The sequence below is a fragment of the Pedococcus sp. P2_E2 genome (assembly GCF_056403955.1).
The window spans coordinates 1-56011 of the sequence record NZ_JBFUEM010000010.1; the positions used below are offsets into that span (position 1 = coordinate 1).

The following is a 56011-nucleotide window of genomic DNA, read 5'->3' on the forward strand; positions in this document are numbered from 1 at the left end:
AGAGTGAGAGTGCACGACACGCTGACCGGGCCGGCCATCCGTCAGCGTGTCGTGCACTCTCGACCGGCCGGGCCCGGCCGCCTGTGGATGACCGGCCGGGTGGGCGGCGCAGGTGCACCACAGTGTCGCCGGTGGGACTGCAGTGGTTGCCAGCCGAGCTCGCTCGTGCGCCGTTCTCCGTGGCCGACGCGCGCGAGTCAGGTATGCCGCCTTGGCGCCTTCGCGACGCGGCGCTCCACCGGCCGACCCGGGCAGTCCGGGTGGGCGATCGGCCGAGCAGCTGCGAAGAGCTCGCGCGCGCGTTCCTGGTGGGGCTGCCGGACGACGTGGCATTCAGCCACATCACTGCGTGCCACCTCTGGGGTCTGCCCCTGCCTGGCGCACTCGAGGCGCAGACCGACCTCGACGTGATGCGCTCGACAGAGCACGCGCAGATCCGCCGCCAAGGCTGCATCGGACATCGCGGGCTCGAGCGACGCGGGACGGGGAGGTTGCGCGGGTTGCCCGTGACCGGACTCGCCGACACCTGGGTCGACCTGGGTGAGGTCGTGGATCGAGGGCTGGAGGTGGACGACCTGATCGTGGTCGGCGACAAGGTCGCCACGAGGCTGGGTGGTCGCTGGCGCCTGGGCGAGCAAGGGCCGGACGGCGCTGAGGAGGGCCATCGCCTGATGTCCGCGGCGCTCGACCGAAGGGTTCGGCCTCGGGGGCGAGCCCTGCTGGACGAGGCCCTGACCTTGGTGCGTGCGCCGGTCCGGTCGCCCATGGAGACCCGAGCTCGGGTGATGTTCGTCCGCGCAGGCTTCCCCGAGCCTGCGGTCAACCGGAACGTCTTCCACCGCGACGGCGGTTGGCTGTTGGAGGGCGACCTCGTCTGGGAATCCCACCGCGTGATCGGCGAGTACCAAGGCAGCGACCACGGCTCCATCCGCCGACGCAGCCACGATGCGAGTCGCAGCGCTCTGGCGCAGGACGAGGACTGGTGCGTTCTCGAGATCTTCGCCGAGGACGTGTATCGACCAGCCCGCCGGATCGACTGCCTGCGCCGGTTCGCAGGCGCCCTCGACCTCGACCCGAGAACCCTGGACATCTGCTGAGCGCCTGACCTCCGCCGCTTACCGGGCCGTCGGTTCCCCCGCCATCCCCAGTCGAGAGTGCACGACGCGCTGACCGCACCGCCCATCCGTCAGCGTGTCGTGCACTCTCGACTCACAGCGGTGGTCAGTCAGGGGCGCTGGTGCCGCCAGCCACGCCAGCGACGCCAGCCACGCCAGCCACGCCAGCGATGCCGGAGGCGGCGTTCGGCTGGTCGCGCCAGGAAGCCCAGAGCGCGGCATACGGGCCATCGGCGGCGACGAGCTCGTCGTGGGTGCCGATCTCGCTGACCACCCCGTCCTCGACCACGGCGACCCGGTCGGCGTCGTGCGCGGTGTGCAGCCGGTGCGCGATCGCGACCACGGTGCGCCCCTCGACCACGGCCGCCAGGGAGCGTTCGAGGTGGCGGGCGGCGCGAGGGTCGAGCAGCGACGTCGCCTCGTCGAGCACGAGGGTGTGCGGGTCGGCGAGCACGAGGCGGGCGAGGGCCACCTGTTGCGACTGGGCCTCCCCGAGCGGGTGCCCACCGCTGCCCACGAGGGTGTCGAGCCCCTCGGGGAGGTCGGCGGCCCACTCGTGGGCGTCGACAGCCCGGAGGGCTTCGTGGAGCTCGTCGCGTGAGGCGCCGGGCCGGGCGAGCAGGAGGTTGTCGGCGAGGGTGCCCACGAACACGTGGTGCTCCTGCGTGACCAGGGCGACCTCGCCGCGCAGCTGGCCGAGCGTGAGGTCGACCAGCGGCACGCCGCCCACCTCGACGCTGCCCTCGCGAGGACCGTCGATGCCTGCCATCAGCCGGCCGAGCGTCGACTTGCCCGCGCCGGAAGGGCCGACGATGGCGAGGCGTTCGCCCGGTCGCAGGTCCAGTGACACCCCGCTCAGCACGTCGTGACCGGGACGGTAGGCGTAGCGAACGTCGTCGACCGAGAGGTCGGAACCTGACGGCTGCTCCCCGGTGGAGACGCGGTCGGGCGGCACGTCGCCGACACCGATCACCCGGGCCAGGGACGTCGCACCCACCTGGATCTCGTCGAGCCAGCCGAGCACCTCGTCGAGCGGGTTGGTCATCTGGTGGATGTAGAGGGTCACGGCCGTGGCCGCACCGGCGGTGATGTGGCCGTTGATGGCCAGCCAGCCGCCCCAGAGCACCGCGCCGGCGGTCGGGACGTAGTAGCCGAAGACCACTGCTGGGAACCAGTGCAGCCGCAGGCCCAGGGTGTATCGCTCGGCGTGGAAGCACTCACGCAGCGCCTCGTGGAACCGCGCCCGACGCGCACCGGTGAGCGACAAGGCGTCGATGGTGCGGGCCCCGTCGACCGTCTCCGCGACGACGCCGTTGAGCTGGGCATAGGTGGCCCGCTCCCACAGGTAGCCATCCGACGCGTGCCGCAGGTAGCGCCTCGTCGAGAACCAGTAGAACGGCAGGCCGAGCAGGATCGGCAGGGTGGCGAGCGGTGAGGTGAAGAGTGCCGCGACAGTCGTCATCAGCACCGTCATCGACGCGACGAACAGCGAAGGGATGCCGAACCGCACGACGTGCGACAGCGCCTCCACGTCGTTGGTGGTGCGCGCAACGAGATCGCCGGTGCCCGCGCGCTCGACGGTGGACAGGGGCAGGTTGACCGCGCGCCCGACGAACTGCTCGCGCAGCTCGGCGAACACCGTCTCGCCGAGGATGAACGACCACCGCCGGGCTGCCCACGTCAGCCCCGTCTGGGCGACGACCGCGATGGCGAGGCCGATCGCGATCTTGTCGACGGTGCCGGCGCCGCCATGGCGCCCGCTGACGACGTCGACGAGCCGTCCGACCAGCCAGGGTGCGGCCAGGGCGGCGAGCGCGGCGAGGGCGTGCAGCCCCAGGACGCGGGCGACGAGGCCTCGGTGCTCCCGCACGAGGCCGCGAGTGTGCTCCCACACCCCGGCCATGTCGGCGATGGGCAGCGTGCGACGGGCGTGGTCGGTGATCACTGGTCGTCCTCCTCTCCGCGGATCACGATGTGTCGGTATGCCGGGTGGGCCAGCAGCTCGCGGTGGGTGCCGGTGGCGATGGCGAGGCCGTCCTCGAGGAGCACCACGTTGTCGGCCTGCCCGAGCAGGAGCGGGCTGACGGTCGTGACGACCGTCGTGCGTCCGCGACGGTGCTCCGCGAGGCGTCCGGCGATCCTGGCCTCGGTGTGGGCGTCGACAGCGCTGGTGGGTTCGACGAGCACGAGCACCGGGGCCTCGGTCAGCAGGGCCCGCGACAGCGCGAGACGCTGGCGCTGCCCTCCCGAGTAGGAGCGGCCGCGCTCCTCGACGGTGCCGTCGAGCCCGTCCGGGACGGCGTCGAGCACGTCGAGGGCGCTGGCCGTGGTGAGGGCGGCCATGACCGCGCGGTCGCCACCGCCGCCCACCTCGGACTGCGCGACCCCGGCGTGCTGGGCCTCGGGTCCGTCGTCGGCGCGCGGGGGTCGGACGGCGTTGCCACGGAGCTGCTCTCGCAGGACGCCGGTGAACAGCCTCGGGTCGGGCTCGCTGACGACGATGTGCCGTCGCACGTCGGCGATCGACAGGTCGTCGAGGCGGATGCCGCCCCAGGTCGTCTGGTGTGGGCCCGGACCGTGCCGACCCAGCCGATCGGCCAGGGCAGCAGAGTCCTCCGGTCGCGCCGAGACGATGGCGGTCAGCAGCCCGCCGCGAACCACGGTGCCCGACAACGGGTCCACGAGGTCGGCGTCGTCGGCGGGCACGGTGGCGGTGCCGGGCCGAGCTGCGTCGTGGTCGGGCTGGACCGCCATGACGCGCAGCATCTTGCCCGCCGCGATCTGCGCCCGGATGCCGCGGTCGACCACCTCGATGGCAGTCTGCAAGGGCATGGTGAGGAACGCCGTGTAACCGTAGAAGGCGACCAGCTGACCGGCCGTGAGCTCGCCGGCGACTGCCTCCCGCGCGCCGAGCCACGTCACGAGGACGACGAAGATGCCGGGGATGAGCACCTCGGCGGAGTCGAGGGCTGCTTGGATGCCCGCCACCTGGAACCCGCGCTCGCGGACCTTGGCGGACTGCTGCTCGTAGCGGCGCAGGAACGTCTGCTCACCGCCGATGCCGCGGAGCACCCGAAGCCCCGCGACCGTGTCGGCGCCCAGCGTGGTCAGTCGCCCGGCCTCCTCGCGCTGCCGGGCCTGGCGGCGTTGGAGGGGTCGCACGATGAGGCTGAGGCTGGCCAACATGACCGGGCCGCCGAGCAGCACCAGCCAGCCGAGCGGCGGGGAGGCCGCGAGCAGGATTGCGCCCACGACGGCATAGCTGACGACGGCGCCCGAGAACCGTCCCATCACGTCGTAGAGCCCGCCCAGTCGCATGACGTCGTTGGCGAACACGGCGACCACCTCGCCCGAGGGCATGGTGCGGGTCAGTGCCGGCCCTGCGCGCTCGGCTCCCTGCGCGGTGAGCTGCGCGCCGCGGTAGGACGCGAACAACCAGTTGTAGACGGCGAAGTAGTGCCGGATCGCTGCCGTGGCGGCGCAGATCGCCCCGAGCCCGATCAGCACCAGGGACCAGCGGACCAGGCCGCCGAGGTCGCCCGGGACGATGCCGTCGTCGACGCCCTTGCCGACCGCGGCGGGCACCAGCGCGATCGCCAGCATCCACGCCATGCCCGCCAGCATCCCGAGCACCTGGGTGCGCCACTGCTGGCGAGCGACCCAGAGCATGAACCGCGTCGTGTTGCGGGTGTCGGGCCGGCCGGGGTCGGGGAACGGAATCGTCTGCATGAGGTCCCCACCGTAGGCGGCAGGACCGACGCGCCGACACTGGTTTTCCGGGCGTCCCGTAGCCTGACCCGGTGCTGCGAACCGCCCTCAAGCCACGGTGGCTCGGCCTGTTCGCCCTCCTGCTCGGCATCATCGCGGCCTGCACCCAGCTCGGGCTCTGGCAGCTGCACGTCGCCCAGGACAAGGGTCTCGCCGATGCCCTCCGCAAGGCGCACGAGGCACGTCCGGCCCTGATCGACTCCGTCGTCCATCCGCACGAGGCCTTCCCGAACCCCCAGTCCAACCGCGCGGTCACCGCGATCGGCACGTATGCCGCGTCCGACCAGTTCCTCGTCGGTCCCCGCCGACTCGGGGGGCGAACCGGCTACTGGGTGGTGACGCCGCTCGACGTCACCGAGACCGGCGCCCGGCTCGCGGTGGTGCGAGGCTTCGTCACCGACGTGTCCCGGCCACTCGAGCCACCGACCGGCCCGGTCACCGTCGACGGATCCCTGGCGCCGGGGGAGGCCCCGGCCGCAGCGCCGGCCGGGGTGCCGCCCTGGCCACGGACTGCGCGGGGGTCGATCGACTTCTCGCTGCTCGTCAACGAATGGCCCGGCGAGCTCTACAACGCGTTCGTCTTCGCCCAGACCGAGAGGGCCGCCACCGGGGTCGCGATTCCGGCCCCCGCTGGGCTCGAAAGGGTGCCGCCACCCGAGGTGACGGGCGGCCTGAAGTGGCGCAACGCGGCATACGCCCTGCAGTGGTGGATCTTCGGCGGCTTTGCCGCGTTCATGTGGTTCAGGATGGTGCGAGAGGATGCCCAGCGTGAGTGACACCCGTGTGAGTGAGATCAAGGACGTCGAGGCGGCCCGCAAGGCCCTCGGCTTCTTCAAGGTGATGGCGTTCGTCGTCGGGACGGGGTTGTTGATCCTCGTCGCCGAGATGGTGCTGCGCTACGGCTTCGACAACCACGTGCTCGACTGGTGGCCGCAGCCGCACGGGTTCATCTACATCGTCTACCTGGTCGCCACGGCGAACCTGGGTTTCAAGGTGGGCTGGTCGCTCGGTCGGATGGTGCTCATCATGCTCGCGGGCGTCGTGCCGTTCCTGTCCTTCTGGGCTGAGCGCGTGGTCGCGCGTGAGACCGAGGCGCGGCTGGCCGCAGCCCGCCGGTAACCTGTGCGCGTGAGCGACCCCGCAGCCGCCGACGTGGTGACCCAGGCCCAGGACGACGACCGCGTCGAAGCCCCCGACGCCGAACGGTCGGAGGAGCCGGCCACGCCCCTGCAGGCGCGTCCGGTGCTCGTCGTCGACTTCGGCGCGCAGTACGCGCAGCTGATCGCGCGGCGCGTGCGCGAGGCGAAGATCTACAGCGAGGTCGTGCCCCACACGATGAGCACGGCCGAGCTGCTGGCCAAGGACCCGGCGGCCATCGTGCTGTCGGGTGGCCCTTCTTCTGTGTATGCCGATGGCGCGCCTGAGCTCGACCGTGCCGTCCTCGAGGCCGGGGTGCCGGTGTTCGGCATGTGTTACGGCTTCCAGGCGATGTCCCAGGCCCTCGGCGGCACGGTGGCCCACACCGGGCTGGGGGAGTATGGCGCGACACCGGCCGAGATCTCCGACACCGAGTCGACGCTCTTCAACGGCCAGCCCCTGGAGCAGTCGGTCTGGATGAGCCACGGTGACTCGGTCACGGAGGCACCCGCCGGCATGGCGGTCACCGCCTCGACCGCCGGTGCTCTCGTGGCGGCCATCGAGGACGACGAGCGCAAGCTCTACGGCGTGCAGTGGCACCCCGAGGTGATGCACTCGACCTTCGGCCAGCGGGTGCTCGAGAACTTCCTCTATCGCGGCGCGGGTCTCTCCGGTGACTGGACTGCTGCGAACGTCGTCGAGGAGCTCGTCGAGGCGATCCGCTCGAAGGTGGGCGACTCACGCGTGCTCTGCGCCCTCTCCGGTGGGGTCGACTCATCGGTGGCCGCGGCCCTGGTCCAGAAGGCCGTGGGCGACCAGCTCACCTGCGTCTTCGTCGACCACGGGCTGCTGCGCTCCGGTGAGGCCGAGCAGGTCGAGAAGGAGTTCGTGGCGGCCACCGGCGTCGACCTGGTCGTCGTCGACGCGCGTGGACGCTTCCTGTCGGCGCTCGACGGGGTGTCCGATCCCGAGGAGAAGCGCAAGATCATCGGGCGCGAGTTCATCCGGGTCTTCGAGCAGGCGGCGCGAGACGTCGTCGGCACGCGCGGGGACTCGGAGCACCCGGTGGAGTTCCTCGTCCAGGGGACGCTGTATCCCGACGTGGTCGAGTCCGGTGGCGGCACCGGCGCGGCCAACATCAAGTCCCACCACAACGTGGGCGGGCTCCCCGACGACCTGCAGTTCAAGCTCGTCGAGCCGCTGCGGTCACTGTTCAAGGACGAGGTCCGCCAGGTCGGGCTCGAGCTCGGGGTGCCGGAGGCGATCGTCTGGCGCCAGCCGTTCCCGGGTCCCGGACTCGCCATCCGGATCGTCGGCTCGGTGACCGCTGAACGGCTGTCCATTCTTCGTGCTGCCGACGCCATCGCCCGTGAGGAGCTGTCTGCCGCAGGGCTGGATCGTGACATCTGGCAGTGCCCCGTGGTGCTGCTCGCGGACGTGAGATCCGTTGGGGTGCAAGGCGATGGACGCACCTACGGTCACCCGGTCGTGCTGCGCCCGGTGTCCTCCGAAGATGCCATGACCGCCGACTGGACCCGAGTGCCCTACGACGTGCTGGCCAAGATCTCGACCCGGATCACGAACGAGGTCCGCGAGGTCAACCGGGTCGTGCTCGACGTCACGAGCAAGCCGCCGGGCACCATCGAGTGGGAGTAGTGCGTGCGGCCAGGTAAGGCTCGCGGCCTCAGCACGGCCAGCGTCAACGACGCCGTGAGCCGGGCCGTGATGCGCTACGTCCTCATCGGGCCGCCGCTCAAGCTGCTGACCGGCCTCCACGTCGAGGGCCGCGAGAACGTGCCGCGCGAGGGCAGCCTCATCGTCGCGTCGAACCACCTGTCGTTCATCGACTCGATCGTCATCCCCCTGGCCTCCGGTCGGCAGGTGCACTTCCTCGGCAAGGCGGAGTACTTCCAGGGCTCCGGGTTGCGGGGCGCGGCGGTGCGGTGGTTCCACTCGACTGCCGGGACGATCCCCGTGGACCGTTCCGACCCGCGGGCTGCCGCTGCGTCGCTGGAGATGTCCGAGGACGTCCTGCGCCAGGGGGAGGCGTTCGGCGTCTATCCCGAGGGCACCCGCTCACCCGACGGCCGCCTGCACCGCGGCCGCACCGGGGTCGCCCGCATGGCGCTCTCGACGGGCGCAACGTTGCTGCCGTGCGCCGTGATCGGCACCGACCACGTCCAGCCTTCTGGGTCCAACGGCTTCCGGCCGGCGAAGGTCACCGTGCGCTTTGGTATGCCGGTCGACGTGGCCGGCTTGTCCGCTCAGTTCCAGAAGGCGGCGCTCCTGAGGGCCATCACGGACGCCACCATGGACGCGATCGGCGAGCTGTCCGGCCAGGAGCGCTCCGGCCTCTACGCCTCCGACGTGAAGGCGTCCCTGGGCAGCTGAGTCATACATTCGTATCTCCCTGTCCTGCTCTCCGCCTCATACGCTGGGCGTCTACTCGACAACAGGATGTTCCTCGTCTCTGGTCACCGAGTCGCTTGGCCAGGCCCGATGAGCCCGCAACTGCGGCAGCTTCGGTTTGGGAGACGGGACGTCCACCATGGCAAGACCCGCCAACCGAGGCGCTTCCCTCGCGTGTGCCGCGATTGCCGTCACCGCATTGGCTACTTCCGCCTGCTCGGGGGGCTCGACGAACACGACGGCAGCCTCGAACGTGGCTCGCACTTCGACCCGATCTGGGCCTGCGCCTTCGAACCCACCCAACTCGGCCTCGGCAGCTCCCAACCTTCAGGGAATGATGCCGAACTCGGCACCCCCTTCGATGGGGATGGAGCCGAACGAGGAAATCGTCGATTGTTGGCCCGTTCTCTGTACGGGCAACGATGGATCGAACGAGCGTTACCAATTCGGACCTGTCTACGCGTTCGACGACGCCGGCCTCCGGGCCTATCGCGTGGCCAACTACCACCTGTGGTTCACCGGTGACGGGAACGGGTTCGTGCAACTAGGCGATGCCGCGATGTTTACCCCTGACGGCACCAGCAGCATCCACGCGGATCAGGTCAGCTGGAAGAACCCCGCATGCCTTCAAGGTGGAGCACAGGGAACCGTCCAAGGTGGTGGGTACAACGTGGTGAACCACGCCATCCTGACCCTGCCCAGGGACATGTGTTTCGCATTCGTGGGACCGAATGCCAAGATCCCGACCACCCTTCAGGCGCCCGGCGTGGTCAACCTGACCCGGGCCACCAGTACGGTGCCCCCGTCACTGGCGAGCGACGACAAGCTCACGCCCGAACAAGGCCGGCACGTTGCCGTGCTGGGTGACTCCTTCGCCTCCGGTGAGGGCACCTTCAACAACGGCCTTCCCGGCAACCCACTATCGGTCGACTACTACGAGGACACCAAGGTCGCTCCCGATGGCCACAGCGGCTGCCACCGTTCCCCTGTCGCCTACGCACCACTCATGGGGGTGCCAGAGGCCAATTTCGTAGCCTGCTCCGGCGCGACCACCGACCAGGTGCTCTTGGGATTCAAGGGTTCACCCCGCCTGTCGGACGTCGTGGTTCCGGGCATCAAGGTTGTCATCCTCAGCGTCACCGGCGACGACCTGGGGTTCGGCTCGATCCTGGACGGCTGCATCAACGTCCTGGTCGGGCACCCGAGATCTGACGCGACCTGCGACGCCGCCATCAGGACACACGCCAGCCCTGACGGGATATCCGGAGCAATGCTGAAGCTGAAGTCGCTGTGGGGCACGATCGAAGACGTCGACGACAACGTCAGGATCATTCAGGTCGGGTACCCAGCCTTCTTCCCGGTGGGCGGACATGCGAGCTGCAACGAGATTGGCATCAACAACCAGGTGAGCCTCAACTTCACGGTCAACGCGGTCGACTACGCGCTCGCCAACACCGCTGCGGACGACCCGCACGTCACCTTTGTCGATGTACGGCAGTTGTTCACCGGACATGAGATTTGCGGTGACGTCGCCGGGCCGTACATCAACGACCTGCAGCAGAACGTTGCTGCCATCCGCAACTGTCCGTCCGAATACGTGGTCAACCATGTCTGCTCGCAGAGCTTCCACCCCAACACGACGGGGTATGCGGCTGAAAAGGACCTGCTGATGCCGACCGTGAAGCAGCTGCTCGGCGTCAGCTGACGCTTCGTGCGTACAGAGATGAAGGCTGCAGGCGTGCGGCGCGTTGGTACGCCGCCAGGTCAACTGCCCGCAGATTCCACCAGCTGGAGGTACTGATGCACCTGCTGGATGGCGACGGACCCTTCTCCGGCGGCAGATGCCACGCGCTTCACTGAACCCGAACGCACATCGCCGACCGCGAAGACCCCCGGCATCGACGACTCGAACACGAAGGGCGCCCGGGCCAGCGGCCAGCCGTTGCTCGCGGCCCCAGTCACGACGAAGCCGTAGCGGTCGCGGGCGACCTGTTCGGGCAGCCAGTCCGTGTGCGGCTTCGCGCCGATCAGGATGAACACCGCGTCGGCAGGCAGGGTCTCGGTGGCGCCTCGCCCGGAGTCGTGAAGGGTGAGGCTCTCGAGCTCTCCGTCGCCCGCGCCGTCGACGATCTCGGTTCGGTAGCGAACGTCGATGTTGAGCTGTCCCTCGATCTCCTCTATGAGGTAGCGCGACATCGTTTCGGCGAGCGTGATGCGCCGCACCAGGATCGTCACCTTGTGTGCGTGCGCGGCCAAGTGGACGGCGGCCTGGCCGGCCGAGTTGCCGGCCCCCACGACGAAGACCGTACGTCCGGTGAACCGTTCCGCCTCTGAGGCCGAGGCACCGTAGAAGACGCCTTGTCCGACCAGGTCGTCGAGGGACGGGATGCCCAGCCTGCGATAGCTGACTCCCGTGGCGAGGACGACCGCGCCAGTCGCGATTTCCGCACAGTTCGACGTGGTCAGGTACAGCCGGTCGGCGTCGCTGCGGATCGCCTGGGTCTGGCACATCTGCAGGAACGTGGTCCCGAACACCCACGCTTGCTGGTGCGCCCGAGTGGCGAGGTCGGCACCGGTGACTCCACGCTGGAAGCCCAGGTAGTTGCGGATGAGCGAGCTCGACCCCGCCTGCCCGCCGATCGTCTCGCGTTCGATCACGAGGGTGCGTAGCCCTTCCGAGGAGGCGTACACGGCCGCGGCGAGTCCGGAAGGCCCGGCGCCCACGACGGTGACGTCGTAGTCGCGGGAGCCCTGCAGTCGGGTGCGTGCGCCGTACGCTTCGGCGATCTCGACGTTGGTCGGGTCGACCAGAACCCGCCCATTGCGTTGGACGACGACGGGAACGCCAGCGTCGGCCGCGCGGACTTCTTCCAGGATCTGCGTTCCTGCTGCCGAACCCGTTGGGTGGAAGACAAAGGGCACCCGGTTTCGGCTCAACAGGCTGCGCAGCTCTGAGGCGCGAGCGTTGCCCGCCTCGGCGACGATCGTCAGCTCCCTCGACAGCGAAGCGTCTGAGCCGGCCCACTCGTGGAGGTTCTCGGTCACTGTCCGGTGGAACAGTTCGTCGGCTGCGCGCCAAGGCTTGATCGCGTAGTAGTCGATCTGCCCGAGGCCGATCCCTCGGCGCAGCGGGTGGGCCGTGGCATCCATCGCCCACTCGCCCCATGAGATCAGCAGGAGCCGGCGTGAGTGTGGGAAGAGCTCCCTGGCCTGGGCCAGAAGCTCGCACCCCGTGCCGTCCGGTAGCCACTGGTCGGACAGGACCAGAGCCACCCGCTCGCCCGCCTCCTGCAGCGCGGTCAGCTGGTTCAGAGCCGAGGTGGCCGCCCGGGCAGTCCGTATCTGGTACGCCCGGCCGTATCGGTCATTCAGCTCCCCGCCCAGGAGCTCGATGGCGTCCGGGTCATCGTCGACGGCCAGGATGACGGGACGTCGCTCGGGTGGGTCGACGTCGCGCGGAGCCGGGAAGAGGGCCACGCCCCATTGTGGCGTCATAGATTCGTCAGCGACGAGCCCCGGCTTTCTTGAGACAATGACGACATGACCGAGCCCTCGACCCTGCCTGGGGCCAGCGAGGCGGTGTCGCGCTACGCGTGGGGCGAGGCGTTTCAGCTCTTCGCGGCGGCGGACGCCGTCGCACCGCTGGGTCCCGATGAGCTCGACCAGATGGCCGAATGCGCCTGGTGGATCGGCAAGATGCGCCACTGCATGGCGCTTCGTGAGCGCGCCTACGAGACGCACCGGAAGCAGGGCAACCCGCGCCGGGCTGCTCACGTGGCGATCGACCTCGCCCAGCACTATGGCGACCTCGGTGAGCGCGGCACGGCCACGGCGTGGCTGCAGAACGCCACCCGGTTGCTCGAGGGACAGCCAGAGAATGCCGAGCACGGGTGGCTCAGTTTCGCGCGCAGTATCGCTGCCCGCGACGAGGGCGACCTCGATACGGCGATCAGGTGTGCCGAGGAGGCCGAGGCCCTGGGCGCACGCCATGGCGACAAGGACCTGTTCGCCCTGGGACACGCTTTCCAAGGAATCGGCCTGGTCTACAGCGACGACCCCGACCGGGGCCTGCCCATGGTGGAGGAGGCGACAGAAGGGGCGGTGGCCGGGGACCTGGGTGCCCGGGCGACCGGAATGATCTACTGCATGATGATCGCGGTCAACGCACAGGTCGCCGACTGGCAGGCGGCGGGTCGCTGGACCGAGGCGGCCACGCGATGGTGCGACCGGCAGGCCATCAACGGCTTCCCCGGTGTCTGCAGGGTCCACCGGGCCGAGATCCTGCGCTTGCGAGGTTTCCTTTCCGAGGCCGAGGAAGAGGCTTTGACAGCCACCACGGAGCTGGGCTCCTTCAACTTGATGTTCTCCGCGCTCGCCTTCCGGGAGCTGGGCGAGGTCAGGCTCAAGATGGGTGAGATCAACGCGGCCGAGGAGGCCTTCCGGCAGGCGGAGGAGATGGGCGTGACGCCGCAGCCGGGTCTTGCCCGGGCCCTCGTCCAGCGGGGTCGCCCGGGGGCCGCGGCGACGGGCCTCCGGAGGATCCTCGGCGGCAAGGGCATGGGCGCGTTGGAGCGAGCGAAGCTCCTGCCCACTCAGCTCGAGGTTGCCCTGATGCTTGACGATCTCTCGACGGCGCGCACGGCCGCGATCGAGCTGGCCGAGATCGCGCTGAACCACCGGACCCCCGCCTTGCGGGCGATCGCCGACGCCGGTGAGGCCGCGGTCCTCCTCGCCGAGGGTGACCTCGCCAACGCCGAGAGAGCGGCGCGCAACGCGCACCAGCTCTTCACCGAGATCGACCTGACCTACGAGGCGGCCCGGGTCTCCTCGCTTCTCGGTCGCATCTACGCGTCAGGGGGCGACCTGGATCGTGCCCGGGCTCAGCACGAAGCCGCACTGGCGACCTACGACAGGATCGGTGCCGTGGTGGACGCCGCAGGTGAACGGGCATTCCTGACCACACCCGACATCGCATAGCTGCGGCCAACGGCTACGCGCCGAAAAGGTGCCAGCGTCGTCCTCCGGTCCACAACCCTGGTCCGCCCGGATGACGCACTCGGACCGTGCGGCCGATGACATGCGTTGAGGGGGGCGAGATGGTTTGTAGGTAGAAACCATTGTGCGACATGGAAAACCGCGTAGGAGGTGCCATGAAGCTGTTCGCGAGTCCGATCCGACGGGTGATGCCGCAGCCTTGGAACAGGTACCTGCTCACGGCGCTGATCGTGTGGCTCCTGTCGCTGGTCGCCACCCGGGCGCCGGTGTTCCTCAACGCCCCAGAGCCCTCCGTCTCGGACTATCAACTGGCGGTCGGTCTCAGGGCCACAGTGTTGGTGGCCACGGTGCTGTTCGGGTTCGCCATCGGTTGGACGCGACGCTCCTCGAGCATCGTGCGGTGCGCCCTCTATGGAGCGTTCGTGCTGACTACCACCCAGTTCCTGCTCGCTCACTGGGTGCCTGAAGGGGGCGAGCCCGTCTTTCCCATGCCGATCAACTTCCTCATTGCCCTGGTGTTCAACGGGATCTACATCGGAGTCTTGCTGGGCCTTGGTGCCCTCGCCGCGGCGGGAGCTCGCCGATGGTTGCGCCCTCGCACCGCGCACCGTGAGCCGTAGTTGACACGCCTGTTTCCTGGACGGTGAAGTGCTGGACCCGACCAGTGCATCAACGAGGAGGGGGGCCGGTCGCAGGACCGGCCCCCCTTGAGCTGTGTGTTGTGAGCGGTCAGCTGGCCGCGATGGAGACCGAGGCGGTCGAGAGGCTGCCACCGAGGATCCCCACGTAGGCGGACGAACACGAGGGCCGGTTCGCCGTCACGTTCGGGATCGCCGCCGGCGAGTTGCAGCTCGGCTGGTTGACAGTCAGGGTGGCCGCGCCGAAGCCCGTCCTCCCGGTGATCTGCCACGCGTCACCGAGGGTGCCGATCAGCAGGATGCTGCCTGACGGACGCTGGAGGGTGACGTTGCAGGTGGCTGTGCCCAGCATGACCGTTCCACCGGGCCAGTGCTGTGCGAAGTCATTGTCCTTGATGCCGGTGATCGTGTTCGTCAGTGTCGTGGAGGAGCAGGTGGGCGGCGGTGTCGTCCCGCTGCACACCAACGCGCCAGTCGCCGAGAAGCCCGTCACGGACTGCCCGGTCGGACACGTCAGCCCGGCAAGCCCGGTGATTCCCGGCGCGCCTTGGGGCCCGGCAGGCCCGGCAGGCCCGGCAGGTCCGGCAGGTCCGGCAGGTCCCGCAGGTCCGGCAGGTCCTGTGGCACCCATGGGGCCAACGGGTCCCGCGGGTCCAGTTGCGCCAACGGGCCCAGCGGGCCCGGCGGGTCCTTGGATGCCCTGCATGTTCCAGGAGATCGGGACCTCCGAGTGTCGGCATGTCTTGCTCCCGACGAGCAGTCGCAGCATCCCCTGGTTCTTCTGGTAGCAGGCCTTGATGATGCCCGAGGCGGACACGCTTTGAGACGGTGGAGCCTTGGCGGCGACGGCCTGCGTGCCCGTCACGAGCAGGACAGCGGAACCGATTACCACCAAGGAAACTCGCCAGTTGGGTCGAGACATCGTGGATCCTTCCCGTCAGAAGGGTGCGTAGGATCCGGCCCATTGCCGGATGCGTTGCGTCGCCCGTGTTGGATGCTACTCAGCGCCGTAGCGTTCACAATGGGTCAGCAACCTCAGTTTGGTGAACATCGGTGCCATTCATGGGTTTTCGACGCGGTATGTCCATGGTCGGCCCGTTTGTCGGATGCTCGGCCACGTTTCGAGTCGCGTGCTCCGGCGGGTCTGGCGATCACCCGATCCAAGCTCCTCCGTTTGTCGGGGGAGTCCGGCACATCGCCCGATTGGCCACAGCGTTGGGTAGGGGTTCGATGGAGGCAGAGACACGACCTCCGGAAGGGCGGCCCCGATGTTCGACTCGACACAAGAGAAGTCCGATGGCCCGGTGGCCGCCTGCACTGTCGACGCGGTCCATCGACGCGACCACCAACACGGAGGTGAGGAGCCCTGCCATCCTCACCTGATCGAGGTCGTCCACCTTGGCCCAAGAGCCGTCGCGGTCTGCCACGACTGTTGCCGAGACTCTGGCTTCCTTCCCGAACGCGACGCCGACCGGCTGGCTTCCGCCCACCGGCAAGAGACCGTCTCGGACGGGTGTTCCACCTTCACGTCACGGGTGGCGTGAGCGTACGTCCCAGGGCGACACATGAGCCAGCTCGGGTCTCGTAACCCGCCTCCTCGGCCTCCACCGGCCGCATGGCGACGCAGGGTGACCGGCCAGGAACGGACGGCCGCTCCAACCCCCTGGTGTGGAGCGGCCGTCCTGGATCTGGACGTCGATCACTCAACAGACAGGGTCTGGGTCTGCGGGCCAACCATCGACCTGGCACAGAACGGTACCCCCCCAAGATGGACGAAGGATGGGAAATCGGCGATCTGGGCTCGCGCCGTGGTGACCAGCTCGGTGAAGGTGCCGGCGGCGGCATACCCATCGATCCGCTTGGCTCGCGCAGCTGCCAACTCGATTGCGATCGACCGACTTCCGCGGGACCATCGGGGTGGAGGCGCCGTTGGATGGCGAGGCATCCATCAGCGCCGCGGGAGGGGATCATGGGCGATGGGGACCCCAGCACTCACGAGCGCGGGCGGCGAGACGCGACTGCATGGCTGGTCGATGCTGCGGACGGGACCTCGTGGCCGCTTCGCGAAGGTCCGACGGAGGCGTCACTGGGTCGGGAGCCAACTGCCGATCTTTGGGTCGACGACCCCAACGTCTCGCGTCGACACGCGACGCTGCGCCGCCACGGCGCGGCATACGTCCTGGCTGACCATGGGTCTCGCAACGGGACGTTCGTCAACGACCGTCGGATCCAGGCCGACACGCCCTTGACGGACGGTGACCGAGTGAGGGTCGGAGAGACCACGTTCGTCTTCCGCCAACCAGCGCCCACCGCGCGTCGTCAACCGCCGCCCTCCACATCGCCTCGACCGGTGCCGAAACGCCGCAACCTGCGGAAGGTGCTGACCATCTCGGCTGTGGTCAGTGTGCTCGGTATCGTCGCCAACTCACTGACGACCCTGTTCGCGCACAGCGGCAACCAGTGGTCCCGTTGGCTTCTGGCCCCGGCGGCGACGGTGGTCTTCGGCATGGCAACCGCTCTGGTGGGCGAGTGGGGCAACGCGGACGAGACGCAGACCCTCAACGACGAACCCTCCGTCGGCTGGCGTCCACCTCCGGCGCGGCGGGGTCGCGGTGGTCGGGCGATGGCAGGCGTCCTCACGGTGTTGCTGGTCCTCGGCGTCGGTGGCGTGGCCGTTACCGCAGGTGTCCGCGCAGTCGTCGGACACTTCAGCAGCGTGAACAGGCTCTCGGGAGCCCCCGTGGTGGGAGGCAACAGCAAGGTCCGGCTCACCGTCAGCCAGGTCCTCCAGGACACGCGCAGCACCTCCGTCGAGCTCACGGGGCTCAGCTCGAGCGACAGCGTTGTCCAGCTGCCCGCGGGCTTCGCACAGCTCACGGGCTCGGACGGGACCACCCTTGACGTCGATGTCCTGGGAAGTCACTGGTCGCCAACCCTGACTCGCGATGTCCTGCAACGTGGAACCCTTCGGTTCGAAGGACACTTCGACGACAGTGTCGCGTCCGTCACGCTGAGCTTCACCTTCGGCAACGCGGTGTCAGTCAAGAAGATCCCGCTTGTTCCTCCGCCGTCCTGACTCCTTCGCCCATCCCGCGAGACCCGGGCTTCAGCGTGCGGTGCGCCAGATGCTGGGGGCCAGCTCGTGGTCGCGTTTGAAGGCGCGGCTGAAGGCCTCTTCCGACTCGTAGCCGACCTTCGGAGCGATCGCAGCGACCGGCAAGGTCGTGGTGCGCAGCAGGTCCTCCGCGACGTGCATCCGCCAGCCGGTCAGGTAGCGGATCGGCGCGAGACCCAGCACCGAGCGGAACCGTTCGTCGAGCACGGTCGAAGAGACGGTTGCCTCGCGGGCGAGTTCGGCGAGGGTCCACTTGTGGCCCGGGTCGCCGTGGATGGCAGCCAGCGCCGGGGCGACGACGGGATCGCGCAGGGCAGCGAGCCAGCCGGTATCGGTGGCCGGCGCGTTGGCCAGGTGCAGCTTGAGCACCTCGCGCAGCAGCAGTTGCGGGATGTCGGTCGGTGCCGCGATGCGGTCGTCGGAGACCTGGCTCGTCTGCTGGAGGACCAGGTCGCTGCTGGCCTTGACCCACTTGCGGACCGGTCCTTCCGGTGGGGTGACGACGAAGACGGGCGGGAAGACTCCGAGGCTCGGGTCGAACAGCCGGTCGTCACAGGCAAGGAAGCCACACACGAGCTCGCTCCGTGCACCTCCGAGGCCATGGACTATGTGCGGCAACGCATTCCACGGCGGCGGGTCGATGAGCTGCATCACCGGGACGATCTCAGCCGTCTCGTGCCCGCCCATCCGGTGCTGGTCGTTGTAGGGCAGGACGATGACGTCGCCCTCGTGGGCCCAGACCATGTGGGAACCGGCCTCGATCCAGCAGCTGCCGGAGACGACGACGTGGAAGATCACGATCTGTGCGGCATCGGGGGCCAACACCGCGGCCAGGTCCCGCGACGCCATCGACTCGTAGGCCCACGCCTCGGTGTACTCGCTGTGCAGGAAGATCGCGCCGGAGAGCTGGACCTGAGCCAACGCATTCGAAAGTGCGGCGGATCGATCAGCTCCTGCGGCATCCCGGTCATGGTCGGAGCGCCCGATCGTCATGAGACTGAGTGTGTCAGGACGAAGCACAAAGGAACCAAAGGAGACGGCGATGCAGCTCGACCAACTGGAGGTGGCGGTGTCCCGGGCCGACAGGTTCAACGCGACCCCGTTCTCGCAGTGGATCAACGGGCCGAGCGGCCGCGCGTTCCGGTTCGTCGCCGGCGTGGCCTGGCTCGCCTTCGCGGTGGCGTTCCGCGAGCACTGGTGGGGGCTCGCGGCAGGGGTCTTCGGACTGCTCCCGCTGACCGCAGGCACCTTCGACATCTGCTGGATCAGTGCCGCGATGGGCGGGCCGCTCCGGGGCGAGACGATCCGCCGGAACGCCGCGCTCCGAGGCCGTTGACGCTCTCGAAATGCGGCGGGACACTGGGGCTCTGGGGCAAGGAGGGTCCAATGTCGTGGAACCTGGCGGGTAGTTATGTCGAGACGTGTTCGTGCGAGCTCATGTGCCCGTGCAACCTGTCCCTGGATCACGGAGCCACCTACGACTTCTGTCGCGTGACCCTCGTCTTCAACATCAAGGAGGGAGGGGTCGACAGCACCGACATCGCCGGCTGCAAGGTCGCCCTGATCGCGGATACGCCCAAGGTCATGACCGAGGGGGGCTGGCGGGTCGGAGTGTTCGTCGATGCCGCGTCGGACGCGCAGTTCGAACAGCTCGTGCAGGTCTTCAGCGGCCAGCTCGGGGGGCCCATGGCGGGACTCGCGCCGCTGATCGGTGAGATGTTGGGCGTCGAGCGCGCCACGATCGACGTCGAGGACGACGGGCTGCGGCACAGCGTGAGAATCGGGGATGTCATCGACTTCGAGATCGGGGACATCGTGCCGTTCGGGGTGGAGTCCGGTGAGCCGGTGAAGTTCTCCGGCATGTTCCACCCTGCTGGTTCCGACCTGACGATGGCCGAGGCCAAGCGGTCGAGGATCAACGCCTTCGGCATCGAGTACGAAGGAAAGACCGGGCTCTCGAAGTCCGACTTCGCGTGGACCGCCTGAGCGAATGACCGACTTCGGGTCGGCGCCTCCGGCGACTTCGGCGGCCCCCGCGGCGACCTCCACTCGCGGAGACCTCCGTCCCGCGCTCGCGGCCAGCCGCGCCCACTGGGGGCTGGTCGTCGTTCTCTTCGCGCTCGCCGGCGCTGCCTGGTGGTGGACGGTCCAACAGATGCGAGGCATGGACAACGGCCCCTGGACCGCCCTCGGCACCCTCGGCTGGTTCCTCGGCGTCTGGGTGGTCATGATGACCGCGATGATGTTCCCGTCGGTCGCCCCGACGATCGCGCTCTACGCCCGCATGAGCGGGAAGTCGCGCCTCAAGCCACTGGTGTTCACCACCGGCTACCTCCTGACCTGGCTCGGTGCCGGCGTCGTCGCGTTCCTGATCGGCGTGGGGGCAAGCCGCGCGGCTGGGGGCGACCTGGCGTGGGATCGCGCCGGTCGCCCCATCGCGGGAGCCATCCTGGTCCTCGCCGCAGGCTACGAGCTGACCCCGCTCAAGAACGTCTGCCTCGGCAAGTGCCGGAGTCCCCTCGGCACCCTCCTCGGCTCCTGGCGCGGCGGCTGGTCGGGAGCCCTCCGCATGGGCGCGAAGAACGGCGCGTGGTGCGTCGGCTGCTGCTGGGCCCTGATGGCGTCGCTCTTCGCGTTGGGCGTCATGAGCGTGACCTGGATGGCGATCGTCGCCGGGTTCATCGCCGTCGAGAAGATCCTCCCGTGGCGCCGCACAGCCACCTACGGCACGGCGCTGGTCCTCCTCGCCCTGGGCGTCCTCGTCCTCGCCGCACCGGACGTGCTCCCGGGCCTCACCGTCCCGACCCACGACACCGCGCCCATGATGTCGCCGATGGGCTCCTGAAGGCCCAGTCGACGTCGCGCGCGTGACCTGCCGCACGGCATACGTCACTGCCTTGGGTATGCCGCGTGCTCGCCGCTGCACCGCGGGCGGTTAGGGTTTGGGGCGTGCTGAGGACTACGGCGGCGGTGGTCGCGGGCAAGGCGGCGCGGGCGGCTTCGCGCCTGCGCGGCGGAGGCTCGGCGCTCCCGGGCCTGGTCGCCGAGCGGATCGACCCCGGGTTCCTCGCCCATGCGCTGGCCGGCGTGCCCGGCGGGATCGTCGTCGTCACCGGCACCAACGGCAAGACCACGACCACCAAGATGCTGGTCGCGGTGCTGCGCGCCCACGGACGCACCGTCTTCACCAACCCGACCGGCTCGAACTTCACCCGCGGGGTCATCTCCTCGATGCTCGGCGAGCTGCCCGTCCGCGGCTGGCTCAAGGCGGACATGGCTGTGCTCGAGCTCGACGAGGCCCACGCGCTGAAGTTCGCCGCCGCGGTCCGGCCGACGCATGCGTTGCTGCTCAACGTCGCTCGTGACCAGCTCGACCGGTTCGCCGAGATCGACCACACCGCAAAGCTGCTCGCGTCTCTCGCCGAGCAGGCCACGGTGGGGGTGGTGCTCAACCTCGACGACTCCTTCGTCTCGCGGATCCGTGACCGGATCGCCGAAGGGGTGGCGGTGCAGTACTTCGGGGTCGACGCGTCCATCGCCGACCGGCTGCCCGAGCTCCAAGAGCAGGACGTCCGGTTCGACGACGACTTCGTCGCGCCGGTGGCAGGGCCGGACGACGGGTTGCTCAAGCCGTCCGACGAACGGACCTTCGAGGTCGTGTTCGGCGCAGGCGGTGGCGAGGGCGGGCCGGCCAGCGGCACGGTCGGGCCGCTCGAGCTCCAGCAGCGCGGACTCGCCGCCATGATCAACGCCACGGCGGCCACGGCAACGGCCCGGATGCTGCTGGGCGATGCGTTCGACCCAGCGTCTGCGGCCGAGGCGTTGCGAGCGGTCACCCCGCCGTTCGGTCGCGGTGAGGTGGTCATGGTCGACGACCAGCCACTCGAGCTGGTGCTGGTCAAGAACCCGGCCGGCTTCACCGTGGCCCTGGGCACCTATGGCTCGACCCCGGTCGCGACGATGATCGCGATCAACGACAACTACGCGGACGGTCGCGACGTCTCCTGGCTCTATGACGTGAGCTTCGAGAGCCTGCGGACCCGCGGCGTCACGATCACGAGCGGTGTCCGCGGCTACGACATGGCGCTGCGGCTCCAGTACGACGACGTCCCAGTGGCGGCGGTGGAGCCCGACCTCGACGAGGCGCTCGACGCGTTCCTCGCCCAGCACCCCGACGAGCCCAAGCGGATCTTCTGCACCTACACGGCCATGATGGCGTTGCGCCGCACCCTGGCCGCCCGCTACGACCTGCCCGATATCGGCGAGGAGGCGTCATGACCACCTCGGGTGACTCCGCGGCATACCCGCAGGACGTCCACATCCCCGGCGAGCCGGCGGGTTCGGCGCGCGTGCCGGACGCCGACAGCGCGGGCAAGGGCGCGATCCACGTGGTGCACCTCTACCCGCGCGAGATGAGCATCTACGGCGACCTCGGCAACACGCGGACGCTGGCGGCGCGGATCCGGCGCCACGGCTACAGCCCGGTCGTGCACCAGCACCACCCGGGCGGCGAGTTTCCCGAGGTCGCGCACCTCGTGGTCGGTGGCGGTGGCCAGGACTCCGGTCAGGTGCGGGTCGAGGCGGACCTCGAGCAGATCGCCGACCGGCTGCGTGGTCTGGCCGACGCCGGGACGCCGATGCTGATGATCTGCGGGATGTACCAGCTGCTCGGGAACGCGTTCATCACCGTCGACGGCAAGCGGCTGCCGGGGCTGGGCATCCTCGACGTCACCACCCAGGGCAATGCCAAGCGGATGATCGGGCCGGTCGTGCTGACCACCGACTTCGGCGACGTGGTGGGGTACGAGAACCACTCTGGGTCGACGACTCTCGGCGCGGGGCAGGCGGCGTTCGGGAAGGTGCGGTCGGGGTTCGGCAACAACGGCACCGACGGCACCGAAGGTGCGCGGACGGCCAACGTGTTCGGCTCCTACCTGCACGGACCGATCCTGCCGGCGAACCCGGTCTTTGCGGACGCGTTGATCGGGCTCGCCGCCGAGCAGGCAACCGGGCGCCCGTTCGAGCCGGAGGCCCAGGACGACGTCATCGCCGACGAAGCGCGCACCCGTCAGGTCCGCCGACTCGTCAAGCGCTGAGCAGGCTGGTCTTCCCCACCGCGACTTGTTGCCGCAAGGTCGTCACCAGGCGCCCGAAACCGGGGCTGCGTGACCACCAGGTGGCAACAAGTCGGAAGGACGCGGGCGGGAAAGCCCGGTCAGGTCGAGAAGTCGTCGCCGGCCTCGAGCCGCAACCGGATCAGCTCGGACAACGCGATCGACTCGCCGTCGCGAGCGCCTTCGCCCACCTGCAGGGGCGGGTCGCTCGGGTCGATCTCGACGCCGCGGAACCGGGCCAGCGGTCGTGGGGGTACCAGCAGCACGTAGTAGCGGCCGTCGGAGTCGACGGCGACCGAGCGGTCCCGCCGGAGGTACCAGCCACGCACCCCTGTGCTGTAGCGGCGGGGACCGCGCCAGGTGCGCGCCGACAGCTCAGTGGTGGCCAGGCCCCGGTCGCGGGCGGTGCGGACGAACTCGTCGAGCAGCACCTGCGCCTTCGCCGACTCACGGGCCCGCCGCTCCTTCTGCATGCGCACGTGGTAGTCGGCGCGCTCACCAGCGTCGTTGCCCTTGCCCACGTCGGCTCCCTCGCCGGCGGCTGTCGGCCCGTTCACGTCGGTCGCTCCAGGCTCGCGGCGGCGTCGTCGGCCTCGTCGGCGTGCGTGCTCTTGGGGCTGACCGTCCAGGCCGCCCAGCCGAGGGCCCCCAACGGGATCTCCATGAGGTGAGTGAAGCACGAGAACAGCACGACGCCAGCGAGGGCGTCGGCCGGATTCGCGCCCCAGGCCACCAGGGCCGCGACGGTGCCGCTCTCGGTGATCCCGAGCCCCCCGGGGGTCAACCCGACGGCGGTGAGCAGCCGGCCGATGGCATAGGCGGCGAAGAGCTGCCCATAGAAGAGGTCGACCCGCGTCGTGTGCATGCAGACGAGGAACAGCAGGTAGTACACCCCGAAGAAGCCGACGAGCCCCAGCGTCATGCTGAGCCACCCGGTGCGCACCACGTCGTTGATCCGCAGGCGCAGGTCGATGACGAGCGACCGCACGCTCATGCTGCGCCGTCGCCAGAGCCGGCCGATGACCTTGTCGATGCCCTGGCCGATCGCGATCGCGGCCCGCTCGGACACGAGGATCGACACGAAGACCGCGAGGATCACCCCACCGGTCAGCGCACCGGCGACAGCCGCGTCGCCGAGCGCCGGTGGGACGTCGGAGTCGCGTCCGGCGAACAACGCGAAGATCGCGATGAGGGGCAGTGCCACGCGGGACAGGACGTTCCAGACGCCGGTGACGATGGCGGAGGTCGAGATGTCGCGCCGCGAGAAGCCCCACGACCGGCAGATCGTGTAGGTCGCCGCCAGACCGGCCGCCCCTCCGCCCGGCAGCAGGTTGCCGACGGAGGAACCTGCGACGTTGACGATGAGCGCCTGCCAGTGCTTCAGGCCGGGCAGCGAACCCGTGAGGGTGAAGGTGTAGCAGTAGAGCCCCACCACGACCCCCGCAAGCAGCAGCGCGAAGGTCGTCGGCGGCACGTGAGACAGGACCGCCCACACGTCGGACCAGTTGGTCTTGGCCAGGCGGGGCAGGACGTAGACCAGCAGCACGGCCGCCAGTGCCAGGCCGACCCCGGCCTGCACGACCGTGCGAACCCGCGACCGCGACCTGCGCGGCTGTGCCGGCTCACGGTCGGCCACCTCGCGTGCGTCGGCCGCGTCACCCGCGGGCTCAACCCTCTCGCTCGTCACCCCAACCCCTCGAAGACGTCGTGCGACACCGGCAGCCCCGCCGGTCGGGCCGGGTCGATGAACCACTCGCGTCCGAAGACCAGGTCGTACACCGGCCGCGGGATCCGCAGGAACGCAGCGAGCGTGCGATCTGCCCCACCGTCCGCGCTCGACTGGGAGGCGTGCGCGCGCATCGAAGCCCGCTTCGCCGCGGCATACCGGCGCACGTCGATGCGGTGCGTGATCGCGGACCTGGCGCTGAACGCGCGGCTGAACGCCGCCAGGTCGAAGTCCGGGGGGAACGGGTAGACCTTGGCCGCGAGGCGGACGGCGCGCGCGATCGTGTCGCGCGGGACCGTCGCCTCGAGCACCCGCGGCGTGCCGGCGAGGTATGCCGCCCGCTGGCCGACCTCGTGGACGCGGACGTGGTCGCGGTGTCCGTAGCCGCCGTTGCGGTCGTAGGTGGTCAGCACCGAGGCGTCCTCGTCGCGGAGGATCTCGGCCAGCCGGGCGGCGGCCTCCTCGAGCGGTGCCTGGATGAACCGGACTCGCTCGGGCGGGTCGGGCAGCAGCTCGGGTCCCATGCCGCTGTCGGCGTAGCCGAGGTAGACGACGCGGGCGACCCCGAGCGCGGACGCCGACCGGCGCAGCTCCTCAAGGCGTCGCGCGGCCAACCCCCCGTCGGCGACGTAGGCGTCCGCAGCCAGGCCGAGGGCGCCGTCGGTGGCCACCACGACGACCACCCGGTGGCCCTCTGCCGCTGCCCGCGCCAACGTCCCCGAGGTGAGGAGGGCCTCGTCGTCGGGGTGGGCGTGGAAGGCCACCAGGGTGTGCTTCCGGGTGTGGGTCATCACGGGCCATCCTGACGCATGGCAGGCTCAGGTCCGTGAAGGTGGCCCTGCTGACCGACTGTTACCTGCCCAGGCTGGGTGGGATCGAGGTCCAGACGCACGACCTCGCGGCCCAGCTGCGGTCCCGCGGACACGAGGTCGAGGTCTTCACCGCCACGGTCGGGGAGCGCGGCGAGCGGCACGGTTTCATCGAGGACGTCGACGGCGTGCCTGTCCACCGGATGGCGGTCCGCCTCCCGTGGGAGCTGCCCGTCAACCCGTTCGCGCCACCGGAGGTACGGCGACGGCTTCAGGCGGGTGGGTTCGACGTGGCCCACGTCCACATGGGGGTGGTGAGCCCGTTCGCCACGGATCTGGCGGGGGTCGCGCTGGGGCTGGGGATGCCCACCGCGATCACCTGGCACTGCCTGATGGAGCGCTCGCAACCCCTCTTTCGCGCCCTCGGCCACGCTCGGCGATGGGGCGCCAAGGGGGCAGCCCTGTCCGCGGTCTCCGGTGTCGCGGCGGCCTCCGTGCAAGCCGTGGTCGGTCGGGGCACCGAGGTGCGCGTCTTTCCCAACGGCATCGACACCAGCGTGTGGCGGCCGCCGCCGCGCCCGGCCCGCGCGGCTGACGCTCCGGTCGAGGTCGTGGCGGCGATGCGGTTCGCGGCGCGCAAGCGCCCGCTTGCTGTCCTCGAGGTCGCAGCCAGGGCGAAGGAGCTCGTCTCCACCTCGGGCGGCTCCGGACCACGGATGCGCCTCACGCTCTTCGGGGAGGGGCCGGAGCGACGGCGGCTGGAACGGTTCGCCGCCCACCACGACATGACCGACTGGGTGTCCATGCGCGGCCGCGTGGGTCGGGATGAGCTCCGGGATCGCTACTGGGACAGCGACATCTACCTGACTCCCGCCCGCCTGGAGGCCTTCGGCATCGCCGCCCTCGAGGCGCGTACCGCCGGGCTTCCCGTCGTCGCGCGGCAGGACACCGGGGTGGGCGACTTCGTCGTCGACGGTGTCAACGGACTCCTCGGACCCGATGACGACGCCCTCGCCCGCGGACTGGCGCGGCTGCTCAGCGACCCCGAGTTGCGCCAGGGCATCACCGAGACCAACCGCACCGTCGCGCCCGCGCAGGACTGGCCCTCGGTCGCCGCGCTCGCCGAGGCCGAGTACCGGCGGGCCGGTGCCTCGTGACCGAGACCCCCACGCCGAGCCAGGGGCCCCCGTCCAGCAGTGAACGGGTGATGGTCCGGGCCAACGCCGCCGGAGGTCGCGTGGTGGCCGAGTTCGTCCTGGGGCACGGTGCGGACCCGGTCCGTGAGCTGGCTCGCCTCGGGTGGTCACGTCCCCTGCTGCGTGACGCCGAGCGCGACGCGGACGGCGCTCTCCTCTTCACCTACACCGTGACCGCCGCCTCAGCCGTGGCGAGCGTCGCCAGCCCGGTGCCCACCGACCCGGGGCTCGTGCTCGAGCCGGGGGAGGAGGCGCGCCCGTACCAGCGCGCCGCGGCCTACGGCGTGGTCACGAGCGAGCGCGGCGTCCTGCTCACCGAGCTGTCCGCCCTCACCTCCGCGCCCGGGCGGTGGACCCTGCCCGGCGGGGGGCTCGACCCGGGCGAGGCCCCTGTGGCCGCCCTGCACCGCGAGGTCTGGGAGGAGAGTGGCCAGGAGGTGGAAGCCGTTCGCCTGCTCGAGGCGCACACCTCGCACTGGATCGGCCGGGCGCCCAGCGGGCGCCTGGAGGACTTCCACGCCGTGCGGATCGTGTATGCCGCGTGGTGCCCTCAGCCGACCGACCCCGTCGTCCACGACGTGGGGGGTTCGACCGAGGCGGTGCGCTGGGTGCGGCGCGACGAGCTCGAGCACTACTACCTGAGCCGCTCGTTCGCGCCGCACATGAAGCGCTGGCTTGCCGGCTAGGCCTGCGTCACTGCGACTTGCGTCGTGAGCTGAGCAGCCCGGCGAGCCCGAACAGCACGAGCAGGGCACCGGCCGCCACGATCCCGAGTGGGCCGATGTCGCCCCAGTCGACGCTCAGACTCCCGACCTCCTGGGCCAGCACGATGCTCGCCACGGCCAGGCAGACCAGTCCCAGCACGATGGCAGGGGCGTGCGGGCCGCTGGGGCGTTCCGGGATGGCGGGGGGCCAGCCGGCATCGTCGGCGGCCACCCGGGCGTCGGTGGGCTCGGCCCACACTGGCGCTTCGTCGACCTCGATGGCGCGGGTCGCGTCCGTGGTGTCGAGCTGCTCGGTCCGCTCGGTCGTCCGGGTCACGTCGGCCTGGGTCGGGTCGCTCGGGGTCGGGTCGGACTGGGTCGTGGGGGTCTGCACTGCCTGCTCCACCTGTGTCGTCTCGTCCTGGGGTGCTTCGGGGTTGGTCATCGCGGTCACTCCTTGCCGATCAGGATCTGGCCCAGGCCGACGTGCGCGGTCACCACGACGTCGGGACTTCCCGTGCCGAACGTCTCCACGGTGCTGATGTTGCGGCCGTCGCCGTTGTCCAGCGGGACAGGGTCGCCATTGGTGCCGAGGTCAGGGCTGTCGACGCGGGAGATGTCCCCGGCGGCGACCGAGCTGCGGACCTCGACCGTGAGGTTCGAGGGGATGTAGATCCTCAGCTCGCCGATGCCCACGCGGGCCTCGATCTCCCGAGCCGTGCCGGGGTTGTCCTGGGCGCGGGCGAGGTCGAGCTCCGCCGACCCGATGCCCAGCCGGTAGGAGGACGTGGTGTCGCTGGTCGAGGGACGCCACGTGCGCTCGCCGACACCTCCGCCCAACGTCACGTCGGGCACGACCGACGCGGTCCACGTGACGAGGGCGAGCACGATGGCCAGGAAGCCGGTGAGACCAGCCCGTCGGCCCAGCAGGCCGAGCACCAGCGTGCCGAGGCCGAGGACACCGAGGGCGGCAGCCATGGCCACCGTCTCGTCGCTGCCGGCCCAGTGGGCCGCCCGGTGGATCGACAGCGTCGCACCGTAGGCCGCGACGGCCAGGCCGCCGATGAGCAGCACCGAGACGAAGCCACCGCTGCGTCGACGCGGCACCTTGGGGGGACGTGGTGGCTGCGGAGCGGCCGGGGTGGGTGGAGCGAAGTAGGTGCCGCCCGGAGGCGTGTCCGCGGGCGCGGGGGCGTAGGTGGTCGGTGGCACGGCGGCATACTCCTGGGTCTCTGGGGTGAAGGTCGCGGGCGAGGCGCTCGCGGTGGCCACGGTCGCGGTGGCGGTGGTCTGCGGGTACCCGCCCTCGGCGCCCCACGTCCCGGTGGCCGCGTGGGGAGCCTCGCCGTAGGGAGCCGGCGCGTAGGGACTCGGCGCGTAGGGGGCCTGGCCGGAGGGAGCCGGTGCATAGGGGTTCGGCCCGTACGGCGTCTGCGAGCGGGCCTTGCCGTCGCGGTTGCGGGTCACCAGCCAGACGACGAGACCGATGGGAACCACGACCCACCAGATCCACCCGACGCCGGGGGTGTCGCCGGCAAGACCGGTACCGCCGACCAGGGACAGGCCGATGATGACGAGCAGGATGATCCCGAGCACGTCACCGTCGCGCAGCGCCTTCTCGGCGACGATCTCGTCGCGGTTGTTGGGCAGGAAGGCCCAGGCGATGAGGTAGATGGTGATGCCGACGCCACCGAGGATCACCAGGAGCACCAGGGCTGCCCGGATGACGATGGGGTCCACACCGAGGCGCGTGGCGATGCCGGAGCACACGCCGGCCAGCCACTTGTCGTCGGCGTCCCGGCGAAGGTCCACGGAGCGGATCCAGCCGAAGAACCGGTCGAGGCCGGTCGCGTGGGTGGGGTTCGTCGGGCCGGCGGTCGGCCCAGGGGTCTGCGTCATGTCATCAATGGTGTCCGTGCGACGGGGGCCCTGCCATGAGGGTCGACCCTGAACTGACCCTGAAGCAGCGTCCGCGCACCCTGAATCTGCTCGGCATCCACCGGTTCGTGCGTCAGGATGAGGACATGCCGACTCCCTACGAGCGGCCCGTCCCCCCAGCGGAGGCAAGGGCCGCAGAGCGCCGTGCCGCTCGCCCGACCCTCACGCGACCCGTCGAGGGCAAGGTGATCGGCGGCGTCGCGGTCGGTCTGGCCCAGCACCTGGGCTGGCCGGTTCGGTGGATCCGGCTGGGGTTCGTGCTGATCTCGATCCCCACCGGAGCCGGGCTGGTGGCCTACATCTTCCTGTGGGCGCTCACGCCACAGTCCCGGGGTGGCATGGTCCGGGCCGGTCGTCGCGCGGTCGACCCGGCTGATGCGGCAGCGGTCGCGGCAGCCGGCCGCACCCAGCCCGATCCGGTGACGGGCACCATCGAGCGGGACGCGACCCGCGTGCTTCTCGTGGGTGGGCTGTTGCTCGGCATCGGCCTCGTCGTCGTGGCCCAGAACGCCGGTCTCAACGCGCGCCTCGGCATTCTCGTCCCCCTCCTGGTCGTGGCCGCCGGTGCGGTTCTCGCCTGGTCCCAGCTCGACGACTCCCAGCGCGGGCGCTGGCTCGGATCCGAAACGGGGACAAGGCGATTCAGCGTTGCGCGCCTCGCGTTCGGTGGGGTGCTGGCCCTCACCGGCCTGGTCATCATGGCTACGCGCGGCCGGTCCCTCGCAGCGATCTGGGACATCGGCGCAGCGGTCCTGGCGGTCCTGGCCGGTGTGGCCCTGATCTCCGCCCCCTGGGCCCTTCGTTTCTGGTCGGACCTGCGCCACGAGCAGGCCGAGCTCGCCCGCGCGACCGAACGCGCCGACATCGCGGCCCACCTCCACGACTCGGTGCTGCAGACCTTGGCGCTCATCCAGCGCAAGGCCGGCGACGCCGGCGCAGTGACCCAGCTCGCCCGTGCCCAGGAGCGCGAGCTCCGCTCGTGGCTGTATGCCGGCCCCTCCGACTCCGATGCCAGCCTTGCCACCGCGGTGGTCGAGGCCGCCCACGAGGTCGAGGACCTGCACGGCACGCCCATCGAGGTGGTGTCGACCGGGGACCGGCCGCTGGACGACGGCGGGCAGGCCCTCGTCCGTGCTGTGCGCGAGTCCCTGCACAACGCGGTCCGCCACGGGGCCCCGCCCGTCTCGCTCTACCTCGAGGTCGGACCCTCGGGGGTGGAGGCCTTCGTGCGCGACCACGGGCCGGGGTTCGAGGTCAGCGAGATCCCCGAGGACCGGCTCGGTGTCCGTCAGTCGATCCTCGGGCGGATGGAGCGGCACGGAGGTGCCGCGAGGGTCCGCCGCCTCGAGCAGGGCACCGAGGTCAGCCTCACCCTGCCTGCGGCCCAGCGACACCCACAGCCCCAGTCCGACCCAGATAATCCGCAACCCGTCTCGGAGGAGACCCGTGAACACGCCTGAGAAGAAGCCGGTCGAGGTCGTCCTCGTCGACGACCACCGCATGTTCCGCTCGGGAGTCCGTGCCGAGCTCGGCACCACGGTCTCCATCGTGGGCGAGGCGCCCGACGTGGACTCCGCCATCGCGGTGATCCGCCAGACCAAGCCGCCCGTCGTCCTGCTCGACGTGCACCTGCCGGGCGGCAACGGCAACGGTGGCATCGACGTGCTGCACGGCTGCAAGGGGCTGGAGACCGCGGACGGCCAGCCGGTGCGGTTCCTCGCCTTGTCGGTCTCGGATGCCGCCGAGGACGTCATCGCGGTGATCCGCGCAGGGGCGCGCGGCTACGTCACCAAGACGATCAGTGCCACCGACCTGACCCGGGCGATCCAGCGCGTGGCCGACGGCGACGCCGTGTTCTCTCCGCGGCTGGCCGGCTTCGTGCTCGACGCGTTCGGTGCGGCGGCCGGCGAGGTGGCTCAGGTCGACGAGGAGCTCGACCGGCTCTCGGCCCGCGAGCGCGAGGTCATGCGACTCATCGCGCGCGGATACCAGTACAAGGAGGTCGCCAAGGAGCTGTTCATCTCGGTGAAAACCGTTGAGACGCATGTCTCCTCGGTGCTGCGCAAGCTCCAGCTGTCGTCACGTCACGAGCTGACCGCCTGGGCCATGGGCCGTCGCCTGCTCTGAACGAGGGCGTGGGTCTCGCAGGCGATCCGCACGGCTTGGTGGTCAACCCTGCGGGCTAGGGTGAGGCCATGGACTTCGTCTACAACCTCGTCGTGGTGCTCCACCTCCTGGGCATGGCAGCGCTGGTCGGCGGCTGGGCCGCCTTCGCGCGCAAGGGGCTCGACACCGTCGAGCTGATGTCGATCGGCGCCCGCGCCCAGGTCCTGACCGGTCTGGTCCTGGTCGGCATGGCCGAGGCGATCTCCTCGCTCGACAAGGACCTCAACCACCCCAAGATCGGGGTCAAGCTGGTCGTCGCGATCGCGGCCGCCGCATGCATCGAGATCGCCCGCGGTCGCGCCAAGCGTGGCGCTCCCCTCAACCGTGGACTCGTGATGGCGTCGGGCGCCCTGGGCGTGCTCAACGTCGCGGTCGCAGCGCTCTGGAACTGAGCCGGGCGCCTTCGAGCGTGCCGACCGGTCAGCGGGGGGCGCGCTGACCGGTCATCCTTCGCGCGAGGTGTCCGCCGTCGCTCCCGGCGAGGAGTCCTCCACACCGCCCCCGGTGCCGGCGGCCCTGGCACTCGGACCGCCGCGTCCGGTGGTCCGTGGGTCGATGTAGCCACCCTCGGGCGGCACCATCTCGGCCCGGACCCCGAGGAGCCTGATGGGGCGGTCGTCCGCCAGGGCCGCGAGGAGGGCCAGCGCGGTGGAGGCGATGACGTCGACGTCGAAGGTGGGCTCGGTCAGCTTGCGGACCCGGTTGGTCGTGAAGAACGGCGCGAACCGCACCTTGAGGAAGACGCGCTGGCAGGCCCTGCCCTCGCGACGGATGTCCTCGACCACCTGCTCGGCCAACGCCCGGATCGCGACCTCGACCTGCTGGGGCTCGACGAGGTTGGCCTGGTAGGTCGTCTCGCGTCCGTGGGCCCGGGCGATCCACGGGGTGTCGTCGACGGTCGCGGAGCTCACCCCGCGCCCGAGCCGGCCGTAGTGCGGGCCCATGGTCGGCCCGAACTCGGCCGCCAGGGTCGCCTCGTCGGCCTCGGCGAGGTCGCGCACCGTCTGGTAGCCGTGGGACGCCAGCCGCTGCGAGATCCTGGAACCCACGCCCCACAAGGCGATCGTCGGACGGTCGCCCATGACCTCGAACCAGTTGTCGCGGGTCAGCTCGAAGACCCCCCGGGGCTTTCCGAAGTCGGTGGCGATCTTGGCCCGCACCTTCGTGTCGCCGATGCCGACCGAGCAGTGCAGGTCGGTGGCCTCGAGCACGGCGGCGCGGATCGCCTGCGCATAGGCCAGGGGGTCGTCGGTCGTCACCCCCACGAAGGCCTCGTCCCAGCCGAGCACCTCCACGACCGCACCCGGCATACCCCTGAGCACCTCCATGACCCGCGCGGACGCCTCCTCGTAGACCGGGAAGTCGACGGGCAGGAGCACCGCCTCGGGACACCGGCGCACGGCGACCTTCAACGGCATGCCTGACCGGACCCCGAACTCACGCGCCTCGTAGGAGGCTGTCGACACCACGGCCCGCTCGGTGGGATCGCCGCGACCGCCGACGATCAGCGGCACACCGGCCAGCTCGGGGTGCCGCAGGATCTCGACCGCTGCGAGGAACTGGTCGAGGTCGACGTGCAGCACCCACGGCACGGCGTCAGCGGCGGGAGCCATGGGCCCATCCTGCCGTGCTCCGGTGTCAGGTCAGGGGACCAGCAGCAGCTTGCCGGTCGTCCGGCGGGCTTCGAGGTCGTCGTAGGCGGTCGCCGCGTCGGTGAGCGGGTAGCGTCCGCCGATCTCGATCGCCAGCCGTCCGGCTGCGATGTCGCCGAGCACCGAGGTGCCGCGTTCGAGCAGCTCCTCGCGGGTGGCGGTGTAGCTGCCCAGGGTCGGGCGGGTCAGGAACAGCGAGCCCAGGGCGTTGAGCCGCTGGATGTCGAAGGGCGGCACCTGCCCACTGGCACCACCGAAGAGGACCATCAGCCCACGGGGGCGCAGCGACGCCAGCGAGGCGTCGAACGTCGCCTTGCCGACTCCGTCGTAGGCGACGTGGACTCCGTTGCCACCATTGGCCGCTCGCACTTCCGCGGCGAGGTCCTCGGACTCCCGGTAGTTGATCACCGTCTCCGCCCCCAGGCCGCGAGCGATCTCGAGCTTGTCGGGCGACCCGGCGGTCGCGATCACCCGACCGCCCTTGGCGGTCACCATCTGCACGAGCAGCTGCCCCACGCCGCCCGCAGCCGCGTGCACGAGGGCCACGGTCCCCGGCCCCACGGCATACGTCGAGTTGACGAGGTAGTGCGCGGTCATGCCCTGGAGCATCGCCGCGGCCGCCACGTCCAGCTCGACCCCGTCGGGCACGGGCACGAGTGAGTCGGCGGCCCGGTTGACCACGGAGCCGGCCGCACCGAGGCCGGCGCCCCAGGCGACGCGGTCGCCGACCGCGACGTCGTCAACCCCTGGCCCCACCACCGTGACGGTGCCGGACCCCTCGGAGCACGAGACGAACGGGGTGGAGAGGGGATAGACGCCCTGTCGCTGGTAGACGTCGATGAAGTTGACCCCGACCGCCGCGACCTCGACCTGCACCTCGCCCTGACCGGGCGGTGCCACCTCTGTCTCCTGGACCTCCAGGACCGAGGAGTCACCGTTGCGGGGGACGACGAGGGCGCGCGACATGGCCATGCCCAACACCATAGGCGTCGAGGTCAGGTGGCGATCCAGTAGCGCCGCTTGCCGCGCAGCTCGCCCTCGAACTCGCCCCCGTTGGCCTCGATGGTCCGCGCCGATGCCACGTTGTCGAGGTCGCACGTCACCAGCAGCCTCGGTATGCCGCGTGCCGCCGCCCGCGGCACGACCTGTCGCAGCGCGTCGCTGGCGAAACCGCGGCGGCGGGCGCTCGGGCGCACCGAGTAGCCGACGTGACCGCCGACGGTCGCCAGCAGGGGGTGGTCGATGTGGTGCCGCAACGAGATCGACCCCACGAACTCGTCGGCGAGTTCGGGGTCCTCCAGCCACCAGTAGGTCGCCGTGGTCCAGCGGGGTGGCCGGACGCTCGTCGGCTCGGCGTCGCCAACCCGGTTGGCCACCAGCCGGGCGAACTCGGCCGGGTCCTCCAGGCCCTCCCGTGTGAACACGACGCCCGGGAAGTCGCCCTCGGCAGGCCAGTTGAGCACCCCGTCGTGAGCCGACTCCCCGTTGGCGCGGAACTCGTCCGCCGCAGCGAGGAACGAATGGCGGAACCGCAGGTGGGGCACCGCGAGCAGCACCATCAGGGCACCGGTCGCAGCCTGGCGATCGCCGCGTCGAGCATCGCCTCGGTGAGCTTGCCCGTGAAGGTGTTCTGCTGGCTCACGTGGTAGCTCCCGACGAGCCGGACCGGCCGCCCGTCGGGGGACACCAGCACTGTCTCCGCCCCGTGCCCGAACTGCGGCTTGGGGCGTGGCACGTCCCAGCCGAGTCGTCGGGCACTGCCGAGCGTCGCGTCCCAGGCGATCGAGCCCAGTGCGAGCATCGACCGCAACCCCGGCGCGGCGAGCTCGAGGTCGCGGTCCAGCCAGTGCGCGCAGGCGGCCCGCTCCGTCGTGGTGGGCTTGTTGGCCGGCGGAGCGCACCGCACCGCTGCGATGATGCGTATGCCGTGCAGCACCAGCCCGTCACCGCTCGCCCACGACTGCGGCTGGCTGGCGTACCCGGCGCGGTGCAACGCGGCATACAGCCAGTCGCCCGACCGGTCGCCGGTGAACATCCGTCCCGTGCGGTTGGTGCCGTTGGCAGCGGGAGCCAGCCCCACGACCAGCACCTGGGCAGCTGGGTCGCCGAAGCCCGGCCCCGGTCTGCCCCAATAGGGCTGGTCCGCGAAGGAGGCCCGGCGGCCTTGTGTCGCAACGGTTTCACGCCACTCGACGAGTCGCGGACACGCGCGACAGACCGAGATCCGGGCATCGAGCTCGGCCACATCGGGTGAGGTGCAGGCGAGTGCGTCGGTCTGGGACGCGTTGCGGGCCACAGGGGTGGCGGCCGACGCCGGGTCGCCCGGCCAGCCGCTGCCCGGCGGCACCGGCGACTCGAACCGCTCACCCGTGACCGGGTGGGGGTCGACGTTCACAGCTCGATCCAGTAGCGGCGGGTGCCGTTGCGCGAGTCCTCGTAGACGCCGCCGTTCGCCTCGATGGCTCGTCTCGAGGCCTCGTTGTCCTCCAGGCAGGTCACCAGCACCCGGTCGAGACCGAGCTCGTCGCGCGCGATGGGCAGGGCCAGGCGCAGTGCCTCACGCGCATGGCCACGCTGGCGGGCTGTCGGCCGGACGCTGTAGCCGATGTGACCGCCCTCGCGCAGGAGGTAGTCGGTCAGCTCGTGGCGCAGCGCGAGCGATCCGACGTACCAGTCGGTGTCGTCGACGATCCAGCGGAAGGTGCAGGCGGTCCAGCCGGACCTCCGCGGTGCGTCCTCGTCGGCGGCCCGCCGTCGCTGCGCCACGAAACGCGCGAACTCGGCGGGGTCCTCCAGGCCTTCACGGGTGAACTGGTAACCCTCGTATCCCGCTTCGGCGGGCTGGGCCAGGTCGCCATCACCGTCGCGCTGCTCCCCGGACACCGTGAACTCGTCGGTCGCGGCCAGGTAGGAGTCCTGGTACCGGACATCCGGGACGACGAGACGGGTCACGATCTCGAGCCTATGAGGTCAGAGCCCCAGGTGGACGCGCAGCGCGTCGTCGAGCTCGCGCAGCTGTGCCGCCGGCACGATGCCGACCCTGCGCGAGAGCCGGCGTGCGTCGATCGACCGAACCTGCTCGGCCTGGGCCTTGGAGTTGTGCCGCAGTCCGGTGCCTGCGCGCGGCAGATAGGTCTGGAAGGCGTAGACCGTCTTGACGTTGCTGGTGACGGGCACCACCGTCACCACACCCTGGCCCAGTCGCTCGGCTGCGGTGTTGGCGCCGTTGTTGCTCACGACCACGACGGGGCGAGCCTTGTCGGCTTCGCCTCCGATGACGGGCTCGAGGTCGGCCAGCCAGATCTCACCCCGCCGCATCGATGCCGTCTCCGGTCGTGGACTCCCACGCCTCGGCCTCGCCGGAGTCGCGCCAATCCGCCCAGGCCGCCTCGTAGGCCGCCTCCAGACGCGACGAACGCAGCGAGCTCACCGCCTGGTGCAGGGCGGCAGAACGCGACTCAGCGCTGGCCTCGAGCACCAGCGCGTCGAGGAACTCGATGTCCTCCTCGGGCAGGCTCACACTGACCTTCATGCCCGGATGCTACCGCAGTGCTACCCCGGGTAACACTGTGGTCGTACCTGCGGTAGTCCTGTCGCTGGGGACACGTAGGCTGGGTGCAACATGAGCACGCTCTTCGACGACCTCTTCCCTGCCAACGGGCACGGCCCTTTCAACGAACAGGGCCCTGCCGACCCGCCGGCCCCCGGCACGCGCCCGACGGCTGCGGCTGCCCGGGCGACCGCGGTCGACGACCGCGGCGTCCCGACGTGGGCCCAAGCCGCCGCCGAGGGGCGCGGCCCTGACGAGGCGAGCAGCCGGCACACCGATCCTGAGACGCTGCTCGAGGGACTCAACCCGCAGCAGCGCGCGGCCGTCCTGCACGAGGGCGGTCCGCTGCTCATCGTCGCCGGCGCGGGCTCGGGCAAGACGCGCGTGCTCACCAACCGCATCGCCTACCTGCTGGCGGCCCGGGGCGTGCAGCCGGGGCAGGTTCTGGCCATCACCTTCACCAACAAGGCCGCGGCCGAGATGCGCGAGCGGGTCGCGTCCCTGGTCGGGCCGCGCGCCAAGGCGATGTGGGTCATGACCTTCCACTCGGCCTGCGTGCGGATCCTGCGCCGCGAGGCTGCGAAGGTCGGGCTCAAGACGACCTTCTCCATCTACGATGCCGCCGACAGCCAGCGCCTCATGGCGATGGTGATGCGCGACCTCGACCTCGACCCCAAGCGCTACCCGCCCCGGTCGTTCAGCCACCAGGTCTCCAACCTCAAGAACGAGCTGGTCGACGAGGAGACGTTCGCCTCGCAGGTGGTCGAGGGGACCCACCAGGAGCGGATGCTCGCCGAGGCCTACACCGGCTACCAGCGGAGGTTGCGCCAGGCCAACGCGCTCGACTTCGACGACCTCATCATGACGACCGTCAACATCCTCCAGGCCTTCCCCGACGTGGCCGAGCACTACCGTCGCCGGTTCCGTCACGTCCTGGTCGACGAGTACCAGGACACCAACCACGCCCAGTACCAGCTCGTCCGCGAGCTCGTGGGTGGCGCCGCAGGCAGCGCAGGTATGCCGGTCGGCGACGGGCCGTCCGTCGGCCCCGCCGAGCTCGTCGTGGTCGGTGACGCCGACCAGTCGATCTATGCGTTCAGGGGCGCGACGATCCGCAACATCGTGGAGTTCGAGGAGGACTACCCGAACGCGCGGACCATCCTGCTCGAGCAGAACTACCGGTCGACCCAGACGATCCTGCAGGCCGCCAACTCGGTCATCGCCAGGAACCCCGAGCGCCGCAAGAAGAACCTCTGGACCGACAGCGGCAACGGCGCGGCCATCATCGGCTACGTCGGCGACAACGAGCACGACGAGGCGGCCTTCGTCGCGAAGACGATCGACGAGCTCGGCGACTCTGCCGGGGTCAAGCCCAAGGACGTCGCGGTGTTCTACCGGACCAACGCCCAGTCGCGAGCGCTCGAAGAGGTCTTCGTGCGAGTTGGCTTGCCCTACAAGGTCGTGGGCGGCACACGGTTCTACGAGCGGCGTGAGGTCAAGGACGCGCTCGCCTATCTGAGGGTCATCTCCAACCCGACGGACACCGTCAACCTGCGGCGCATCCTCAACGTGCCCAAGCGGGGGATCGGCGACCGGGCCGAGGCCTGCGTCGCGGCCCTCGCCGAGCGCGAGCGGATCCCGTTCATCGCGGCCCTCGGCCGTCCCGAGGACGCTCCGGGCATCGCGACCCGCTCGGTCGCCGCGATCAAGGGCTTCACCGGGCTGCTCGAGCAGCTCGGCACCATCCACGCCGACGACGAGCAGGGTGTGGGGGCGCTCCTGGAGGCCGTCATCGAGAAGTCCGGCTACCTCGCCGAGCTGCGCGCCAGCCACGACCCGCAGGACGAGACCCGGGTCGAGAACCTCGCCGAGCTCGTCGCCGTCGCGCAGGAGTTCGACGAGACCCGCGCCGAGACCGGCGAGGTCGCCAGCCTCGAGGACTTCCTCGAGCAGGTCTCGCTGGTCGCCGATGCCGACGAGATCCCGGACGGCGAAGAGGCCGAGGACCTCGGGGTCGTCACGCTCATGACGCTGCACACCGCCAAGGGCCTGGAGTTCCCCGTCGTCTTCCTCACCGGCCTCGAGGACGGCACGTTCCCGCACCTGCGGGCGCTCGGCGACCCCAAGGAGCTCGAGGAGGAGCGCCGGCTGGCGTACGTCGGCATCACCCGCGCCCGCGAGCGGCTGCACCTGTCGCGGGCGGCCGTGCGATCGGCGTGGGGGGCTCCGCAGTACAACCCGGCCAGCCGGTTCCTCGACGAGATCCCGCCCGACCTCGTCGAGTGGCAGCGGGCCGAGGCAGCCACCACCTCGCGTCGACCGGGCACGCCCGCCGTCGCGACCCTGGCCCAGCGCCCCGGCGTCCGCTCTCCGGGCAACCGCCCGCTGATCTCGCTGCACTCGGGCGACAAGGTCACCCACGACAGCTACGGCATGGGCACGGTTGTCAAGACCGAGGGTGAGGGTGACAAGACGCAGGCGCACGTCGACTTCGGCGGCGACACCGGCGTCAAGCGGTTCCTGCTGCGCTACGCCCCACTCGAAAAGCTCTGACCGAGGAGGCAGCCGCTCCGCGCTGTCGCGGCGCTGACGCGGCGCTCAGGCGTCGCTCTCGCACTGCGCTGACGCGGCATACACGAAAGGCGCCCCGGAGGGCGCCTCGTGCGGTGCTGCGGGACTGCTACTGCAGGCCGTGGTCGTGCAACCAGGGGGCGGGGTCGATGGCCGCACCGCCGTCGGGGTGGATCTCGAGGTGCAGGTGGGGGCCGGTGGAGTGGCCGGTGTTGCCCGACAGTCCCACGACGTCGCCGGGGGCGACCTTGTCGCCGACGCTGGTCTCGATCTGGCTCAGGTGGCCGAAGACCGACACGGTGCCGTCCCAGTACTCGATCTCGATCTTGTTGCCGTAGCCACCCTCCCAGCCCGCGAAGGTGACGGTGCCGGTGGACATGGCCTTCAGCGGGGTCCCGACCGGGGTGCCGAAGTCGTCGCCGGCGTGCAGTCGGCCCCAGCGCCAGCCGTAGCCGGACGTGAAGACCGCGCCGTTGATGGGCATGACCCACTTCTCGCGGTTCTTGCGGTCGGCCTCGGCCTTGCGGAGGGCCGCGGCGGCGGCAGTCCGCTTGGCGACGGCCTTGCGCTCGGCGGTGCGGGCGATCCGCTGCGCCTCGAGCACGCGGGCCTGGACGGCCGTGACCTGCACCTCGCGCTGCTGGGCGGCCTCGACACGGTTGAACTTGGCGGCGGCCTGGTCCTGGGTCCGGGCCTTGGCAGCACCGTTCAGGTCGAAGTAGGCCGGGGCGGACTCGGCGACGGTTGCACCGGTCGCGGTCACGACGAGGGCGGCAGCGGCTGCCCCCGGCAGCAGGTACCCACTCTTGGCGAAACGGGGTCCCCGACGAGGCGCGCGGTGGCGACCTGGGGCGCGGTGGCGGCCCGAGTAGGAATCTGAACTCACGAAGCGATGACCTTGCGTGCGGGGGGACACGGAGTGACAGAGGGTAGCGTGATCAGTTCGTTATCCAAAATCGTTCCCCAGAAATCCGCCACATATGTCCTAAATGTTCGCCCTCAGGAGCTACGCCGTCGCAGCTCGGTGACGCCAGGGGTGAGGGTGTGCCCCTCGGAGTCCAGGTGCGCCAGCGTGCTCGAGATGCCGTGGACGACGCTCCCGATGATGGGCAGCGACATGTGGCCGACGCCGTGCAGGTCGATGTTGCGGGCCTGTAGGTCGGGGTGGGTCAGGGCGGCGTTGCGCTGCGGGAAGACCATCTGGTCGAGGTCGGACCAGTACACGACGAACCTCGTGCGGCAGTCGGGCACCGGCTGGTCCAGCTCGCGCATCAACCCGCTTCCCGGGCGCAGCTGACGGGTCAGCTGGTTGTGCCATCCGTATGCCGTGTAGGTGCCCTGGTGGGGCGTTCCCAGCGTCACGAGCGTGTGGACGCGCTCGTCGCCGCCCAGCCGGGTGACGTAGTAGCGGGCGATCAGGCCGCCCATCGAGTGGCCGACGACGTGGATCCGCTCGTAGCCGGTCTCGGCCACGAGGGCCTCGACCTCCTCGGCGAGCTGGGCAGCGGCCACGCGCACGTCCGCGGTGAAGGGGGAGTAGTTCATGCTCGTCACGCGGCCGAAGCCCCGTCGACGCAGGCCGAGCCTGAGCAGGGTGAAGATCGACCGGTTGTCCACCATGCCGTGCACGAGCAGGATCGGCGTGCCTGCCGCCTCGACGTCGGAGATGAGCAGGCCGCGCTGGATGGGGGGCAGGTGCTCGACCCCGAAGCCGAGCTGGCTGTCGCGTCCGTGGCGGCCCACGAGGCCCCACGGGTAGAGCGCGAGATGGGTCGTCACCCAGGCCGCCTCGACCGCGGCACCCAGGGCTCCGGTGGGAGTGGCCAGGGCCCTGGCTGCGCCCCCGACGACGTCGTCGGCCGCCGCGGCGGCGGCCCGGACGCCACGCGTCGCCCGGGTGAGGAGGCCGGGGCGCACCGTCTGCGCCGACGGGCGCCGCTGTGCTGCGGCGGGTCGGTGAGGGCGCGGGAGGCTCTGCGACATATCTAGCTGAACGTAGCGGTTGGAGGGGTGGCCATGGTGTGTTCAGCCGAAGTTTGCCGCGTGTCTGCCCGTGGCGTTCGCCACCCGAGGCGCTGTCTGCGACCGGGAGTGGCTAGTCTGCGGCCATGACTGAGTCTCCCCTGCGCGTCGTCGTGGCCAAGCCCGGACTGGACGGCCATGACCGTGGCGCGAAGGTCGTGGCGCGCGCCCTGCGTGACGCCGGCATGGAGGTCGTCTACACCGGGCTGCACCAGACGCCCGAGCAGATCGTCGAGGCCGCCATCCAGGAGGACGCCGACCTGGTGGGCCTGTCGGTCCTCTCGGGCGCGCACATGACCCTCTTCGCCAAGGTGATGGAGCTCCTCAGGGAGCGCGACGCCGCCGACATCATCGTCTTCGGCGGCGGCATCATCCCTGAGGCCGACATCCCCGAGCTCGAGAAGATCGGTGTCGCCAAGGTCTTCACCCCGGGAGCCACCACGACCGAGATCGTGGCGTGGGTGCGCGGCGCGGTCCGGCCCGACGAGGACGCCTGACCCACCTGACTCGCGGCTGACGCTGCGCATGCTGGGACTCAGGGCACCACGGGCAGGCTGAGGGTGGCCGGAGCCTGCGGTGACGCGCGCACTGTCACCGGCTGCACGGCATACGCGTTCTTGTAGGCGGCATCGGTGCTGGCGAGCACCAGCTGGAGCCGGTGGCCGGCCTCGACCCGGTGCACGATCGCGGGCAGCTCGATGTGCACCGGCTGGGTCACGTCGGCCACGCGGACCGGGCTGATCAGTTTGTGCACCAAGGTCTTCGAGCCGTCAGGGGCGACGTCGTAGAGCTTGGCGAAGACCTGCAGCTGACCGCTGGGGCCGACCGACTGGCTGAGCGCCACGGTGGGGGACTCGAAGCGCACGTCCAGGGTGGGAGCGCCGACGATCGTCAGTGGCTTCGACTGCGCCGGTGTCGACCAGGCGCCGAAGGTGCCGGGGGTGTCGAACGGTGTCTTGAGGCCGCTGGGGAGCGCCACCTGGCCCTCGAGCCCGGAGACCTCGCTGTAGGACGCGGCTGCGCCCCCTCCCGGGTTGGACCAGGACGTCGAGCCGGGCAGGATCGAGGACTTCGACGAGACCAGCTCGTCGGCCGACGAGAGGTAGAGCGCCTTGCGCGTGCCCACCGGGTAGCTGCCCGCGCTGGCGTAGGCCGGAGCGGCGCTGCCCGTGTAGCCGACCCAGTCGCGGAAGTAGGAGAACACCGGACCGGTCGAGACGCTGGAGCCCTTGAGGTAGTGGTCGAACCAGTTCTTGATGCGCAGGCCGAGGTAGGTGTCCTCGATGTGCTGCCCGCTCAGGTCGAGCTCGCCCGGGGCGGCCCCGGTGTTCGTGCCGGTCCCCCCGGAGTGGCCCCAGGACTGCCACGCCATGGTCACAGGCACGCCCTGCGCCTTGAGCGAGCGGTAGGTCGAGGCGGCTTCCTGCAGGTTGAACAGGGTGTCGTTCTCCCCCTGAATCAGGAAGGTCGGCACCTTCACCCTGTCGATGTAGTGGCCGACCGACACGCGGTCGGTGAGCTCGAACGTCGTCGGAGTGGGGTACCCGAGGGTGTCCAGCGTGGCCTTCGCCTCGCAGGCCTCGAGCACGAAGTTGGGGCAGCCGACGTTGCGGGTCGGGTCGATCGCGGCGCCCTGCAGCCCGTCGGCGATGCCGACGCCGAAGAACAGCCCGGTCCAGCCGATCTTCTCCGTGCCCGGAGCAGAGTTGGCATAGGTCACGCCCCTCGTGAAGCTCGTGTTGTTCGGCGCGAGGGAGTACCGCAGGTCGTTCCACGTGATCAGGGGGACGAGCGTGTCAACCCTGGAATCGACTGCGGCAGTAGCGAACTGGATCTGTCCACCGTAGGACCCGCCGATCATGCCCAGCCGCGGGTCGTGGGTGGCCGGGTTGTCGAGCACCGTGAAGTCCACGGTCGTCGTCCCCGGCCCACCAGCTGCGCCCCCCACCTGCGATGAGGTGTATGCCGCGGAGCCGCCACCCCCGAGGAAGGTCACCAACGAGGTGGCTGCGACGCCGTCCACGCCGGGGTCGTCGAGCGAGATCTTGCAGCCGCTGTCGGGGAAGCCGAGGCCGGTGTAGGACAGCACCGCGTAGCCGCGCTTGGCGAAGGCCTCGCCCAGCCCTGCCTGGTCGGCCTTGCTGCCGCCGAACCCGTTGGTGGTCAAGATGGCCGGCACCCTCGCGGAGGGGTTAGCGGAATGCGGCTTGTAGAGGTCCGCGTCGATCGTGCAGGTCTGCGGCTGTCCGAGGTCGTTGCTGCCCGCGGGGACGCTGAACTTCAGGCCGGTGTAGGTGTCGACCGAGTCCGGCGTGGAGGCCGCGGCGGCGCCGGGCGCGGCGGCGGCGGGTCCGGCGGCGGGCGCGACGAGCCCTAGGCCCGCAAGGGTTGCGGCCGCAAGCGCGGCGACGGACCGGATCTGGGACGAGGTGCGGCGCGACATCGAGCCTCCACGGTGGGCGCGCGGGCCGGGGTGGCGCCGCAGCAGTGGTCTGACAACGACGCCGTGGCCGGGCCGGTTACGTTCCGGGGTCGCTGGGTTGGCTCCGACCCTGCTCGAGGGCTCCCGTCGGGCTCGGGGCGAGGCTGCCCGGGAGCTTGCCCGCGCGTCCGCATGGTGAGCGCAGCGATCCACGACGTGGACGCGCGAGGAGAGCCAACGGCATACGGCTGACGTCGTCTTGGGCAACGGCAGAGAAAAAGTGCCTGGTATCTGTACGAATCAGCGGGTTCCCACGCATTTGGCAAAGTCTTCGCCAGTTTCATTGACCCGCTCTTCAGGCGGCCGGTTAGGTCAGCACGGCGCGAGGCCCACGGCAACCCTGAGCCGTCCCTGGAGGGGGACTCGACGCCACACGCAGCGCGGGCAACACACCTGCGCATGTCCGAGAAGAGGATTTTCGTGATCCGTCTGTCCACCGGCGCCGCACTCGGCGTCGCAGTCGCAGCCGCAGTGGCCACACCACTGTCCGCAGCGGCAGCCGCACCACAGTCCGCGCCAACCCACGTCGCCAGCGCCGCCTCCGCACAGTCCGGCGCTGACCAGGACCACGCCGCGCTGGGCCTTTCCAAGGACGAGAAGCTCGTGCTGCGCAACGTCCTCACCGACCGTGACGGCACGCAGCACGTCCGCTACGACCGCACCTTCAAGGGCCTCCGGGTCGTGGGTGGCGACCTCATCGTCGAGAAGACCGCAGCCGGCCAGGAAAAGAGCGTGCACTACAACGCCAGTGGGAAGGTCGCCGTCACCTCGACGACCCCGACGGTGACGCGGAGCAAGGCGGTGTCCGAGGGTCGGTCTGCCGGCAAGCAGACGGAGTCCCCGTCCGGTGAGCTGGTCGTGTGGGCCGGCGGCGCCAAGCCCGTCCTGGCCTACGACGTACTGGTCAAGAGCGTGCGGGCCGACCAGGTGCCCTCGCGGATGCACACCCTCGTGGACGCCAAGTCCGGCGCCATCCTCATCAGCTACGACGAGGTGCAGACCGGCACCGGCGACGGCATCTTCTACGACGCGACCCTCGAGACCAAGGCGCACACCGGCGGTGGCTACGAGCTGACCGACACCCACGGCAACAACACTCGGGACGCCCACAACCTGGGCGACCCCAACACCGGTGTCGGCCCGGCGGGTGACCTGTTCCTCGACTCTGACGACCTCTGGGGCAACGGAGCCGTCTCCGACCGGGCCTCGGCCGCGGTGGACGCCCACTACGGCGCCACGACGACGTTCAACTACTACAAGAACATCCTGGGCCGGAACGGCATCTGGAACGACGGTCGCGGCGCTCCCTCCCGCGTGCACTTCGCCAACGCGATGGAGAACGCGTTCTGGGACGGCACCCAGATGTCCTACGGCGACGGCGCAGCCAACGCGGCCCCGCTGACCGAGATCGACGTGGCCGGCCACGAGATGTCCCACGGTGTCACGGAGAACACGGCCGGCTTGGTCTACAGCGGTGACGCGGGCGGCCTCAACGAGGCGACGTCGGACATCTTCGGCACCGCCGTCGAGTTCTACGCCAACAACCCGAGCGACCCGGGCGACTACCTCATCGGCGAGGAGATCAACATCAATGGCAACGGGACGCCGCTGCGCTACATGGACAAGCCCAGCAAGGACGGCGCGTCCAAGGACTGCTGGTCATCGACCCTCGGGCAGCTCAACCCGCACTACTCGTCGGGTCCGCTCAACCACTGGTTCTACCTCGCCTCCGAGGGCAGCGGCGCCAAGACGATCAACGGCGTCAGCTACAACAGCCCGGTCTGCGGCACCGCCCCCGCCGTGACCGGTGGCGGTCGGGCCAACATCGAGAAGGTCTGGTACCGAACCCTCTCGACCAAGCTCACCAGCAACAGCAACTACGCCGCGGCGCGCAACGGGGCGATCAACTCCGCCATCGAGCTCTACGGGGCGACCAGCCAGACCTGCAAGTCGGTCGAGGCGGCCTTCACCGCCATCGCCGTCCCGGCCGGCTCGGCCACGTGCGGCACCACGCCCCCGCCCACCGGTGGCAACCTGCTGCTGAACCCGGGCTTCGAGTCCGGTGCGGTCAGCTGGACCGGCACCTCGGGTCCGATCACCAACAACACCGGGCGTCCGGCACGGACCGGCAGCTGGAAGGCCTGGCTCGGTGGCAACGGCTCCACCTCGACCGAGACGGTGCAGCAGAGCGTGGCGATCCCGTCGACCGTCACGGCCGCAACCCTGTCGTTCTGGCTCCGCACCGACACCGCCGAGTCGGGGAGCACGGCATACGACACGATGAAGGTGCAGGTGGTCGACGGCGCGACGACGACGACGCTGGCGACGTACTCCAACGTGGGGACGAACGCGACCTACACGCAGAAGTCGTTCAACGTCACGGCCTACAAGGGCAAGACCATCACGGTGAAGTTCCTCATGAACGAGGACTCCACGCTGCAGACGTCCTTCGTGGTCGACGACACCGCGCTGGCCACCAGCTAGCGGACCGGAGTCGGGTCGGCGGTTCCCCTGAGCGCCGGCCCGGCTCCCTCCTGACCAGCGGCAGGTCGCGGGCAACCTCCAGTCCGTGACCTGCCGCTTCCTCGCGTCGGCTACGTGCAGATCTTGCGGCGGGAGGCCGGACCCGTGACGTCGGCCAGGAGCTGGCTGACGATGGGTTCGGCCCGTGCCACGCGTTCGTCCCCGAGGTGCACGAGTCCTGTCCCCGCCCCGAAGAGCACATCCAGCTGGTCGGCGACCGTGCTCGGTGAGCCGGTGGGGGTGTCCGTGTCGTGGATCTCGAGGGCTGCCTCGTTGAGGACGGCCAGGCTGGCCTTGTCGATCGTGCAGGTGACCTTTCCCTGCTTGGTCGTGGCCAGCACCCCGCCGTCGTCCTGGATCGAGAGGCTGTCCGAGAAGCCCGCGATCCCCCCGAGCCTGCTCACCGTCAGGGGAAAGCTCGCCCGGCCGGTGACGGTCGGCGAGGGAGCGGCCGGTATCCGTGGGTCCGTGGTCCCGCAGCCGACCAGGGCGAGGGACAGACCGATCAGGCCGATCAGGCCGCCAGTGGCGCGGAAAGACAAGGGTGCGGTTCGCGGCATACCGGACATCCTGCCCACACTTGCCGGTCGTCGTCACGCACCTCGGGCAGACTCACGCCCATGACCTTCACCCGAGCCGAGCTCGACGCCGCGACCAGCGTCGTGCGCCGCCACTTCGCCGCGACCCCGCAGCTCGAGTGGCCGCTGCTGAGCGAGCACGTCGGCGAGGAGGTCTGGGTCAAGCACGAAAACCACACTCCGACAGGCGCTTTCAAGGTCCGTGGTGGGCTGGTCTACGCAGACCGCGCCGCCCGCGAGCGCCCGCAGGTCAAGGGCTTCGTCTCGGCGACGCGCGGCAACCACGGACAGTCCCTCGCGTATGCCGGCCGGGCGGGTGGGCTGCGCGTCGTCATCGTGGTGCCGGAGGGCAACAGCCCGGACAAGAACGCCGCGATGCAGGGTTTCGGCGCCGAGCTGATCGTGCACGGCCACGACTACCAGGAGGCTCGCGAGCACGCGATGGGCCTGGAGACCGAGCTCGGTCTCGAAGCCGTCCCGCCCTACCATCGCGACCTGGTCGTGGGGGTGGGCACCTATGCGCTCGAGCTGTTCGACGCGGCCGGCCCGCTGGACACGGTGTACGTGCCAGTGGGGATGGGTTCGGGTATCTGCGGCCTCATCGGGGTGCGCGACCTCCTGGGCCTGCCCACCGAGATCGTCGGGGTGGTGTCCGAGCGGGCTCCCGCGTCGGCCCTGTCCTTCGCGGCGGGCGAGGTCGTCACGACACCGGAGGCCGCCACTTTCGTCGACGGGGTGGCCTGCCGTGCGCCCATGGCCGACGCCGTGGCCGAGATGGTTCGGGGGGCTGCCCGCATCCTGCAGGTGTCGGAGGACGACACGGCCGAGGCGATGCGGGTCCTGCTCCGCACCACCCACCAGCTGCCCGAGCCCTCCGGCGCCATCGCGCTGGCCGGCCTGCTTGCCGAGGGCGGCTCCCAGAGCGGCCGGCGGGTCGGCGTCATCCTCTCAGGAGGCAACTGCGACGCCGACATCCTCACCACGGTCCTGGCCGGGAGCACGCCGGAGGCCTGAGCTCTCGTTGAGCGCTGCCGCGACCGCGCCGCGCGAGCGATCTGCCGGCGTCGAGCTGTGGCCTCGACGCCACGGATCAACGCCGAACCGGTGGCAGCACGTCGATTCGTGACGCTGGCGCCACGGATCGACGGGGCGGTAACGGCCGGGTGCCATCACGGCACCGGGCCGCTACGGGGCGTCGCCGCGTCCGACCGGGGCCGGGCCCCTATTGTCGCGGACATGCCCTCCCGTGCTCAGCGTCAACGCACCGCAGCGGTCGCCGGAGTCGCCGTGCTGCTCATCGGGCTCACAGCCGCGTGCTCAGGTGGCAAACCCGCCGCGCGCACCTCCGCGACCACCAGGGCCTCGACGCCGGTGACACCCACGTCCACCCCGAGCACTGCCGGTCCAGCGATGCTTGCGGGAGGGCCGGTGCTCGCCGTCAAGATCGACAACACCCCGGCCGCGCGCCCCCGGATCGGGCTCGACGTGGCCGACGTCGTCTACGTCGAGCCGGTCGAGGGTGGGCTCACGAGGCTCCTGGCCGTTTTCAGCCGCAAGCTGCCGCCCGAGGTGGGGCCGGTCCGCAGTGGTCGGGAGTCGGACGTCGACCTCGTGGCCAACTACGGGAAGGTCGCGCTGGCCTTCTCCGGGTCGTCCGAGTACACGAAGCGGATCCTCGACGCGGGTCGCCAGGTCAACCTCAGCTACGACCAGAGCGCGCGCGGCTACCACCGTGATCGCTCGCGGCCGGCTCCCTACAACGTGATCGGAAGCCCCACGGTGCTCCTCGCCAGGGCGGGGGGCAGCGTCAGGCCCGCCGACATCGGGTTCCGCTACGGGCCCGCAGCCACGGGTGGCACGCCGGCCACCTCGGTCGCCGCCCGGTGGCCCTCCTCCAAGGTCACCCTGACGTGGAACGCCAAGCGCAAGCAGTACCTCGTCACCACCGATGGCCGCCCCGATGTCAGCCCGAGCGGTCGCCAGTACGGCGCCGGCACCGTCGTCGTCCAGTACGTCGCGACGCACAAGTCCAGCAACCGCGACGTCAACGGCCAGCCCACCCCGGTCGTCGACGTGGTCGGCTCCGGCAAGGCGGTGGTCCTCCGGGACGGCACGTCGTGGCAGGGCGTCTGGTCGCGCAAGGGCCTCACGGCACCCACCTCGTTCACGGTGGGCACCCAGCCGCTCACCTTCAACCCGAAGGGTCCCGTCTGGGTGCTCCTCGTCGCGCCCGGGCAGGCCGTCACCGTCCGCTGAGCAGGGCGAGGCCACGCCGAGCGGTGCCTGTGCCGCAGACCGGCCGCCCGGGGCATACCCACCGCTGATGGTGAGATTGGTCCCATTGGGCCCACGGGGCTGCACCCGAGGGAGCCAGCCGGTCCCTACAGGGCTAGTCTCGGCGTCGAACCAAACCCATCCGTAGACGAGGACGTCAGACGTGGATCTGTTCGAATACCAGGCCCGAGACATGTTCGAGGCGCACGGCGTGCCGGTGCTCGCCGGCGCCACCGCCACCACTCCGGAGCAGGCCCGCGCGGCCGCCGAGGAGATCGGTCCCAAGAGCGGCGGCGTGACCGTCGTCAAGGCGCAGGTCAAGACCGGTGGCCGAGGCAAGGCCGGCGGCGTCAAGGTCGCCAAGACCGTTGATGAAGCGGTCGAGGCGGCCGAAGCGATATTGGGCATGGACATCAAGGGCCACACCGTGGGCACCGTGATGATCGCCCAGGGCGCGCAGATCGCCGAGGAGTACTACTTCTCGATCCTGCTCGACCGGGCCAACCGCACCTACCTTGCGATGTGCAGCAAGGAGGGCGGCATGGAGATCGAGCAGCTGGCCGTCGAGCGCCCGGAAGCGCTGGCCCGGCTCGCGGTCGACCCCAACACCGGCATCGACGAGGCCAAGGCACGCGAGATCGTGGCGGCGGCCGGCTTCGACGAGGAGACCGGCGCCAAGATCGTGCCGGTCCTGCAGTCTCTGTGGACCGTCTACCGCGACGAGGACGCCACGCTGGTCGAGGTCAACCCGCTGGTCAAGACGGTGGACGGCGACATCGTCGCGCTGGACGGCAAGGTGACGCTCGACGAGAACGCCGGCTTCCGCCACCCCGACCACGAGGCCCTCGAGGACAAGGCCGCGGCCGACCCGCTCGAGGCCGCCGCCAAGGAGAAGAACCTCAACTACGTCAAGCTCGACGGCTCGGTCGGCATCATCGGCAACGGCGCCGGGCTGGTCATGTCCACCCTCGACGTGGTCGCCTACGCCGGCGAGGAGTTCCCGGGCCAGCCCAAGCCGGCCAACTTCCTCGACATCGGTGGTGGCGCCTCGGCCGAGGTGATGGCCAACGGGCTGCACATCATCCTCGGCGACGAGCAGGTGAAGTCGGTATTCGTCAACGTGTTCGGCGGCATCACCTCCTGCGACGCGGTGGCCAACGGCATCGTCGGCGCGCTGCAGAACCTCGGCGACGAGGCCACCAAGCCGCTGGTCGTCCGGCTGGACGGCAACAACGTGGAGGAGGGCCGGCGCATCCTCGCCGAGGCCAACCACCCGCTGGTGACCATCGAAGAGACCATGGACGGCGCGGCCCGCAAGGCCGCCGAGCTGGCTTCGGCCGCGACGAACTGACCGAAGGAACGGCATACCAATGGCTATTTTTCTCGACGAGAACTCCAAGGTCATCGTCCAGGGCATGACCGGCTCCGAGGGCATGAAGCACACGCAGCGCATGCTCGCCTCCGGCACCCAGATCGTCGGCGGCGTCAACCCGCGCAAGGCGGACACGTCCGTCGACTTCGACGGTGGCATCTCGGTGCCCGTGTTCGGGACCGTGGCCGAGGCCATCGCGGAGACCGGTGCCAACGCGTCGGTCATCTTCGTGCCCCCGGCCTTCGCCAAGTCGGCCGTCGTCGAGGCGATCGACGCGCAGATCCCGCTCGCGGTGGTCATCACCGAGGGCATCGCGGTCAAGGACTCCGCGGAGTTCTACAACTACTCGCTCGGCAAGGTGACCCGCATCGTGGGGCCCAACTGCCCGGGTCTGATCAGCCCCGGCAAGTCCAACGCCGGCATCATCCCCGCCAACATCGCGGGCGCGGGACGCATCGGCCTGGTCTCGAAGTCGGGCACGCTGACCTACCAGATGATGTTCGAGCTGCGCGAGTTCGGCTTCTCCACGGCCGTCGGCATCGGCGGTGACCCGATCATCGGCACCACCCACATCGACTGCCTCGAGGCGTTCGAGAAGGACCCCGACACCGACGCGATCGTCATGATCGGCGAGATCGGCGGCGACGCCGAGGAGCGGGCAGCGGCCTACATCAAGGACCACGTGACCAAGCCGGTCGTCGGCTACGTCGCCGGCTTCACCGCGCCCGAGGGCAAGACGATGGGCCACGCCGGCGCCATCGTGTCGGGCTCGGCGGGCACGGCTGCCGCCAAGCAGGAGGCCCTCGAGGCCGCCGGGGTCAAGGTCGGCAAGACGCCGTCCGCGACCGCCGACCTGATGCGCGAGATCATGCAGGGTCTGCAGAAGTAGCTTCTGCCGCACCAAGGTTCACGACGGCCGTCACCCCGGAGGGTGGCGGCCGTCGTCGCGTTCAGGTCGTGGAGCAGTCCGCGGTATGCCGCGTGGGCGGCTACTTCTGGCGGGCCAGGGCGAGCAGCCGGTCGAGTTCCGCGAAGCCCTGGGCCGCCGTGCCCTGGAAGCCTTGGCCGTCGCTCGTCCCGTGGAAGACGACAGTCGTCATGGCGCCGGGCGTCGTCATGGTCGTGGTGCCGACCCAGCGATAGGCCGTGCCGGTGGCGTCGCCGGTGACCTTCTTGGTCAGCAGGAAGGTGCCGGCATGCGGCCCGCGCGTCGCGGTGACCTTGCCGTCGGCCTCGGTGCACCCCTTGGCCCGCAGTGACTGCTCCTGCGACACCTGGTCCTTCGCCCACGCCTTGCGAGCGCCTGGGTCGGCCGACTGGTCGACGCGCACCCGCTGGTGTCCGATCACGTTCGCGTCGCCCCTTCCGGCCCGGAGCTCGACTACTCCGAACTGGCCCCCGATGCCGGACAGGTAGTCGTCGGTCTCACAGAACACGCCGATGCCACCCAGATCGGCCGCCGACCCAGCCGCCCCGGCGTAGGCGGGAGCGCCCGCCGCGAACCGCGCCGACGTCCACTGGGAGGCTGCGACGAACAAGTCGGACGAGGGGAGTGGGTCGGCGCCGGCGACGGGCATCTGCTCGTTGATCGCCTTCGCGCCGGGGCCGCTGGGCACTGTGGTGGTCGGCGACGGGCCCGCGGCGGCGTAGCGGTCGAGTCGTGCCTGGGCGATGCGCGCGAGCGTGGCCACCTCGTCCTCGGTGAAACCTCCGAGCGAGACGTCGTTGAACGCTGGGTCGATCACCTGGAGCAGGGTCACGCCAGCAGTACCCCCGGCGACGGCGAACCAGCCTGAACCGGCGTCGGTCGTCGCATAGCTGTAGACCGAGACATCGCCGACCAGCCCGGGCGTGACCTTGAACCCCGGTCCCGCCTGGCACTTCGGCACGCTCTGCTCGAGCGCAACGACCTGGTCCTTGAGGTCGCCCTTTCCGTCGTACTGCCAGTAGGTCGCGGCGCCGGACACCGGGGAGTTGGCCTGGGTGGCCGACTCCTGGCGAGTCGCCTTGCCCAGTGCGTCGCCGCACTCGACCCCACCGCCCTTGGTGATCGGCGTGACCGTCACCGAGCCAACGGGCAGCTGCAGCGACTCCTGCCACTCGTTGGCGACAGGCAGGACGCCTGGGACGTCGAGACTGCTCGTGGTCGTAGGGGAGGAGGAGGCGCTGGTCGTGGCGCTGCGCGTCGCCGGCACCAGCGGGCTTGCGGCCTCGCGACCGAACTGGGAGTAGCCCACCGTCCCGACCACCACCGCTGCCGCGGCAGCAGCCGCCGTCCACGTGAGCTGCCGCTGGCGACGCCGCGCCATACCCCTTGCCCTGACGAAACGGACGTCGGGCAGGGGTGCGGCTTCGACGTCGGCGCGCAGCGACGTCAAGGCAGCCCGCAGCCGGGCGTCGTGCTCCGCCGTCCAGTCGTCGTGCTCAGCCATGGGGGTTCTCCTCGTGCCGCAGGGCCTGCGCGAGCTGTGCGCGGCCCCGGTGCAGGCGCGCCTTGACGGTGCCTGCGGGGGTGTTGGTCTCGTGGGCGATCTGGTCGATGGACAGGTCGCCGATGTAGTACAGGGTCACGGCTTCACGGACCGGGTCGGGCAGCGTCCGCAGTGCCGTCACGACCGCGACCCTGTCCTCGGTCGGCGGGCCCGTGGTGTCGTGGGCGCCGTGGCGTTCGTGGGCGCGGTCCTGGCTGGACTTCTTGCGCCACCCGGAGATGGCGATCCGTCGAGCGACGGTGCGCACCCAGGCGAGCGGGTCGTCGTGCGTGCGCACGGTGGACCACTGCTGCCAGGCGCGGGCGTAGGCCTCCTGGGTGGAGTCCTGGGCCACGGTGAGGTCACCGGTGAAGGCATAGACGAGGTGCACGACCCGGCGGGCGGTGTCGCGGTAGAACGCGTCGAACTCCGCCTCGGCGGACTGCGCGCCCATCGACACCCCCTGTCTGGTCGGTACTGCAGTGCCCGTCGGCACTTCAGCGCCCATCGGAACCGCTGGGGCCATCACACCGCAGCAGACGCGCTCGCGCGAGGTTGGGTTGCGGCGCGTTCGGACATTTCTCCGGGGTGTTCGGCGTTGCACGACGGCTGCGTCGTCCCGGTCCGCGACGATGGAGCAGCGATGACTGTGATGGAACTACTGCGTGGGGGCACCTCGTCGACCGACGGCGCGCCAGGCCTCGTCGCGCACCGGCGGGCCCTGGTGGCCGGGGCGCTGGCGGCGGCAGGTTCGGCGGCCGTCTTCGTCCTGCCGGCCCTGCTCGTCTGGGTGGCCGCGCCCGAGAGCACCGTGTCGTGGACCACCTCCCTGGGCGTCGGCGCGAGCCTGTGGCTGCTGGCCGGCGGCGCGCACCTGACCCTCGGTGTCGCGCACGTGACCGTGGTCCCCCTGCTCGCCTTCGGCGTGAGCGTCGTGATCGGCTCGTGGGCCGCCGGACGTGCGGCCCGTGAGGCCGCCGAGGCGCGCACCATCCGCCTCGTCCGGGACACCGTTCACGGCCCTGTCGCCTTCGCCCTCGGTGCCTGGACCGCCGGGTATGCCGCGTGCGCGCTGCTGTGGGTCCTCGTCGCGTTCCTGGCGGGTCCGAGCCCGGTCGCGTGGACGCTCGTCCTTCCCGTGCTCTTCGTGCCCACCCTCTCCGCCACGACCGCACTGGCCAGGCTGGTCAAGGGGCGACCCGAGCTCGCCGGACCCGGTCTGGGCCGACCCTCGTGGTTCCCCGATGCCGTGCGACGCGCGGTGCGCCCGGGGCTGGAAGGTGCCGCCACGATGCTGGGGATCGGCATGGCGCTGTGTGTGCTCTTCGTGGTGCTCCACTTCGACCAGGTGAGCCACCTCCAGGGTGAGCTGGCTCCCGGCGTCATCGGTGGCGCGGTCCTGGTCGTCGCCCAGCTGTCCGTGCTCCCCAACCTGGCTCTCTGGGCAGTGTCGTTCGTCGCCGGCACGGGGTTCTCCGCGGTCGAAGGGGCCTCGGCGACGTGGACCGGCAGCCGCACCTCCCTGTTGCCGATGGTGCCGGTGTTCGGGGCGCTGCCCCAGCCGGGTGCCTTTCCGGGCCTGCTTCCCCTCGTGGTCCTCCTGCCGGTCGCGACCGGTGCTTTCATCGGCTGGCGTTCGCTGCGCGCGGTGGCCCGCCTCTCGACCGAGCGCACCAAGCTCACCGTCACCGGCACGGCCGTGGTGGTGGCCGCGGGGGCGGTGGGACTGCTCGACGTCCTGGGTGGCCGTTCGCTCGGGCTCGCGCGGCTTTCCGACATCGGGGCACCGGCCGGGATGCTGACCCTCGCGCTGCTGGTCGAGTTCGGCGCCGGCGCGTCACTGGTTCTCGCCTGGGACCGGTGGAAGCTCCGAGGCTGACCCTGCCCGTCGCCCTGTGGATGGACGCGGTGACCACGGCTGCGGGGGTGGTCGGTATCGTTCCTGACCGTGACTGCGCCTGAGCCCACCGGGATCGTCGTCCTGGTCTCCGGGTCGGGCACCAACCTCCAGGCGATCATCGACGCCGCGGCCGAGCCGGCCTATGGCGTCCGGATCCTCGCGGTGGGCGCGGATCGCGCGGGCATCAGCGGCCTGCACCGCGCGGCGGCCGTGGGCATCCCCACCTTCGTATGCCGCGTCGAGGACCACGACTCGCGCGCCGACTGGGATGCCGCGCTGGCGGAGCGCATCGGCGACCACGGGCCGGCCTTCGTCGTGTCCGCAGGCTTCATGAAGCTGCTCGGCCCGGCCGTCCTCGGCCGCTGGACCGTGATCAACACCCACCCCGCCCTCCTGCCGGCGTTCCCCGGCGCCCACGCGGTTCGCGACGCGCTCGCGGCCGGAGTTGCGCAGACCGGCTGCACCGTGCACGTCGTGGACGCGGGGATAGACACCGGACCGGTGCTCGCCCAGGCGGCGGTGGACGTCCTTGCCGACGACACCGAGGACACCCTCCACGAGCGCATCAAAGCTGTCGAGCACCCGCTGCTCGTCCAGGTCGTGGGCCGCGCGGCCCGCGAAGGAATCACCGTTTCCGATGGGAAGGCCACCATCCCGTGACCGAGCAGTCCACCACCCCCACCACCGATGCCCCGGACTCCGGGCGCCGGCCGATCCGCCGGGCGCTGATCTCGGTCTATGACAAGAGCGGACTGGAGGAGCTGGCCCGAGGGCTGCACGAGGCCGGGGTCTCGCTGGTGTCGACCGGTGGTTCGGCCGCCCTCATCGAGGGCCTCGGCCTCCCGGTCACCAAGGTCGAGGACCTGACCGGATTCCCCGAGTGCCTCGAGGGCCGGGTCAAGACCCTGCACCCTCGCGTTCACGCCGGGATCCTCGCCGACACGCGCAAGGCCGACCACCTGAGCCAGCTCGCCGAGCTGGAGGTCGAGCCGTTCGAGCTCGTCGTCGTGAACCTCTACCCGTTCCGCGAGACCGTCGCGTCTGGCGCCGGACCTGACGAGGTCATCGAGCAGATCGACATCGGCGGACCCTCGATGGTGCGGGCCGCGGCCAAGAACCACCCGAGCGTGGCCGTCATCACCGACCCCGCGGCATACCCGGCAGTTCTTGCAGCGGTCGCGGGCGGGGGGTTCACGCTCAGCGAGCGCAAGCGGTTGGCGGCCCAGGCGTTCGTGCACACCGCTGACTACGACAACGCGGTCGCGAACTGGATGGGCAACGCCTACACCGACACCTCCGACGGCACCGGCTTCCCCGCGTGGACGGGCGCCACGTTCCAGCGGGCCAACGTGCTGCGTTACGGCGAGAACCCGCACCAGCCGGCCGCCCTCTACACGCACTGGCGTCCCGGCGTGGCGTCCGCGGAGCAGCTGCACGGCAAGGACATGTCCTACAACAACTACATCGACACCGACGCCGCTGTGCGCGCTGCCTTCGACCACGGCGACCAGCCCACGGTGGCGATCATCAAGCACGCCAACCCCTGCGGCATCGCCGTGGGCGCCACTGTCGAGCAGGCGTATGCCGCGGCTCACGCCTGCGACCCGGTGTCCGCCTACGGGGGCATCATCGCCACGAACGTGCCGGTGACCAAGGCGATGGCGCTCGCGGCGAACGAGACGTTCAGCGAGGTCATCGCGGCTCCGTCGTTCGACGCCGACGCGCTGGAGGTGTTGCGGGAGAAGAAGAACCGTCGCCTACTCCAGCTCCCCGCAGACATGGCGGC

General features: G+C 70.4%; 52 protein-coding genes and 1 pseudogene (1 of these 53 cut by a window edge). 30 read left to right on the plus strand and 23 right to left on the minus strand.

Features of this window, described 5'->3' with window-relative positions; genetic code table 11:
* The first annotated feature begins 131 nt into the window (after positions 1 to 131).
* Positions 132 to 1097: a hypothetical protein gene (locus AC1DWR_RS18215; RefSeq protein ID WP_477614779.1), complete on the plus strand. Its 966-nt coding sequence runs from the start codon at positions 132 to 134 to the stop codon at positions 1095 to 1097.
* 124 nt (positions 1098 to 1221) lie between these two features.
* On the opposite strand, the gene AC1DWR_RS18220 is transcribed toward AC1DWR_RS18215, so the two are convergent.
* Complete coding sequence (locus AC1DWR_RS18220) at positions 1222 to 3018, minus strand: ABC transporter ATP-binding protein (RefSeq protein ID WP_477615301.1); 1797 nt, start codon at positions 3016 to 3018, stop codon at positions 1222 to 1224.
* Positions 3019 to 3056: 38 nt separating this feature from the next.
* A complete protein-coding gene (locus tag AC1DWR_RS18225) occupies positions 3057 to 4844 on the minus strand; it encodes an ABC transporter ATP-binding protein (RefSeq protein ID WP_477614780.1) in 1788 nt (595 codons plus the stop codon).
* Positions 4845 to 4915: 71 nt separating this feature from the next.
* On the opposite strand from AC1DWR_RS18225, the gene AC1DWR_RS18230 reads away from it, so the two are divergent.
* From AC1DWR_RS18230 to AC1DWR_RS18250, 5 genes are all read left to right on the plus strand, one after another.
* Positions 4916 to 5659, plus strand: coding sequence for an SURF1 family protein (locus tag AC1DWR_RS18230; RefSeq protein WP_477614781.1), 744 nt, complete (start codon positions 4916 to 4918; stop codon positions 5657 to 5659).
* A complete protein-coding gene (locus AC1DWR_RS18235) occupies positions 5652 to 6002 on the plus strand; it encodes a DUF3817 domain-containing protein (RefSeq protein WP_477614782.1) in 351 nt (116 codons plus the stop codon). Before AC1DWR_RS18230 ends, AC1DWR_RS18235 begins: the two co-directional genes overlap by 8 nt.
* Before the next feature lie 108 nt (positions 6003 to 6110).
* Positions 6111 to 7676 carry a glutamine-hydrolyzing GMP synthase gene (gene guaA / locus AC1DWR_RS18240; RefSeq protein WP_477615302.1) on the plus strand — a complete coding sequence of 522 codons (1566 nt, stop codon included), beginning with the start codon at positions 6111 to 6113 and terminating at the stop codon, positions 7674 to 7676.
* A gap of 3 nt (positions 7677 to 7679) precedes the next feature.
* A complete protein-coding gene (locus tag AC1DWR_RS18245) occupies positions 7680 to 8411 on the plus strand; it encodes a lysophospholipid acyltransferase family protein (protein ID WP_477614783.1) in 732 nt (243 codons plus the stop codon).
* A gap of 352 nt (positions 8412 to 8763) precedes the next feature.
* Complete coding sequence (locus AC1DWR_RS18250) at positions 8764 to 10134, plus strand: GDSL-type esterase/lipase family protein (protein ID WP_477614784.1); 1371 nt, start codon at positions 8764 to 8766, stop codon at positions 10132 to 10134.
* A 59-nt stretch (positions 10135 to 10193) separates the two neighbouring features.
* On the opposite strand, the gene AC1DWR_RS18255 is transcribed toward AC1DWR_RS18250, so the two are convergent.
* Positions 10194 to 11906: an NAD(P)/FAD-dependent oxidoreductase gene (locus AC1DWR_RS18255; RefSeq protein ID WP_477614785.1), complete on the minus strand. Its 1713-nt coding sequence runs from the start codon at positions 11904 to 11906 to the stop codon at positions 10194 to 10196.
* A gap of 63 nt (positions 11907 to 11969) precedes the next feature.
* Between AC1DWR_RS18255 and AC1DWR_RS18260 the strand changes: the two genes are divergently transcribed.
* Complete coding sequence (locus tag AC1DWR_RS18260; protein WP_477614786.1) at positions 11970 to 13406, plus strand: hypothetical protein; 1437 nt, start codon at positions 11970 to 11972, stop codon at positions 13404 to 13406.
* 173 nt (positions 13407 to 13579) lie between these two features.
* Entirely contained in the window at positions 13580 to 14044 is a 465-nt protein-coding gene (locus tag AC1DWR_RS18265) for a hypothetical protein (protein WP_477614787.1), read from the plus strand.
* Between the two features lie 109 nt (positions 14045 to 14153).
* Here AC1DWR_RS18265 and AC1DWR_RS18270 read toward each other — a convergent pair whose 3' ends face one another.
* Positions 14154 to 14414, minus strand: coding sequence for a hypothetical protein (locus AC1DWR_RS18270; RefSeq protein WP_477624921.1), 261 nt, complete (start codon positions 14412 to 14414; stop codon positions 14154 to 14156).
* 1617 nt (positions 14415 to 16031) lie between these two features.
* Between AC1DWR_RS18270 and AC1DWR_RS18275 the strand changes: the two are divergent.
* Both AC1DWR_RS18275 and AC1DWR_RS18280 read left to right on the plus strand, forming a co-directional pair.
* A pseudogene (locus AC1DWR_RS18275) lies at positions 16032 to 16349 on the plus strand (FHA domain-containing protein); the annotation flags it as partial.
* A gap of 63 nt (positions 16350 to 16412) precedes the next feature.
* Positions 16413 to 17138, plus strand: coding sequence for a hypothetical protein (locus AC1DWR_RS18280; RefSeq protein ID WP_477615315.1), 726 nt, complete (start codon positions 16413 to 16415; stop codon positions 17136 to 17138).
* 30 nt (positions 17139 to 17168) lie between these two features.
* Here AC1DWR_RS18280 and AC1DWR_RS18285 read toward each other — a convergent pair whose 3' ends face one another.
* Positions 17169 to 18170, minus strand: a complete 1002-nt coding sequence (locus AC1DWR_RS18285; protein WP_477614789.1) for an AraC family transcriptional regulator — start codon at positions 18168 to 18170, stop codon at positions 17169 to 17171.
* A gap of 49 nt (positions 18171 to 18219) precedes the next feature.
* Between AC1DWR_RS18285 and AC1DWR_RS18290 the strand changes: the two genes are divergently transcribed.
* The 5 genes from AC1DWR_RS18290 (at position 18220) to AC1DWR_RS18310 (ending at position 22273) form a co-directional block, all read left to right on the plus strand.
* A complete protein-coding gene (locus AC1DWR_RS18290; RefSeq protein ID WP_477614790.1) occupies positions 18220 to 18513 on the plus strand; it encodes a YgaP-like transmembrane domain in 294 nt (97 codons plus the stop codon).
* A 50-nt stretch (positions 18514 to 18563) separates the two neighbouring features.
* A complete protein-coding gene (locus AC1DWR_RS18295; RefSeq protein ID WP_477614791.1) occupies positions 18564 to 19163 on the plus strand; it encodes a DUF1326 domain-containing protein in 600 nt (199 codons plus the stop codon).
* A gap of 4 nt (positions 19164 to 19167) precedes the next feature.
* Complete coding sequence (locus AC1DWR_RS18300; protein ID WP_477614792.1) at positions 19168 to 20022, plus strand: DUF2182 domain-containing protein; 855 nt, start codon at positions 19168 to 19170, stop codon at positions 20020 to 20022.
* 104 nt (positions 20023 to 20126) lie between these two features.
* Entirely contained in the window at positions 20127 to 21455 is a 1329-nt protein-coding gene (locus AC1DWR_RS18305) for a DUF1727 domain-containing protein (protein ID WP_477624922.1), read from the plus strand.
* Positions 21452 to 22273, plus strand: a complete 822-nt coding sequence (locus AC1DWR_RS18310) for a type 1 glutamine amidotransferase (RefSeq protein WP_477614794.1) — start codon at positions 21452 to 21454, stop codon at positions 22271 to 22273. The genes AC1DWR_RS18305 and AC1DWR_RS18310 overlap by 4 nt, the downstream gene beginning before the upstream one ends.
* Positions 22274 to 22392: 119 nt before the next feature.
* Here AC1DWR_RS18310 and AC1DWR_RS18315 read toward each other — a convergent pair whose 3' ends face one another.
* The 3 genes from AC1DWR_RS18315 to AC1DWR_RS18325 are packed head-to-tail and all read right to left on the minus strand — an operon-like array spanning position 22393 to position 24808.
* Positions 22393 to 22848, minus strand: a complete 456-nt coding sequence (locus AC1DWR_RS18315) for a hypothetical protein (protein WP_477614795.1) — start codon at positions 22846 to 22848, stop codon at positions 22393 to 22395.
* Positions 22845 to 23978, minus strand: a complete 1134-nt coding sequence (locus tag AC1DWR_RS18320; protein WP_477614796.1) for a lysylphosphatidylglycerol synthase transmembrane domain-containing protein — start codon at positions 23976 to 23978, stop codon at positions 22845 to 22847. Before AC1DWR_RS18320 ends, AC1DWR_RS18315 begins: the two co-directional genes overlap by 4 nt.
* Positions 23975 to 24808 carry a PIG-L deacetylase family protein gene (locus AC1DWR_RS18325; protein WP_477614797.1) on the minus strand — a complete coding sequence of 278 codons (834 nt, stop codon included), beginning with the start codon at positions 24806 to 24808 and terminating at the stop codon, positions 23975 to 23977. The genes AC1DWR_RS18320 and AC1DWR_RS18325 overlap by 4 nt, the downstream gene beginning before the upstream one ends.
* A 35-nt stretch (positions 24809 to 24843) precedes the next feature.
* Here AC1DWR_RS18325 and AC1DWR_RS18330 point away from each other — a divergent pair, with 35 nt between their 5' ends.
* Both AC1DWR_RS18330 and AC1DWR_RS18335 read left to right on the plus strand, forming a co-directional pair.
* The gene (locus AC1DWR_RS18330) at positions 24844 to 25983 is read left to right on the plus strand and encodes a glycosyltransferase family 4 protein (protein WP_477624923.1); all 1140 of its coding nucleotides are present in this window, start codon (positions 24844 to 24846) and stop codon (positions 25981 to 25983) included.
* Positions 25980 to 26708 (plus strand): NUDIX hydrolase, encoded by a 729-nt coding sequence (locus AC1DWR_RS18335; protein WP_477614799.1) that lies wholly within the window; start codon positions 25980 to 25982, stop codon positions 26706 to 26708. Before AC1DWR_RS18330 ends, AC1DWR_RS18335 begins: the two co-directional genes overlap by 4 nt.
* A 7-nt stretch (positions 26709 to 26715) precedes the next feature.
* Here AC1DWR_RS18335 and AC1DWR_RS18340 read toward each other — a convergent pair whose 3' ends face one another.
* Both AC1DWR_RS18340 and AC1DWR_RS18345 read right to left on the minus strand, forming a co-directional pair.
* Entirely contained in the window at positions 26716 to 27171 is a 456-nt protein-coding gene (locus AC1DWR_RS18340; RefSeq protein WP_477614800.1) for a hypothetical protein, read from the minus strand.
* A gap of 5 nt (positions 27172 to 27176) precedes the next feature.
* Complete coding sequence (locus AC1DWR_RS18345) at positions 27177 to 28625, minus strand: PspC domain-containing protein (RefSeq protein WP_477614801.1); 1449 nt, start codon at positions 28623 to 28625, stop codon at positions 27177 to 27179.
* 125 nt (positions 28626 to 28750) lie between these two features.
* Here AC1DWR_RS18345 and AC1DWR_RS18350 point away from each other — a divergent pair, with 125 nt between their 5' ends.
* The 3 genes from AC1DWR_RS18350 (at position 28751) to AC1DWR_RS18360 (ending at position 31222) form a co-directional block, all read left to right on the plus strand.
* Positions 28751 to 30124 carry an ATP-binding protein gene (locus AC1DWR_RS18350; protein ID WP_477614802.1) on the plus strand — a complete coding sequence of 458 codons (1374 nt, stop codon included), beginning with the start codon at positions 28751 to 28753 and terminating at the stop codon, positions 30122 to 30124.
* On the plus strand, positions 30111 to 30791 hold the full coding sequence (locus tag AC1DWR_RS18355; protein ID WP_477614803.1) for a LuxR C-terminal-related transcriptional regulator: 681 nt from the start codon (positions 30111 to 30113) through the stop codon (positions 30789 to 30791). Before AC1DWR_RS18350 ends, AC1DWR_RS18355 begins: the two co-directional genes overlap by 14 nt.
* 68 nt (positions 30792 to 30859) lie before the next feature.
* Entirely contained in the window at positions 30860 to 31222 is a 363-nt protein-coding gene (locus tag AC1DWR_RS18360; RefSeq protein WP_477614804.1) for a hypothetical protein, read from the plus strand.
* Positions 31223 to 31273: 51 nt separating this feature from the next.
* Here the strand turns inward: AC1DWR_RS18360 and AC1DWR_RS18365 are convergent, their stop codons facing one another.
* From AC1DWR_RS18365 to AC1DWR_RS18395, 7 genes are read right to left on the minus strand one after another with little or no spacing between them, the layout of a single operon-like run.
* Positions 31274 to 32443 (minus strand): DNA polymerase IV, encoded by a 1170-nt coding sequence (locus AC1DWR_RS18365; protein WP_477614805.1) that lies wholly within the window; start codon positions 32441 to 32443, stop codon positions 31274 to 31276.
* A gap of 30 nt (positions 32444 to 32473) precedes the next feature.
* Positions 32474 to 33454 carry a quinone oxidoreductase family protein gene (locus AC1DWR_RS18370; protein ID WP_477614806.1) on the minus strand — a complete coding sequence of 327 codons (981 nt, stop codon included), beginning with the start codon at positions 33452 to 33454 and terminating at the stop codon, positions 32474 to 32476.
* 23 nt (positions 33455 to 33477) lie between these two features.
* Positions 33478 to 34041 carry a GNAT family N-acetyltransferase gene (locus AC1DWR_RS18375; protein WP_477614807.1) on the minus strand — a complete coding sequence of 188 codons (564 nt, stop codon included), beginning with the start codon at positions 34039 to 34041 and terminating at the stop codon, positions 33478 to 33480.
* Positions 34041 to 34877, minus strand: coding sequence for a uracil-DNA glycosylase (locus tag AC1DWR_RS18380; RefSeq protein WP_477614808.1), 837 nt, complete (start codon positions 34875 to 34877; stop codon positions 34041 to 34043). The genes AC1DWR_RS18375 and AC1DWR_RS18380 overlap by 1 nt, the downstream gene beginning before the upstream one ends.
* A complete protein-coding gene (locus tag AC1DWR_RS18385; RefSeq protein ID WP_477624924.1) occupies positions 34874 to 35434 on the minus strand; it encodes a GNAT family N-acetyltransferase in 561 nt (186 codons plus the stop codon). Before AC1DWR_RS18385 ends, AC1DWR_RS18380 begins: the two co-directional genes overlap by 4 nt.
* An 18-nt stretch (positions 35435 to 35452) precedes the next feature.
* A complete protein-coding gene (locus AC1DWR_RS18390) occupies positions 35453 to 35800 on the minus strand; it encodes a type II toxin-antitoxin system PemK/MazF family toxin (protein ID WP_477614810.1) in 348 nt (115 codons plus the stop codon).
* A complete protein-coding gene (locus AC1DWR_RS18395) occupies positions 35787 to 36014 on the minus strand; it encodes a ribbon-helix-helix domain-containing protein (RefSeq protein ID WP_477614811.1) in 228 nt (75 codons plus the stop codon). The genes AC1DWR_RS18390 and AC1DWR_RS18395 overlap by 14 nt, the downstream gene beginning before the upstream one ends.
* Positions 36015 to 36104: 90 nt before the next feature.
* Between AC1DWR_RS18395 and pcrA the strand changes: the two genes are divergently transcribed.
* Positions 36105 to 38585 (plus strand): DNA helicase PcrA, encoded by a 2481-nt coding sequence (pcrA, locus tag AC1DWR_RS18400; RefSeq protein WP_477614812.1) that lies wholly within the window; start codon positions 36105 to 36107, stop codon positions 38583 to 38585.
* Between the two features lie 127 nt (positions 38586 to 38712).
* Here the strand turns inward: pcrA and AC1DWR_RS18405 are convergent, their stop codons facing one another.
* Positions 38713 to 39489, minus strand: a complete 777-nt coding sequence (locus tag AC1DWR_RS18405; RefSeq protein WP_477614813.1) for a M23 family metallopeptidase — start codon at positions 39487 to 39489, stop codon at positions 38713 to 38715.
* A gap of 113 nt (positions 39490 to 39602) precedes the next feature.
* The gene (locus AC1DWR_RS18410) at positions 39603 to 40520 is read right to left on the minus strand and encodes an alpha/beta fold hydrolase (protein ID WP_477614814.1); all 918 of its coding nucleotides are present in this window, start codon (positions 40518 to 40520) and stop codon (positions 39603 to 39605) included.
* A 191-nt stretch (positions 40521 to 40711) separates the two neighbouring features.
* On the opposite strand from AC1DWR_RS18410, the gene AC1DWR_RS18415 reads away from it, so the two are divergent.
* Entirely contained in the window at positions 40712 to 41122 is a 411-nt protein-coding gene (locus tag AC1DWR_RS18415) for a cobalamin B12-binding domain-containing protein (protein ID WP_477614815.1), read from the plus strand.
* Between the two features lie 38 nt (positions 41123 to 41160).
* Here the strand turns inward: AC1DWR_RS18415 and AC1DWR_RS18420 are convergent, their stop codons facing one another.
* On the minus strand, positions 41161 to 43068 hold the full coding sequence (locus AC1DWR_RS18420) for a CocE/NonD family hydrolase (RefSeq protein WP_477614816.1): 1908 nt from the start codon (positions 43066 to 43068) through the stop codon (positions 41161 to 41163).
* A gap of 459 nt (positions 43069 to 43527) precedes the next feature.
* Here AC1DWR_RS18420 and AC1DWR_RS18425 point away from each other — a divergent pair, with 459 nt between their 5' ends.
* Complete coding sequence (locus AC1DWR_RS18425; RefSeq protein WP_477614817.1) at positions 43528 to 45591, plus strand: M4 family metallopeptidase; 2064 nt, start codon at positions 43528 to 43530, stop codon at positions 45589 to 45591.
* Between the two features lie 110 nt (positions 45592 to 45701).
* On the opposite strand, the gene AC1DWR_RS18430 is transcribed toward AC1DWR_RS18425, so the two are convergent.
* Positions 45702 to 46190 carry a hypothetical protein gene (locus tag AC1DWR_RS18430; protein WP_477614818.1) on the minus strand — a complete coding sequence of 163 codons (489 nt, stop codon included), beginning with the start codon at positions 46188 to 46190 and terminating at the stop codon, positions 45702 to 45704.
* Positions 46191 to 46250: 60 nt separating this feature from the next.
* Between AC1DWR_RS18430 and AC1DWR_RS18435 the strand changes: the two genes are divergently transcribed.
* The 4 genes from AC1DWR_RS18435 to sucD all read left to right on the plus strand — a co-directional run bounded on the left by AC1DWR_RS18435 (position 46251) and on the right by sucD (position 50743).
* Complete coding sequence (locus AC1DWR_RS18435; protein WP_477614819.1) at positions 46251 to 47222, plus strand: threonine dehydratase; 972 nt, start codon at positions 46251 to 46253, stop codon at positions 47220 to 47222.
* A gap of 222 nt (positions 47223 to 47444) precedes the next feature.
* Entirely contained in the window at positions 47445 to 48464 is a 1020-nt protein-coding gene (locus tag AC1DWR_RS18440; RefSeq protein WP_477614820.1) for a DUF3048 domain-containing protein, read from the plus strand.
* Between the two features lie 181 nt (positions 48465 to 48645).
* Positions 48646 to 49833, plus strand: coding sequence for an ADP-forming succinate--CoA ligase subunit beta (gene sucC, locus AC1DWR_RS18445; protein ID WP_477614821.1), 1188 nt, complete (start codon positions 48646 to 48648; stop codon positions 49831 to 49833).
* A gap of 19 nt (positions 49834 to 49852) precedes the next feature.
* Entirely contained in the window at positions 49853 to 50743 is an 891-nt protein-coding gene (gene sucD, locus AC1DWR_RS18450; protein ID WP_477624925.1) for a succinate--CoA ligase subunit alpha, read from the plus strand.
* A 100-nt stretch (positions 50744 to 50843) separates the two neighbouring features.
* Here sucD and AC1DWR_RS18455 read toward each other — a convergent pair whose 3' ends face one another.
* Both AC1DWR_RS18455 and AC1DWR_RS18460 read right to left on the minus strand, forming a co-directional pair.
* On the minus strand, positions 50844 to 52286 hold the full coding sequence (locus AC1DWR_RS18455) for a hypothetical protein (protein ID WP_477614823.1): 1443 nt from the start codon (positions 52284 to 52286) through the stop codon (positions 50844 to 50846).
* The gene (locus AC1DWR_RS18460) at positions 52279 to 52779 is read right to left on the minus strand and encodes an RNA polymerase sigma factor (RefSeq protein WP_477614824.1); all 501 of its coding nucleotides are present in this window, start codon (positions 52777 to 52779) and stop codon (positions 52279 to 52281) included. The genes AC1DWR_RS18455 and AC1DWR_RS18460 overlap by 8 nt, the downstream gene beginning before the upstream one ends.
* Positions 52780 to 52968: 189 nt before the next feature.
* On the opposite strand from AC1DWR_RS18460, the gene AC1DWR_RS18465 reads away from it, so the two are divergent.
* The 3 genes from AC1DWR_RS18465 to purH all read left to right on the plus strand — a co-directional run.
* Positions 52969 to 54204 carry a cell division protein PerM gene (locus tag AC1DWR_RS18465; protein WP_477624926.1) on the plus strand — a complete coding sequence of 412 codons (1236 nt, stop codon included), beginning with the start codon at positions 52969 to 52971 and terminating at the stop codon, positions 54202 to 54204.
* 69 nt (positions 54205 to 54273) lie between these two features.
* On the plus strand, positions 54274 to 54885 hold the full coding sequence (gene purN / locus AC1DWR_RS18470) for a phosphoribosylglycinamide formyltransferase (protein ID WP_477614826.1): 612 nt from the start codon (positions 54274 to 54276) through the stop codon (positions 54883 to 54885).
* Positions 54882 to 56011, plus strand: partial view of a bifunctional phosphoribosylaminoimidazolecarboxamide formyltransferase/IMP cyclohydrolase gene (purH, locus tag AC1DWR_RS18475; protein WP_477624927.1) — the 5' portion only. The gene runs 508 nt beyond the window's last position; the window shows 1130 of its 1638 coding nt (coding positions 1-1130); its start codon is at positions 54882 to 54884; the stop codon falls past the right edge of the window. The genes purN and purH overlap by 4 nt, the downstream gene beginning before the upstream one ends.

Excerpts from the sequence above, each read along its gene's own strand:
- AC1DWR_RS18260 (WP_477614786.1), top strand. The coding sequence starts at position 11,970 with ATGACCGAGCCCTCGACCCTGCCTGGGGCCAGCGAGGCGGTGTCGCGC.
- AC1DWR_RS18285 (WP_477614789.1), bottom strand. The coding sequence starts at position 18,170 with ATGACGATCGGGCGCTCCGACCATGACCGGGATGCCGCAGGAGCTGAT.
- AC1DWR_RS18250 (WP_477614784.1), top strand. The coding sequence starts at position 8,764 with ATGATGCCGAACTCGGCACCCCCTTCGATGGGGATGGAGCCGAACGAG.
- AC1DWR_RS18345 (WP_477614801.1), bottom strand. The coding sequence starts at position 28,625 with ATGACGCAGACCCCTGGGCCGACCGCCGGCCCGACGAACCCCACCCAC.
- AC1DWR_RS18265 (WP_477614787.1), top strand. The coding sequence starts at position 13,580 with ATGAAGCTGTTCGCGAGTCCGATCCGACGGGTGATGCCGCAGCCTTGG.
- AC1DWR_RS18340 (WP_477614800.1), bottom strand. The coding sequence starts at position 27,171 with ATGACCAACCCCGAAGCACCCCAGGACGAGACGACACAGGTGGAGCAG.
- AC1DWR_RS18460 (WP_477614824.1), bottom strand. The coding sequence starts at position 52,779 with ATGGGCGCGCAGTCCGCCGAGGCGGAGTTCGACGCGTTCTACCGCGAC.
- AC1DWR_RS18390 (WP_477614810.1), bottom strand. The coding sequence starts at position 35,800 with ATGCGGCGGGGTGAGATCTGGCTGGCCGACCTCGAGCCCGTCATCGGA.
- AC1DWR_RS18350 (WP_477614802.1), top strand. The coding sequence starts at position 28,751 with ATGCCGACTCCCTACGAGCGGCCCGTCCCCCCAGCGGAGGCAAGGGCC.
- AC1DWR_RS18370 (WP_477614806.1), bottom strand. The coding sequence starts at position 33,454 with ATGGCCATGTCGCGCGCCCTCGTCGTCCCCCGCAACGGTGACTCCTCG.
- AC1DWR_RS18290 (WP_477614790.1), top strand. The coding sequence starts at position 18,220 with ATGCAGCTCGACCAACTGGAGGTGGCGGTGTCCCGGGCCGACAGGTTC.
- sucD (WP_477624925.1), top strand. The coding sequence starts at position 49,853 with ATGGCTATTTTTCTCGACGAGAACTCCAAGGTCATCGTCCAGGGCATG.
- AC1DWR_RS18360 (WP_477614804.1), top strand. The coding sequence starts at position 30,860 with ATGGACTTCGTCTACAACCTCGTCGTGGTGCTCCACCTCCTGGGCATG.
- AC1DWR_RS18310 (WP_477614794.1), top strand. The coding sequence starts at position 21,452 with ATGACCACCTCGGGTGACTCCGCGGCATACCCGCAGGACGTCCACATC.
- AC1DWR_RS18225 (WP_477614780.1), bottom strand. The coding sequence starts at position 4,844 with ATGCAGACGATTCCGTTCCCCGACCCCGGCCGGCCCGACACCCGCAAC.
- AC1DWR_RS18270 (WP_477624921.1), bottom strand. The coding sequence starts at position 14,414 with ATGCTGGGCACAGCCACCTGCAACGTCACCCTCCAGCGTCCGTCAGGC.
- AC1DWR_RS18440 (WP_477614820.1), top strand. The coding sequence starts at position 47,445 with ATGCCCTCCCGTGCTCAGCGTCAACGCACCGCAGCGGTCGCCGGAGTC.
- AC1DWR_RS18300 (WP_477614792.1), top strand. The coding sequence starts at position 19,168 with ATGACCGACTTCGGGTCGGCGCCTCCGGCGACTTCGGCGGCCCCCGCG.
- AC1DWR_RS18420 (WP_477614816.1), bottom strand. The coding sequence starts at position 43,068 with ATGTCGCGCCGCACCTCGTCCCAGATCCGGTCCGTCGCCGCGCTTGCG.
- AC1DWR_RS18395 (WP_477614811.1), bottom strand. The coding sequence starts at position 36,014 with ATGAAGGTCAGTGTGAGCCTGCCCGAGGAGGACATCGAGTTCCTCGAC.
- AC1DWR_RS18295 (WP_477614791.1), top strand. The coding sequence starts at position 18,564 with ATGTCGTGGAACCTGGCGGGTAGTTATGTCGAGACGTGTTCGTGCGAG.
- AC1DWR_RS18375 (WP_477614807.1), bottom strand. The coding sequence starts at position 34,041 with ATGGTGCTGCTCGCGGTGCCCCACCTGCGGTTCCGCCATTCGTTCCTC.
- AC1DWR_RS18220 (WP_477615301.1), bottom strand. The coding sequence starts at position 3,018 with ATGGCCGGGGTGTGGGAGCACACTCGCGGCCTCGTGCGGGAGCACCGA.
- pcrA (WP_477614812.1), top strand. The coding sequence starts at position 36,105 with ATGAGCACGCTCTTCGACGACCTCTTCCCTGCCAACGGGCACGGCCCT.
- AC1DWR_RS18325 (WP_477614797.1), bottom strand. The coding sequence starts at position 24,808 with ATGACCCACACCCGGAAGCACACCCTGGTGGCCTTCCACGCCCACCCC.
- AC1DWR_RS18455 (WP_477614823.1), bottom strand. The coding sequence starts at position 52,286 with ATGGCTGAGCACGACGACTGGACGGCGGAGCACGACGCCCGGCTGCGG.
- AC1DWR_RS18435 (WP_477614819.1), top strand. The coding sequence starts at position 46,251 with ATGACCTTCACCCGAGCCGAGCTCGACGCCGCGACCAGCGTCGTGCGC.
- AC1DWR_RS18365 (WP_477614805.1), bottom strand. The coding sequence starts at position 32,443 with ATGGCTCCCGCCGCTGACGCCGTGCCGTGGGTGCTGCACGTCGACCTC.
- AC1DWR_RS18430 (WP_477614818.1), bottom strand. The coding sequence starts at position 46,190 with ATGCCGCGAACCGCACCCTTGTCTTTCCGCGCCACTGGCGGCCTGATC.
- AC1DWR_RS18465 (WP_477624926.1), top strand. The coding sequence starts at position 52,969 with ATGACTGTGATGGAACTACTGCGTGGGGGCACCTCGTCGACCGACGGC.
- AC1DWR_RS18415 (WP_477614815.1), top strand. The coding sequence starts at position 40,712 with ATGACTGAGTCTCCCCTGCGCGTCGTCGTGGCCAAGCCCGGACTGGAC.